The organism is Pseudomonas sp. NFACC05-1 (genome assembly GCF_900100135.1).
Lineage (GTDB): Bacteria > Pseudomonadota > Gammaproteobacteria > Pseudomonadales > Pseudomonadaceae > Aquipseudomonas > Aquipseudomonas fluorescens_Q.
The window spans coordinates 1-53,923 of the sequence record NZ_FMTR01000032.1 but is presented as its reverse complement, the minus strand read 5'-3'; the positions used below and the strand labels follow the sequence as shown (position 1 = coordinate 53,923).

Here is a 53,923-nt window from a genome sequence, read left to right as displayed (position 1 = left end):
AGCTGATTCGTTCAGTTGACGAGGTGTCGGCCCCTGGCTTTTGTGGCGAGGGAGCTTGCTCCCGCTGGGGCGCGAAGCGGCCCTGAAACCTGAGTCCCGGATCCTCCAGGTTCATGGAGGCGTCTGTTTTGGGCCTGCTGCGCAGTCCAGCGGGAGCAAGCTCCCTCGCCACAGGGTTCGGGGTCGCTTCGGCTGATTCGCCAACCTGCTGCCAAGTGTTTCAACCCAGTAAATTCCCGCCCCAAGCGCTCGTTTACCAGAACAGCCTCCCGTCCCTGCCCTGCCTGCGACGGACCCGATATCACCGGCCGGAACCCCGCATGAAACGTCCCCGCCCTACCCGACGCGCCTGGCTTCTCACTTTCGCCCTGCTTCCGGCCGTGGCCTTCGCCGCGTGGCAAGCGGTCGCGCCAAGCCGGGCGCCCCTGGTCACCGCGCCCGTCACCCGTGGCGATATCGAAAACAGCGTCACCGCCCTGGGCACCCTGCAACCGCGGCGTTATGTCGACGTCGGCGCCCAGGCGTCCGGGCAGATCCAGAAGATTCATGTGGAAGCCGGCGACGAAGTGCGCGAAGGCCAGCTCCTGGTCGAAATCGACCCCTCCACACAAAAAGCCAGGTTGGACGCCGGACGCTTCTCGATTGAAAACCTCAAGGCCCAGCTCCAGGAACAGCGCGCCCAGCACGACCTGGCGCAGCAGAAATTCCGCCGCCAGCAGCAACTCAAGGCCGGCGGCGCCACCCGCGAGGAAGACGTGCAGACCGCCCAGGCCGAAGTGCGGGCGACCCAGGCGCGCATCGACATGTTCCAGGCCCAGATCCGCCAGGCCCAGGCCAGCCTGCGCAGCGACGAGGCCGAGCTGGGCTACACGCGGATCTATGCGCCCATGAGCGGTACCGTGGTCGCCGTCGGCGCGCGGGAAGGCCAGACCCTCAACGCCCAGCAGCAAACCCCGCTGATCCTGCGCATCGCCCGGCTGTCGCCGATGACGGTCTGGGCCGAAGTTTCGGAAGCCGACATCGGCCACGTCAAACCGGGCATGACCGCCTATTTCACCACCCTGTCCGGTGGCACCCGTCGCTGGAGCAGCACCGTGCGCCAGATCCTCCCGGTGCCGCCACGCCCGCTGGAAGCCAGCCAGGGTGGCAGCCCGACCGGTGGTCGCAGTGGCAGCGAACGGGTGGTGCTCTACACCGTGCTGCTCGACGTGGACAACGCCGACCGCAGCCTGATGACCGACATGACCGCCCAAGTGTTTTTCGTCGCCGCCCAGGCCCAAAACGTGCTGACCGTGCCCACCGCTGCGTTACAGGACAACGCCGGCCAGGTGCGGGTGCTGGCCGACAACGGCGATGTCCAGTCGCGGACCGTTCGCACTGGCGTCAGCGATCGACTGCGCATCCAGATCGTCGACGGCCTGAGCGAGGGCGAACAGGTGCTGATCGGCCCAGCCACCGGCAGCGGAGGCTGAATGAACACGCCCCTGATCGAACTGCGGGATATTCGCAAGGCCTACGGCGGTGGCGACAGCCCCCGGGTGGAAGTGCTGCGCGGCATCGATTTGTCGATTCACGCTGGCGAGTTCCTGGCGATTGTCGGCGCGTCCGGCTCCGGCAAATCGACCCTGATGAACATCCTCGGTTGCCTCGACCGCCCCACCAGCGGCGAGTACCGTTTCGCCGGTGAAGACGTCGCCCACCTGGGCAGCGACGAATTGGCCTGGCTGCGGCGCGAGGCCTTCGGGTTCGTGTTCCAGGGCTATCACCTGATCCCGTCCGGCACCGCCCAGGAAAACGTCGAAATGCCGGCCATCTACGCCGGCACCTCCGCCGCCGAACGCCACGCCCGCGCCAGCGCCCTGCTCGAGCGCCTGGGCCTGGCCAGCCGCACCGGCAACCGTCCGCATCAGTTGTCCGGCGGCCAGCAGCAACGGGTGTCGATCGCCCGAGCCTTGATGAACGGCGGCCACATCATCCTCGCCGACGAACCCACCGGCGCCCTCGACAGCCAGAGCGGTATCGAGGTCATGGCCTTGCTCGACGAACTGGCGAGCCAGGGCCACGTGGTGATCCTGATCACCCACGACCGCGAAGTGGCGGCCCGGGCCAAGCGCATCATCGAGATCCGCGATGGGCTGATCATCAGTGACAACGCCCCCTCTTCGCCACACGAAGTGCACGCCAACCCCAAGGCCCTGCAAGCCGTGGACCTGCGCCAGCGCCTGAGTGCCGGCAGCGAACACAACGGCGCCTGGAAAGGCGAGCTGGTGGACGCGGTACAGGCGGCGTGGCGGGTGATGTGGATCAACCGCTTTCGCACCGCCCTGACCTTGCTCGGCATCGTCATCGGCGTGGCCTCGGTGGTGGTGATGCTGGCGGTGGGCGAAGGCAGCAAGCGCCAGGTCATGGCCCAGATGGGCGCCTTCGGCTCCAACATCATCTACCTCAACGGCACCGCACCCAGCCCGCGCGCGGCCAAGGGCATCATCAGCGAATACGACCTGGCCGCCCTTGCCGCCCTGCCCGAAGTGCAGCGGATCATGCCGGTCAACGGCGCCGACGCCAGCGTGCGTTTCGGCAACCTCGACCACACCAGCTACGTCGGCGGTAACGACACGAATTTCCCGATCATCTTCAATTGGCCGGTGGCCCAGGGCAGTTACTTCAGCGAGGCCGATGAGCGTAGCGCTGCCGCAGTGGCGGTGATCGGCTACCGGGTCCGGCAGAAACTGTTCAAGGACGTCGCCGACCCCGTCGGCCGCTACATCCTGATCGAGAACATGCCGTTCCAGGTGGTCGGCGTGCTAGCCGAAAAAGGCGCCAGCTCCGGGGATTCGGACGCCGACGACCGCGTCGCCGTGCCCTACTCCGCCGCCAGCGTGCGGCTGTTCGGCAGTCGTCATCCCGAGTACGTGGTGATCGCCGCCAAGGACGCGGGCAAGGTCAAGGAAGCCGAGCAAGCCGTCTCCCGAACGCTGTTGCGCCTGCATGACGGCAAGCAGGATTTCGAACTGACCAACAACGCCGCGATGATCCAGGCCGAAGCCCGCACCCAGGGCACGCTGTCGCTGATGCTCGGCGCCATCGCGGCGATTTCGCTGTTGGTGGGCGGCATCGGCGTGATGAACATCATGCTCATGACCGTGCGCGAACGCACCCGCGAGATCGGCATCCGCATGGCCACCGGCGCCCGGCAGCGCGATATCCTGCGCCAGTTCCTCACCGAAGCGGTGATGCTCTCGGTGGTCGGCGGGCTGGCGGGTATCGGCCTGGCCCTGCTGGTGGGCGGTGCATTGCTGCTGGGCAAGATCGCCGTGGCGTTCGAATGGCTGGCGGTGTTCGGCGCCTTTGGCTGCGCCCTGGTCACCGGCGTTGTCTTCGGTTTCATGCCCGCCCGCAAGGCCGCCCGCCTCGACCCGGTCGCGGCCCTCACCAGTGAATGAACCTCATCCCATGAAAGCGCCCCTGACCCTCCTGGCCGCCAGCCTGTTACTGGCGGCCTGCGCCAGCCCGTTGTCGCCACCAGACAGCGGTATCCAGCCACCACCGGCCTGGCAGAGCCTCGATACGCCCAGCGTTCGCGCCGATAACCAGCAATGGTGGACGCGCTTCGGCAGCCCACAGTTGAACCGGCTGATCGAACAGGCGCGCCTGGACAGCCACGACCTCGCCGCCGCCATGGCCCGGGTTCGCCAAGCCCAGGCCAGCGCGGTGATCGCCGGCGCGCCGTTGCTGCCGGCAGTCACAGCCGGGCTCAACGGCAATCGCCAGGAGTTGTTGCGCGGCAAAGGCTACAGCCAACTGGACGTCGACCGGGACAACCGCACCATCGACTACTACGACGCCAACCTCAGTGCCACCTATGAGCTGGACTTCTGGGGCGGCAAACGGGCGGCCCGGGACAGTGCGCTGAGCACGCTCTCGGCCAGTCAGTTCGACCGGGCGACCGTGGAGTTGACCTTGCTCAGCGCGGTCGCCAACAGCTACACCCAGGCGTTGTCCCTGCGCGAACAGCAGCGCATCGCCGAACTGAATCTCGCCAACGCCGAAAGTGTGCTCGAGCTGGTGCAGACCCGCTACGACGCCGGCAGCGCCACGGCCCTGGAACTGTCCCAGCAAAAAAGCCTGGTGGCGGCGCAGCAACGCCGCTTGCCCCAAGTGCAGCAACAGGCCAAGGAAGCGCTGATTACCCTGGCGGCGCTGCTGGGGCAACCGGTGCAGGCGGTCAGGCTCGACGATGAACAGTTCGAACACCTGCAGTGGCCTTCCATCGACGCCGGGGTACCCAGCGACCTGCTCCGCCGCCGCCCGGACATCGCCGCCGCCGAAGCGCGCCTCACCGCCGCCCAGGCCGACATCACGGTGGCCCGCGCCGCCATGCTGCCCTCGGTGACCCTGGGCCTGAGCCTGGGCACCGGCGCCGACATCGCCGACCAGTTGCTGCGCAACAACGTCTACAACCTCACCGCCGGTTTGGCCGCGCCGATCTTCAACAACGGCCGCCTGAGGGCCGAACGGGACAAGGCCACCGCCCGCCAAGAGGAACTGCTGGAACTCTACCGCGCCGCCATCATCAACGGCTTCGCCGACGTCGAAAAAGCCCTGAACAGCATCAACGGCCTGGACCAGCAACGGCAATGGCAAACCGAAGAACTGCACCAGGCCCAGACCGCCTTCGACATCGCCCAGCGCCGCTACCAGGCCGGCGCCGAAGACCTGCTCACCGTGCTGGAAACCCAACGCACCCTCTATACCGCCCAGGATACGAACGTCCAACTAAGGCTGGCGCGGGTACAGGCGAGTGTGGCGTTGTACAGGGCGTTGGGTGGGGGTTGGCGGGTGATGTAAGCCTCGAATACACATTCAAGCCAAGTGACATTTGTGGCGAGGGGATTTATCCCCGCTGGGCTGCGCAGCAGCCCCCAGAGCCGGCACCTCGGTGTGTCAGGTGTATTGGGGGTAGCTGATTTGGGGCTGCTTCGCAGCCCAGCGGGGATAAATCCCCTCGCCACAGATGAATCTCCTAGCCACAAATAGTATTCGGCTTTGGTTCTGTTTATCGGACCATGTAGGACTCCCGAGCGAGGCTACGTCGCCTTGCGTCGTTGCCTACAACTACGCCAGAATCCGCCGGCTTATGCGCCTGGCTCATGACTTTTACTGTTCCCAGGTCGCTGATTTCAGCGATCAGGTTTAATAGCCCGCGAGTTAGCTTGCCGCAAAGGAAGGCTACTTGCTGATCGACAACAACCTTGCCAAAGGAGTCACCAGGTTCTTCGTGATCGGAAGAAAGAACTGATTGTTCAGCGACAGTACGACGGCGAGCGCTCAACCTGACAGGTTGGTCGAGACCGCCGAAGCCAACGACTAGGAGCCCTATGGCTACGCCACGCACTTGAGCTTCTGCCAATGGCGTCTTCGGTTGAGAACCACGAAGCACTGCTGCCCTAGAACCGCTCGCCGATATCGCGTAGTTAAGCGCGTTATCCATCTTGATGGCTGGTTGGGCTTACGGTGATATTAAAGAACACGAGCGCAGCAACGATCATAGAATACGACGACATATTGATTAAAGAGGCCGTACTTGCCTGTTAGCAATATTCGCTTCGATAACGGCAATACATGGAAAGGGATCGACTTCGATACCATGAAATAATTGCGTGCACAGTGTTCATCAGTAATCCAGTAATCCGGCAAAAAAAACAAATCAATTCGATTACTAGCCGCAGGGTTGGAGCGAGGTCGGCAGATAGTCGGGCGGGTATTTGGGTAAGATACTCAAGTGGAGTAGGGGTGGCTGCGGGTCCGCAGAGCGGGTAATGAGCGTCGCTTTCAAAGCAATAATCTTAGATGCCGCAGGTGTTATCGCAGTGACGACTGGTTTCAGAATATGGGCGCAGCGAACGCGACTCAAGTTCTCGGAAAATCTTAGAGAGGCTTGAGCACGCGTTGCGAGCCAAGGTATATCAAGAGGGCCGGTGTTTGAATACCTTTGTACTCCCGCCCGCCGGGCTGAGCTGCCCCGTTTAAAGTTAGAGAACTGCTACTCGCCTAAGGGTTGCAACTGAATACTCTCCGCCAAAAGTATAATGGTTGCGCCGTAAACAGGCTCAAGTTCCATAAAACTCAACGTGCCATCACGAATGCGGCCTAATTTCTCTAATAACACGGGCCATTTCAAATCACTAGCACTAGGCTCGTGTCCTCTTATTAAAAAGAACAAGCGCCTCGCGGTTTGATCCTCTTCACCACCTCCGGCATCAAAATGTGATACGCAATCAATAATGTTCGAAAGTCGCATCTCGCTGACAACAAAGTCATCAACACCTTTGGCAATAATTTGTTTATGCTGTTCACCATTCCACCTACACGTCACGTCGATTCGAATCTCTTTCTTTGTTTGCTCCAAATGAATAGCATCAATTGTAGCCTCTGTTAACAGTTCCCAGCTTTCCATAGATTCTCCTTACTGCCTTGGCCAAGGTGAATAATCACGACCGGGGTGTTCTCTCTCCCCATTCGACCATTCGTGGACGTGCGGCTTTTGATAGCCTTGGTGGGGCTTGTCATAGTCCCTTAAGGGTTGACCATTAGAGTCATATTCGCGAGTTCGCTTTGCACCTATTTTGACTTCTCCCGGTGCGGCTTGATCCGGAACATCTTTCTTACGAGGTGACGACGAGGAGGATTTAGAGCCACTACTCTCGTCAGCCCCTTGATTCTTGTCTGAAGCGTCAGCCAAATCTCCTTTGCTACTTTCATTATTGTAGGTCGTGGAGGTTGGCACATCCGATATCTGGGTTGCCGATCCGGGTGAGCCTCCAAAGCTAAAAACATCGCCCGATTGTTCACCGCCACCGTTGAGCATTGCGTCCACTGTCAGCGCGCTCGCCAGAGCAAGCAGCGCGTTAAAGTCAGGAGCCCGCCCGGCTGGGCGGGCTCCTCATTTAGGCAGTATCAGTTGTTTATTTTTTCATCCAGCCAGACGTCATTCGTAGGAGCGTGGAATCGGTAGCCGAACGGTAGCGCTAAAAACCTCACCAAGTCTGGTCGATTTACCGACACATGCTGGGTATGAACCGTCTTCAGACTTTTTACATCCCCATCAAATCTGTCCGTGGTAAGCCACCAACCTGACATATGTTCAGGGGAGGGATAGCGTACTCCCTCAGTAGGATCGCCTTCCAGGATGCCATCTGAGATCACAATCATCTGGTCAAAGGTCGGTGCGGCGTAGTCCGCGCCTACCTTCTCACACACCGCATGCTGTTCGGCCCAGAGTCTCAGAGTGGTGCTGATTCCTGGTACATATACTCCAGTCACCGGCGACTGCTCAAAAAACAACAACTCTCGTTTGTCGTTCAGATGCATCTTCGTGACCCAACATCCATACTCCAAGGTTTCATCTGGAGCGACCCTATAACCCGCCTCAACATAGCGAACGACGAGGTCGATGAAGTCGATGGCACCTTCTTTCAGACCAGCGTCATCGACCATGACGCTGACCTCATAGTCAAACCGCTCCGCAAGTCCCTCGGTTTTCAATGTCAGACCCGAGCCTGCTTCGATACTGCTGATTTTCATTGATTACACTCGTAGCACCATGCACTTGCCCCCCCCTGGATACAACTGCAGCCCAGACAGTGCGGGTAAAGTCGCTGCTCACCCCCAGCCGGGTTCAGCCCATAGCCGGTTGATAATCAGGTATGTAGTTGCCGCTTTTAGTGCCTGGATCAGTTTTGCGCAAGTATGACAGGCGTGTTAATTTTTCATTCAATTCTCAAAAGTTTTATCATGTAGCTTTATCGCCTCTTCTAGAGAGGGCCGCCATTGGCAGCGAGATAAAGGACTCTCCTCCATAAAAAGCCCTATCGTATTTCTCAGGGCATTTAACTGATACTCATGCGCCAAAGGCAGACGGAAGAATTCAACGTTTTGAACGCAATACTCGCCACTATTTAAATCTTCAAAGCAAAAATAAATAGCAAGAGTATGTGAATCCATGGCTTTCCATACTTCATGAGATCTTAACATTTCTCCTCCATTAATCTGTTGGGCCCCACTTACCGCTAGCAACCGATCGATTAGTATCTGCACGGTTGTTTAAGCTGCGATACAGTATTCCCTCTACTATCAGCAATTACCACTTTATTCCTCTTGACGTTAATATTGCGTCCCGTACCGTTATCAACATAGTGACGCCCTCCTTCAACAATCCTATTAGATCAGTAATGGTGCTCGGCTCTGGCTCTGTTTATCCGGCCATGTAGGACTCCCGAGCGAGGCTACGCTGCCTTGCGCCATTGCCTACAACTGCGCCAGAATCCGCCGGCTTGTGCGCCTGGCTCGTGGCTTTTACTGTTTCCGGGTCGCTGATTTCAGCGATCGGGTTTGGTAGCCCGCGAGTTAACTAGGCGCAAGCGCCACCTCCTACAGATGCTTTCTCGGCGTCTGTTTCATGGTGGCCGTGCGCAGGGCGTCTTCGGGCGCGCCGGGTTCCTAGTGCTCCGGTCTACCAACCCGCGTACGGCCGCCACCCCATCGTTTGGTAGCGATAGTGTCGGCTCCTGAAACTAATACTAGGAGTTACACCATGTTCAAGATCACCCCCAATCCCCCCGCAGACGATTCGAAAAAACTCAACGAAGCCGCCGACCGCGCCCTCGCCTTTTACCTCGATCCCAAGCCTGAAAAACCCAATCCGCCACCGGGCCAGTTGTTCACTGTTGCGGAAGGCGCGGACATGGAATGTCTATTGGCCAACCTCAGCGAAACCCTGGCTTCGGTCAACGTCATGGCAAGCGAGCAGGCTTTTGAACTGGACGGCTCGCGGCGCCATTTTGCGCTGGGCATCCAGCAAATGATCGAGTTGGCAGAACTGCTGGCGAACCGCGCACTGGACATCGCCGCGCCGCGCTAAACGCACTCAAGCCAAGTGACACCTGTGGCGAGGGAGCTTGCTCCCGCTGGGCTGCGCAGCAGCCCCAATGACCGGCACCTCGGTGGGTCAGATATTTTTGAGGGGGCTGGTTTGGGGGCTGCTTCGCAGCCCAGCGGGAGCAAGCTCCCTCGCCACAACAGCGTTCGCTTCAGTTTTTTGGGCGGGCGGGGTTTACACCGGCTTGCTCTTGAGATTGCGCGCATACCACGGCCGTTGCGGCACGCGGCGGAACAGTTCGGTGAGCTTTTTGTCATCGCTGCCGAAGGTGATGCGCAGGGCCAGTTTCATGGTTTCCGGGTCCATCTCCACCGAGCGTCCGGCCTGCAGCCCAGGCGTGGTGTTGCAACCGTGGGTGTCCGGGCCCAGCCAGGGGTCGGCGATTTCGACCCAGCGGCCGGGGGCGAACCAAGGTACGCCGCTGACTTCGAGCCGGCTCACTTCCCCCGGGTGGAAACGTTCGTGGGCACGGAACCAGTCTTCGAGGCGGTCGTCGATCCAGCCGTGGAAGGCCCAGAACACCGGATTGACATGGGAAGAGAACGGATCACCGAGGAAGTCGTTTTCCGGGGCGTACCAGCGCGCGGCGAAGTCGTCCGGGTCACGAGCGAACGGCACCGGGTGGCCGTTGGACGGGTCACGCGGCACCGAGGCCCAACGCATGTGCAGCCAGTCGTGCAGGCCCAGTTCCACTTCCGAGCCAAACTGGCCCAGGGTCAGTTTCGACAGATAACGCGGGTCGCGGTAGCGCGATTCCCAGACCTGGAAATTGCTGTGGTAGGTCTCGGCGGTCTTGATGTCGCTCACCCACTGTGCATACTGATCATCGCCGTCGGCCAGCCAGGTCGGTGGCAAGGCGGTGCCGTCGAGGTTATCGAAATAGCGGGCGAAGCCAAGGCGATCACGCTCCAGCTCCGGTTGCGGCAAGGGGAAGCGTGGCCACGACGGCAGCGCCTGGAAAGAACGCGCCGTGCCCAGCATGTGCCGGTGCATGAAAAAGAAGTCGATGCCCGAGCCGTTGCGATCCTTGCGCGGGCCGCGGGCGTCGCGCTCCTGATCTCGTGGGCCGGGCTGCCAACCGATGCCGCGCAGGGCGTTACGCTTGTCTTCGTCCAGGGTGTGCCATTTGTCCCGCGAAGCGTGCCAGAGCTGGTGGAACAGCCGATGTTCTGGCGACACCAGCCAAGCCAACAGCGCCGGGCTCAGCGGCGTACGTTCGCGGGCTTCGGGGAATGGTTGCTTGCGGGCGATGAACTGATTGTCGAGTTCCAGCAGGCCCAGCGGACGATCCAACCGCAACACACGACCGCTGAGCGTCGCGGAGCCGGCATTGCCGAAGCCGGCCCAGACTTCGTCCAGGGTCATGGTGAATTCATAGTCCGGCGCGCCGCCCGGAGCCTGGGCGCCGATCAGTCGCCAGCTCAGTTGCTTGGGGTCGGTGCCGGCCAAATCGCCCAACACCCGATAACGCGGTTCGTCCCCGGCGCGTAGCCGCTCGGCGGTGTCGAGGTAACCCACCAGGCCACGGCCCTTGTGGCCGATATCGAGGAACACCTGGAGACCGTCCTGGGGCAAGCCATCGAGGCCAGCATCGCGGCCAGTGAAGCGGATTGTCCAGATGCCCCGCAACGTATCGGCCCGACGCAGGCCTGCCACATCCGCCACATCGAACGAGGCTTCGCCGGGGGTGATGGTGGGGTCTGGTCGGGTCAGTTCGCGATGCCCGTAATACACCGCAGGCACGGCGGCACCGGTCAGCGCCAGGCCTGCCATGAACCATCGTCGAGAAATCGTCATTGCCTTACCTGTGTCCAGCCCTGGAACGGGCTTTATCCAAGCTAGAACGATGGGTGGGCCAACAAATTTATAGAGGCCCTCGAAGCCGCCTAAATTTCCCCACCGATCACTCGTTCTCCCCAGATAGCAAAGGCCCCCGCGCCTGTCCTTCCAAGGCGAACCTGACTGAGATCGGCAATGACAACACGACGTTCGAAAAAGGCTCTTTTCATCGGCCTGCCATTGGCCCTGGCGCTGGCCGTCGGTGGCGGTCTGGCAGCCTGGGACCACTGGTGGCGGGACAATCCCGGCTACCCGGTCAAGGTGATGAAAGAAGCCCGGGAACTGCACGAACGCCTGCTGTCCTTTGACAGCCACATCACCGTGCCGCTGGATTTCGGCACTGCTGGTAACGAAGCCGACAAGGACGGCAACGGTCAGTTCGACCTGGTCAAAGCCAACCGCGGGCAGCTGTCCGGCGCGGCCCTGACGGTGTTCGGCTGGCCCGAGCTGTGGAACGGCGACAATGCGCCGCACAAGCCTACTGCCGGTTTCGTCGAGGAAGCGCGCAACCAACAGGAAGTGCGCTACAAGATCATCACCGGCCTGGTCCGGGACTTTCCCAACCAGGTCGCCATTGCCTACACCCCGGATGATTTCCGCCGCCTGCACGGCGAAGGCAAGTTCGCGATTTTCATCAGCATGCTCAACGCCTACCCCCTCGGCCACGACCTGAGCCTGCTGGACCTATGGACGGCGCGGGGCATGCGCATGTTCGGCTTCAGCTACATCGGCAATAACGACTGGGCCGACTCCTCGCGTCCGCTGCCGTTCTTCAACGATTCCCCCGACGCCCTCGGCGGCCTGTCGGACATCGGCAAGCAAGCGGTGACACGCCTGAACGACCTCGGCGTGATCATCGACGTGTCGCAAATGTCGACCTCGGCCCTGGAGCAAGTCGCGCAGCTGAGCCGCACGCCGCTGGTGGCTTCCCATTCGGCGCCACGGGCGATGGTGGACATCCCGCGCAACCTCAGCGACAAGGAAATGCAACTGATCAAGGCCAGCGGCGGCGTGGTGCAGATCGTCGGCTTCTCCCAATACCTGCGCCCCCTGACACAAAAAACCCAGGACAAACTCAACGCCTTGCGCGAGCGTTTTGGTCTGCAACCGCTGCCCAACCTGGCGATGGCACTGATGCCCGGCGACCCCATCATCGCCGCCTGGCCCGAGCAGAAGTTCGGCCAGTACGCCAGCCAGCTCTACGCCATTCTGGAAGAAGAACCCAAGGCCAGCCTCAAGGACCTGGGGGACGCCATCGACTACACCGTGCGCAAGATCGGCATCGACCACGTCGGCATCAGCTCCGACTTCAATGAAGGCGGCGGCGTCAAAGGCTGGGAAAACGTCGGCGACATTCGCAACGTCACCGCCGAACTGCTGACCCGCGGCTACTCCGAAGCCGACATCGCCAAACTGTGGGGCGGCAATTTCCTGCGGGTCTGGGATCAGGTCCAGAAAGCCGCACGCCCCGCCATCGCCTCGACCCAGAAGACCGTCCAGCCATGAATGAACGTCGCACCTTCCTGAAGCAGGCCGGGATCCTCGCCGCCGGCCTGCCCCTGGCCACCAGCCTGTCCGCCACGGCCAGTGCCGATCCTCTGCCGCCGCTGCCCAAGAATAAATGGGCACAACTGCGCTCGCTGTTCGACCAGGACCCGGACTACCTGCACTTCTCCAATTTCCTGGTCACCACTCACCCGCGCCCGGTGCGCGAGGCCATCGAAAAGCACCGCGCGGCCCTGGATAAAAACCCGGGGCTGTTGATGGACTGGGACCTGGGCGTCACCGAAGAGCGTGAGGAAAACGTGCGCATCTGGGCCGGCCGTTACCTGCAAGCAAGCTCGAAGCAAATCGCCCTCACCGGCAGCACCACCGAGGGCCTGGCGATGATCTACGGCGGCGTCCATGTGGCGGCCGACCAGGAAATCCTCACCACCGCCCACGAACACTACGCCACCCACACCATTCTCGACCTGCGCACCCAACGCAGCGGCACCCGGGTGCGCAAGATCAAGCTGTTCGACAACGCCCACGACGCCAGTCACGAACAAATCCTCATAGCCATCGACCGCAACATCCGCCCGGAGACGCGGGTGCTGGGCATGACCTGGGTGCATTCGGGCAGCGGCGTGAAGCTGCCGATCGACAAGATCGGCGCCCTGGTGGACAAGCACAACCAGGGCCGCAGCGAGGCGCAGCGCATCGTGTACGTGGTGGACGGCGTCCACGGTTTTGGCGTCGAGGACCTGAGCTTCCCGGCGATGAACTGCGACTTCTTCATCGCCGGCACCCACAAGTGGATGTTCGGCCCACGGGGCACGGGGCTGGTGTGCAGCCGCAGCGAAGAGCTCAAGTACGTCACGCCGATCATCCCGACCTTCTCCGAAGCCACGGCGTTTTCCACCACCATGACGCCGGGCGGCTACCACGCCTTCGAGCATCGCTGGGCGGCGGACGAAGCCTTCAAGCTGCACCTGCAACTGGGCAAGGCCGAGGTGCAGGCGCGCATTCACGCCCTCAACAGCTACCTGAAAAAACAGCTGGTGGCATTGCCGCAGATCGAGCTGGTCACGCCCCTGAGCCCGGACCTGTCCGCCGGTTTCACCTTCTTCCGGGTCAAAGGCCGCGACAGCGACGAGGTGGCCGCCTACCTGATGAAGAACCGCGTGATCGCCGACGCCGTGCATCGCGACGCAGGACCGGTAATCCGCACCGCGCCGGGGTTGCTCAACAGCGAAGCCGAGATCGATCGCTTCATGGGCTTGTTGGACAAGACACTCTGAACCTGACTTATCGAGAGAGACGGATGAACAGTTTTTCGTTGAAGCTACTCCCGGCATTGACCCTCGCCGCCCTGCTGCCCTCCGGCGCCCAGGCCTCGCAACCGGGTCAGGTCTTTCGCGACTGCAAGGACTGCCCGGAAATGGTCGTGCTGCCCACCGGCACCTTCCAGATGGGTACCCCGGAAGATGAAGTGGGCCGCGAACCCGACGAAGGTCCGATGCACCCGGTGACGTTTGCCAAGCCCCTGGCGATCAGCCGCTTCCAGGTGCTCAAGGGCGAATGGTTCGCCTACCTGCGCGACACCGGCTACACGATGCCCGACGGCGACAAGCGTCCCGGTCGCGCCTGCAAGGCCGGCATCCCGGATTACCAGGGCAGCGACCCACGCAAGCAATACACCGACCGACACCCGGCGGTGTGCATGGACTTCGCCGAGGCCAATGCTTACGTGGCCTGGCTGTCGAAAAAAACCGGCAAACAGTACCGGCTGGTCAGCGAATCCCTGCGCGAGTACGCGGCACGCGGCGGCAGCACCGGCCCGTTCCCCTTTCCGTTCGATGCAGGCAAGGAATACAGCATCGCCCAACACGCCAACACCTACGGTGCGGCCGATGGCTACAACTTCACCGCACCGGCCGGCAGCTACGCGCCCAATGCCTTCGGCGTGTACGACATGCACGGCAACGTCTACGAGTGGACGGCCGATTGCTATAACGACAGCTACGTCGGCGCACCGAGCGATGGCAGCGCCTGGCTGACCGGCAAGTGCGAGTTCAAGCGCATCCGTGGCAACGACTGGGGCGAAGCGCCGGTGTTCTCCCGCTCGGGCAACCGCAACGCGCTGGTGCCCAGCGATCGGGGGGACTGGATTGGTTTTCGGGTGGCGCGGGATATGTAATCAACTGCCCGCCTGAAGACCCGCTTTTGTGGCGAGGGAGCTTGCTCCCGCTGGGCTGCGTAGCGGCCCCAGATTTTGCGGTCGCTGCGCGACCGAGCGGGAGCAAGCTCCCTCGCCACAATAATGTGTGTCAGACGATTCCTCGTTAAATCCCCTGCCACAAAAGTGCGAGTTCAAGCGTATCCGTGGCAATGACTGGGGCGAAGCCCCGGTGTTCTCCCGCTCCGGCAACCGCAACGCATTGGTGCCCAGCGATCGGGGGGACTGGATTGGTTTTCGGGTGGCGCGGGATTTGTAATCAACTGCCCGCCTGAAGATCCGCTTTTGTGGCGAGGGAGCTTGCTCCCGCTGGGCTGCGCAGCAGTCCTGAAACCGGCTGCCGCTATTTGTCTGGCTCACCGCGTGAGGGCTTTTGGGGCTGCTGCGCAGCCCAGCGGGAGCAAGCTCCCTCGCCACAATAATGTGTGTCAGGCGATTCCTCGTTAAATCCCCTCCCCTACCAATCGTTCTACAGGTGGGCGCGCCCCAACCGGCGTGCCGCCGTCCTCCAGCCCATGCGGTGAATGCCCGCGCTGGCCTTCGCCCTTTCATCAAGCAGGGAAACCTCCATGAGCCAACCAACCCGCGGGGTGATCAATGAAATGTTCACCCTGCTCAAACCCTTCCGGCTGATTGTCGTAGGTTCCATTCTCTTGGGCATGCTGGGCGGCCTGAGCATCACCGCCCTGCTGGCGACCATCAACGACGCCCTGAACGCCGCCACAACGCCCACGCCCCGGCTGCTGGCGACGTTCGCCGGGCTTTGCGCGGCGGCGCTGCTGGCCTCGATTCTGTCGGACATCGGCACCAACCATGTCGGCCAGAACATCATCGCCGAGCTGCGTAAGTCCCTGGGCAAGAAAGTCCTGCTGGCGCCCATCGAACAGATCGAACGCTATCGCAGCCATCGGCTCATTCCGGTCTTGACCCACGACGTCAACACCGTCAGCGACTTCGCGTTTTCCTTCGCGCCGCTGGCCATCGCCTTCACGGTCACCCTCGGTTGCCTGGGTTACCTGGCCTACTTGTCACTGCCGATGTTTTTGCTGCTGCTGGTGGCGCTGGTAATCGGCACGGTCGTGCAATACCTGGCGCGTGCCCGTGGCATCCGCGGTTTCGAAGCGGCCCGTGAGGCCGAGGATGCGCTGCAGAAACACTACGGCGCCATCGCCGCCGGGGCCAAGGAACTGCGCATTCATCGCCCGCGCCGCCAGCGCATGTTCAGCCAGCGCATCGAAGCGACCGCCGACTACATCTGCGCGACCAACATCCGCTCGGTCAACACGTTCGTGGTGGCCAAGACCTTCGGCTCGATGCTGTTTTTTGTGGTCATTGGCCTGGTCCTGGCCCTGCAATCACTGTGGCTGGGCATCGATAAAACCGTGCTCAGCGGCTTCGTGCTGGTGCTGTTGTACATGAAGGGCCCGCTGGAATACCTGGTGATGACCTTGCCGGTGATCAGCCGGGCGAACATCGCCTTCAAGCGCATTGCCGAACTGGCCGAGCAATTCTCCTCACCCGAGCCGCACCTGCTGCTCAACGACAAGCACCTGCGCAAGCCCACGATCCAACAGCTGGAACTGCGTGATGTGCACTACGCCTTCCCGGTGGTCGAAGGCAGCCAACCCTTCGCCCTGGGACCGGTCAACCTGTCCATCGCCCAAGGTGACATCGTGTTCATCGTCGGCGAAAACGGTGGAGGCAAGACCACGCTGATCAAGCTGCTGCTGGGCCTCTATTTCCCCCAGGGCGGCGAAATTCTTCTCGACGGCGCGCCGGTAGGCGCCGCTCAACGGGACGATTATCGCCAGTTGTTCACCACGATTTTTGCCGATTACTACCTGTTCGATGAGCTGGTCCAGGGCGATCAACAGGTGCCCAAGGACGCCAACCGCTACCTGGAGCGCCTGGAAATCGCCCACAAGGTCAGTATCCGCGACGGTGCCTTCAGCACCACCGATCTGTCCACCGGCCAGCGCAAACGCCTGGCGTTGCTCAATGCCTGGCTCGAGGAGCGTCCCGTGCTGGTGTTCGACGAATGGGCCGCCGACCAGGATCCGCTGTTCCGGCGGGTGTTCTATACCGAACTGCTGCCGGAACTGAAGGCGCTGGGCAAAACCATCATCGTCATTTCCCACGACGACCGCTATTTCGACATCGCCGATCAACTGGTCCGGATGCAGGCCGGTCAGGTGGTCAGTGAAAAAGCTCCGGCGGCGTTTGCCTGAACCCGCCCGACGCAATGCTGTTTACCGCGAGAACACCATGAACGAACTGCTAGATGATGATCTGCTGACGCTGCTGCTCGATGACCTGGCGGGCGACACGCACGCCAGCTCCAGCCGCCGCCGACTGGACCGCGCCCCCCTGTCTTTCGCCCAGCAACGCTTGTGGTTGGAGCACCAGCGTGACCCGGCCCGTTCGGCCTACAACCTGCCACGGGCCCTGCGCCTGAGCGGTGAGCTCGATGCCGACGCCCTGGAGCAGGCCCTGAATCGCGTCATCGACCGACACGACATCCTGCGTACCGCGTTCAATGACATCGACGGCGCGCCGGTCCAGGTGGTCGAGCGTGACGCCTGCCTCGTCCTGCACCGGGAAGACCTCGGCGCCCTCGCCCCCCAGGCGCGTGCCACGGCGCTCTCACAGCGCATCGAGCTGCACGCCCGGCAACCGTTCGATCTCAGCCGCGCGCCGCTGATGCGGGCCACGCTCCTGAGGCTGGACAGCGACGAACATGTGCTGTTGCTCAACATGCATCACATCGTCTCCGATGCCTGGTCCAACACGATCCTCATGCAGGACATGACCCAGGCCTATGCCCGGGCCTTGCTCGGCGATCCATCGCCGCTGCCACAGTTGCCCATGCAATACGCCGACTACGCCACCCGCCAGCGAGGCGAGTATTTACAAAGCACGGCCTGCCAACGCAGTGGCGAATACTGGAGTCGCTACTTGGGGCAGGACCTGCCCACGTTGGAGCTGCCCCAGGATTTCCCCCGCGCCACGGGCCAGCAACATATGGCCGGACGCGTACATCTGTCACTTGCCCCCGCAATGGCCCGGGCCCTGGACACGTTCTGCCAACGCCAGGGGCTGACGCCTTTCGTGGTGGCGCTGGGGGCCTGGCAAATGTTGCTGGGCCGGTACAGCAACCAGGACGATTTCACCGTCGGCGTCCCCAACGCCAACCGCAACAGCCATGAAAGCCAAGACCTGGTAGGTTTTTTCGTCAGCAGCCAGGTGTATCGCACGCGAATCGACTCGAGCCGCAGCGGGCTGGATTTTCTGCGGGATCTGCGCGGGCAGTCCCTCGCCGCCCTTGAACATGCCGACTACCCGCTGGAGCTGATCCTCGATCAACTGCAACACCCCGGCGCACAGGGCTTGTTCCAGGTCTTGTTCAACTGGCGCACCGGCTCACCGGCCCTGCCGATCTCACCCAAAGGCGAACTGGCCCTGGAATTTCTCGACACAGGCGACAGCCAGGCCAAGTTCGACCTGTCGCTGGATGTCGACTATTCACAACAGCAGATAGTGGCGACCTTCGAATACAGCCGTGATCTCTATCGCACTGACACCATCGAGCGCATGGCCGAGCACTGGCAGAACCTGTTGCAAGGCCTGATCGAAACACCTGAACGCGCCCTCGGCGAGCTGCCATTGCTCAGTGCTGATGAACGCCAGCTAACCCTGCACGACTGGAACAGCCAGCCGACCCAACTGCCCCGCGGGCGTTGCCTGCACCAGGTGATCGAAAGCCATGCCGCCGCCACGGGTGACGCCATCGCCCTGACCTTTGAAGGGCAGCACATGAGTTATGCCGAGCTCAACCGACAAGCCAACTCATTGGCCCATCGGCTGATCGAGCAAGGCGTCCGGCCCGACGTACTGGTCGGCATCGCCGTCGAGCGCACACCGCAGATGATCATCGGCCTGCTGGCAATCCTCAAGGCCGGCGGTGCCTACGTGCCACTGGACCCGGCCTACCCGGCTGACCGCCTGGCGTACATGATCGAGGACAGCGGCGTCACCCAGATCCTGACCCAGGCCCATCTGCGTGAATCGCTGGCGTTGCCCGCCACCATAAACTGCCTGTTGCTGGATTCGGGCGACGCCGATAGCGCCTATCCCGAACACAATCCGGATGTGCCGATACACCCGGATAACCTGGCGTACGTGATCTACACCTCAGGCTCGACCGGCAAGCCCAAGGGCGCACTGCTCGCGCATCACAACGTCAGCCGACTGTTCCAGGCCACGGAGCACTGGTTCAGCTTCGATCACCAGGACGTCTGGTGCCTGTTTCATTCCTATGCCTTCGACTTTTCCGTGTGGGAGATTTTCGGCGCGTTGCTGCACGGCGGCCGACTGCTCATCGTGCCCCACGCCGTGAGCCGTTCGCCGCAGGAGTTCTACGCCCTGCTTTGCCAGGAAAGCGTTACGGTGCTCAACCAGACACCTTCGGCGTTCAAGTCGTTGTTGCAGGTCGCCTGCGACGCTCACCAGCCGCTTGGTCATCGGTTGCGGCAGGTGATTTTTGGCGGCGAAGCGATTGACGTGCAGAGCCTGCGCCCCTGGTTCGAACGTTTCGGCGACCAATCGCCGCAATTGATCAATATGTATGGCATCACGGAAACCACGGTCCATGTCACCTGGCGACCGCTGTCGATCGACGACTTGCACAGCGAGACCACGAGCCCGATCGGCCAGCCCATCGTCGACCTGTCCTGGTACTTGCTCGACGCGCACCTGAACCCGGTTCCCAAGGGGTGCATCGGTGAGCTGTATGTCGGCCGGGCCGGCCTGGCTCGTGGCTACCACCAGCGCGCCGACCTGACCGCCAGCCGGTTTATCCCCGATCCGTTCGATCCGCTGCCGGGTGGCCGCCTGTATCGCACCGGCGACCTGGCGCGCTACCGCACCGACGGCAGCATCGAGTACATCGGGCGCCTGGATCATCAGGTCAAGATCCGCGGATTCCGCATTGAATTGGGCGAAATCCAGGCACGTTTGCAAACGCTGCCGGCGGTCCAGGATTGTGTGGTGCTGACCCATGACGGCCCGACCGGCCTGCAACTGGTCGCCTACGTGATTGCCACGCAACCGCCCAGCGCCGAGTTACGCGAAGGTTTGTTGAGCGCGCTCAAAGCGCAGCTGCCGGACTACATGGTGCCCAGCCACCTGCTGTTCATCGACCGGTTCCCTCTCAACGCCAACGGCAAACTCGACCGCAAGGCCTTGCCGGAGCCTGACGCCAGCCTCCGGCATTCGAACTACGTAGCGCCCCGCACTCAGTTGGAAGAGGCCCTGGCGCAGCTCTGGCAACAGTCCCTCAAGGTTGAGCGCGTGGGTGTCAACGACAGCTTCTTTGAACTGGGCGGGCATTCGATCCTGGCCATCGAGCTGATCGCCAACCTCAAGGCCCGCCTGAATATCACGGTGCGGCTGCAAGAGCTGCTGGCCCACCCGAGCATCGCCGAGTTGGCCCTGTTCATTTCGCAAAAACATCGGGAGCAGACCCCATGCCTTGTGGAATTGAACAACGCCCCCGCCAGCGCACCGCAGTTATTTTGCCTGCATCCCAGTGGGGGCATCGTCTTCTGCTATCAGCCACTGGCGCGCAAACTCCAACACCGGGCGCGCACCTTTGGCGTCATGCACCGTGGCTTCAGCGAACCCCATGCGAGCCCTGAAGCCTGGCGCGAGATGATCGCCGATTACAGCCAGGAAATCGTCAACGCCCAGCCCCAGGGCCCGTATTACCTGATGGGCTGGTCCTTGGGCGGGACCATCGCCCTGGACATCGCGGCGACGCTGGAAAGCCAGGGCCATACGGTGAGTTTCCTTGGCCTGGTGGACAGCACGATTCCGGAACACCTGTACCCGGCAACCCTATCGCGTCATCGGCATTTGCCAGGCGATGAACAAGCCGACCCGGCCTCCCAGGATCTGCTTGGGGCCATCGAATACTTCGATCTGCTGTTTCCAACCCTCACCGAGCGCACGGCGGCTTACCGGCAACAGAACCCCGACAGCACGGTCCAGGCATTCCACGAATGGGCCGCCAGTCAGATCGAGCCGGGGCGAGGCGACTTGTTGTCAATCGTGCAGAGCGTCAAGGATGAAGTCATGAACGCCCAGGCGTTCTCGGTGCATGATCGGTTGCTGGAAGCGTTTGACGCATTCACCTTCAAACCGGTACGGGTACGCCCGAGCTGCTGGTGGACCCAGGCGGAAAAAACGCCGGAAGAACTGGCCTTCTGCGAGAGTTTGATCAAGGGTTATAGCCTAACTGGGGAGCTGCATTGCTCGGTGTATTCCCCGCTGCGCCATCGCAGCATGATCTTTGATGAGACGTTGCTCGATTCGCTGATCGAGGCTTTTCTGAGCAGCACGACACACGATAAGTAGGGTCAAGCGCGATCATTGTGGCGAGGGAGCTTGCTCCCGCTTGAGTGCGAAGCGCTCACAAAAAAGGGCTGCTGCGCAGCCCAGCGGGAGCAAGCTCCCTCGCCACAGGTTTTGCATTCCCCTGAAAACTGGCTGGACGGCCTGGCAAACCCCATAAAAAAACCGACCCGCACAAGGCGGGTCGGTTTTTTCTGCGCGCGTGAATCAGAACTGCGGGGTGTACTTCACGGTGAACATCAGGTTGCGTGGGTCACCGAAGTTGTTGTTGCCATCAAGCTGGTTGTAAGCGGACGTTAAGTACGTCTTGTCGAACAAGTTGTTGGCGTTGACCGCCAAAGCGATTTCCGGTGTCAGTTGGTAGCCGACACGGGCATTCCACACGGTATAACCCGGTATGTGGGTCTTTTCTTCGTAAACCAGTGTGTGGCTTTGGGTGGTAAAGCCCAGGCCAGTGCTGACGCGGCTCCAGTCGCCGGTCAGTTGGTAGTTGCCCCACACCCGCAGCATGTGTTTTGGCGTCCAGCTACTGAAGACAACACCGTCCTTCCCCGGCTCCTCCAGGTACTTGGTGGTGTTGTAGGTGTAGCCCGCGAACAGCTGCAGGTTGTCTATCACTTCACCACTGATTTCGGCATCGAAACCCTGGCTGCGAACTTTCCCCGAGGCTGTCGAGCAATACCCGCCCTCACATAGCATCCCTCCGGCGGTGTCTTCGATGGCACGGTTCTCGTGGTCGTAACGGAAGATAGCCAGGGAGGTATTGACCCGACCGTCCATCAGCTCACCCTTGAGGCCGACTTCGTAGTTGGTGCCGACGATGGGCTTAAGCACCGAACCGCTGGTATCGACCTCGGTCTGGGGCTGGAATATGTCGGTATAACTGGCATACACCGCCCACTCACGGCTCAGGTCATAGATGATACCGGCGTAGGGCGTGACCACCCCGGTTTCAGTGCCGGTGGTTCCCGAGTAGGGGGTAATACCGGCTGAGGTTTCAGTTTTCGCCTTGTAGCTGAAGTCATACCAACTGACCCGGGAACCCAGCACCAGCGTCAGGTCTTCAACCGGCTTGACGCGCCAGGTGCCGTACACGCCCTTCTGGCGGATATCGTATTTACTGAGGGTGCCCCGCCCCCCCGCCGCGATCAGACTCTCGTAGCTGATGTCCGGTCGGTCATTGTTCAGGTCGAAGATCGAATCGCTGGTGCCGTTGAAGGTACGGGCGAACTTATCATCCGTCTCCAACTGCGAGAAGTTTCCGCCGAGCATGACTTCCTGCTCCATCGACAGGGCTTCGAACTTGCCGGTCAGGTTCATGTCGAGACCGGACTTCGTGGACTGGAAATCGGTCACGAAGTCGGCATATTGCACGCCGGTGCCATCAGGGTTGAGGCCGCCAAGCCTTTGCACTCGCTGGTTTTTCGCCTGGTTGTCTTCGGTCATGTACACGGCCCCCACCTTGAGCGCCCAGTCCTCGTTGAAGCGATGCTCCAGGTCGGTGTAGTAGGTGGTGACATCGATGTCGGAACGGTTCCAGCGCGCGCCGGTGTAGGTCGAACGCGACACGTCGGGCATCGACCCGTCGGCGTAGCGTGGCAAGCCACGGATGTTGCCGCGCGATTCACCGTTGGATTGGCTGACGGCGAAGCCCAGGGTGGTGTCTTCGCTCAGGTCGATGTCCAGCGCGCCGTACAGCGAATGGGTCTTGCTCCACGCATGGTCGACGAAGGAATTGCTTTGGTCTTCGTCGGCGACGATACGGCCGCGGATGTTGCCGGCGTCATTCAGCGGGCCGCCAGCGTCCAGTTGCAGGCCGTAGTGATCCCACGAGCCGGCCTTGCCGGTCAGGGTCACGGTCGGAGCGTGCTGGCCACGCTTGCGCACCAGGTTGACGGCACCGCCGGGGCTGCCAGTGCCTTGCAGCAGGCCGGCGGCGCCGCGCATGATTTCCAGGCGGTCGAAGAAAATCAGGTCCTGGGTCGCCCAGTTGCCCAGCGAATAGTTGTTCCGCAGGATCGGCACACCGTCGTACTGCCAGTCGTCGATCTGGAAGCCGCGGGACGACAGGATCATGCCTTGGCCGACGCCCTGCAGGCCAACGATACCGGTGGTCTGGTTGACGGCGTCCTTGAGGCTGACCAGGTTCTGGTCATCCATCTGCTTGCGCGTCATCACGGTGATCGACTGGGGAATTTCCTTGAGGGTGTGGGTACCCTTGCCGATGGTCACCGCGTTACTGGTATAGGCCTGGCTGCCTTCGGTCGTCGCGTCCAGGGCCGTTGCCTTGACGGTGGTCGCGCCCAGCTCGAGGCCTCCGGTGGCAGGGCCGCGCATCAGCATCAGAGTATTGCCCTCGAGGCTGTAGCGCACACCAGTGCCCTTGAGCAGTTCGGCGATGGCCGCCTGCGGGCTCATCTTGCCGCTGACGCGGGTGCTCTTCAGGTCGGCCATATCAGCAGCGTTGTAGATCACTTGCTGGTTGGTCTGCTGACCGAACGCTTGCAGTGCCTGCGGCAGCGGTTGCGCAGGAATGTCGATGCTGACGTCTTCCGCCATCACCTGAGCGCTGAGGGGCAGTACGCAGACCAACCCCAGACCGGCCAACACCCGCCGCGAACGCAGGCCGCGGGACATGACGAGTGCCTTGAACAGAGGTTTCAACTCATGAATGGATGACATCGTGCTCTCTATTATTGGTAGAAGTAAAAGTCCATGGGGCCGAAGGGCCCGCCGCTCGCCAGCACACGTGAGCCCGCACGGTCGATTGCCCCAAGGCAATGTCAGCGCGTGGCCGACCGGCCCCTCCCCGGGCACGGTCATCTGGCTGGACGACGGCGAAATCTTTGCTGAACAAACCCGGTGCCTGGGCGTCCTGCCCGACCCGATTTGCCCACATACCTAAGTAAGACGCAGCACCTGCCAAAAACCGGAATGAGTTTATTTATCATTCGCGTAAAAAGTTAAAAAAAGGCCGGCGCTGATGGGCGCCGGCTTTTTTACCAACACCGCCAATACCAAAGCTGTGAACACACCTGTGGCGAGGGAGCTTGCTCCCGCTGGGCTGCGCAGCAGCCCCAAAAGCCCTCACGCGGTGAGCCAGACAAATAGCGGCAGCCGGTTTCAGGACTGCTGCGCAGTCCAGCGGGAGCAAGCTCCCTCGCCACGGGGGTTGGTGTATGGCGGGATTGATGGTGGGTTATTCGGATTCGTCAGCGTCGGGCAGACCTATTCATTGGCAACTCGGCCTTTGTGGCGAGGGGATTTATCCCCTCACCACAGGGTTCTGCCGGGTTTTAAGATTTGACCCGCCCCGGAATCAGCCCAGCGGCGCCGCCCTGGCAGCTTGTAGCTGGCGGGCCTGTTCGGTCAGGAGGGCCTTTTCCTCGGGGCTCATCGCTTCCATGCGCAGGCGCACCTGGGCGATTTTCTCCAGTTGTCCCGGACTGCTTTCCACTGCCCGCAAGGCCAGTGCCAGCGACGCTACGGTCGGATGATCGAAGACCAACCCCGGGTGGATGTCGCACTGCAACAACTTGCGAATACCGGCCACCAACTTGATCACCAGCAGCGAATGACCACCGGCGGCAAAGAAGTCGCGGTCGATGCCCAACCGCTCAAGCCCAAGCAATTGCGCCATGCGCGCGGCAAGCAATTGCTCCAGTGCATCCCGTGGGGCCGCGTCTTCGTCCGCCATCGCCGCACCCGCCCACTGTTGCAACGCCTTGCGATCGATCTTGCCGTTCGCCAGCCGCGGGAACCGTTCGATCAGTTGCAACTGCTGCGGCACCATCACACTGGGCAGGCGAGCGCTCAGCTCAGCACGGACGGCGTCCAGCAGACCCGCCGACCTGCCCTGCTGCGCCACGACAAAGGCCAACAGTCCCTGCTCGGCCGACGTTGCCGGCAGCACCAATGCTTCGGCCACTTGCGGCACACGCAGCAGCTCGGCCTCGATCTCCGCCAGCTCAATACGGAACCCACGCACCTTGACCTGCTGATCACGCCGACCGTGCAACTGGATCGCCCCGTCCGCGCGATAACGCGCCAGGTCGCCGCTGCGATACAAGCGCTGGGCCGGATCGAACGGGCTCTGGATGAACGTCTGCTCATCCGCCTTGGCATTCAGATAGCCCCGGCACAACTGCGCGCCGCCCAGGTACACCTCACCCAGCACGCCCACCGGCGCCAAGCGCAGATCGGCGTCCAGCACGTAAACCTGGTTGTTGCCCAGCACCTGAGTCAGCGCCGAACAATCGTCGACCGCGCCGTGCAGCGACAACGGATGAATCATCACCCCCACCGTGGCTTCGGTCGGCCCATAGTGGTTGAACACCCGGCAATCGCTGCGCAACCGGGCGATGCGCTCGATCAACGGCGGCGGAATCGGCTCGCCACCCAGTACCAGCGTACGCGGCAGGGTCGCCTGATCACTGTCGAGCAGTGCCGCAAGGTGCGACGGTACGATTTTCAGGCAGTCGATCCGTTGCTGCTGCAGGTACCCGGCAAACAACGCGCCGTCCTGCATCTGCTCATCGCTGGCCACATGCAGAGTCGCGCCATTGAACAACGCGCCAAACAACGTCGTGTTGCCCAGGTCCGCCGCCACACTGGACGTGAAACCGACGTCCTTGCACTGCTCAAGTCCCAGGGCCTGGCTGGCCTGGGCGGTGTAGTTGAGCAATTGCCGATGCTCGATCACCACGCCCTTGGGCACACCGGTGGAGCCGGATGTAAACAACACATAGGCCATGTCGTTGCCCTGAGTGACCAGGTCTGGCAATGCCCCCGCCGACTGACTCAACTGCGCCACGGTCAGCGCCTTGTAGGGCTGATCCTGCCAGGCCGGCAGATGCGCCGCATCGGTCAGCAACACAGCCGCGCCAGCCTGCTCCAGCATCAGCGCCTGGCGCGCCTGGGGCCATTGCACATCAAGGGGCAGATACGCCGCCCCCACGCGCCAGCTCGCCAGCATTGCAATCACCAGCTCCGCCGAGCGCGGCAACGCCAGCGCGACAATCGAACCCTTGCCCAGGCCTTGTTGCTTGAAGCCCTGGGCCAGGCTGTCGACCCGGGTTTGCAACTGGCCATAGCTCCATGACTGATGGGCGTCGGTCAGGGCGATGGCATCCGGCCTGTCAATCGCCCAATCGGCAATGCGCCGGGGCAGATAACGGCCATCCGCCAAGGCCTGCATCGGCGGGTTGATCGCTCGCAAGCGCTGTTCTTCGGCGCGACTCAGCAGGCTGAGCTGCGCCAGTGGGGTGTGCCCGGCCGCAAGGATCGACGCCAACAGCACGCCGTACTGCTCCAGCACGGCATTGGCCGAGGCTGGCGAATACAGCGCACTGGCGTAGTACAGATCAACCCCGGCAAGCTGCTCGGCACCGTTCAATTGCACCTGCAACAAGCACTCGAACCCATCGGCCCGCACAGGCACCGACACTGGCGCCCAGTGCAGACCACTGCTGTCCTGGGCACGACTCGCCTGAGCCACCGTAAAACCGTAGGCCGGGCACGCCGCGTCAGGGCTCAGTTCCGGCGTCCAGTATTCCTGCCAGGTGCGGTGTTCTTCGAGACGAGCCGCCAGCGCCACCAGCCACTCATTGAACGACTGGGTGGCGGGCAACGAAACGCACAGCGGCAAGGTTTTCTCGAACACGCCCACGGCACTGGCGAAGTATTCGTAGTCGCTGCGGCTGTCATGGCGCACACCGACCAGCGCCTGCTCACGCCCACTCAAACGGCCCAGCAACACCCACCAGGCGCCTTGCAGCAGCGTGGCAAGCGGCTGCCCGAGCTGCGTGGCCAGACGTTGCAAAGCCTCACGCTGGGCAGGCTCCAGTGTCAGGGCCACGCAGGCGTCGGCGGCGCGGGTCTCGCGGCTGGCGCTGCGGCCGGCCAACCATGGCGTGGCGATGTCCGTCTGCTGGCCTTGCAGGTGTTGCTGCCAGTAGCTGCGTGCGCTGGCGGCATCCTCATCCAGCACCACTTCACTGCGCCACTCCAGGTACTGGGCAAACTCGCCCGGTGCTTCGTCTTCCGATGCCAGAACCCCGGCGTACGCCTGCTGTACTTGCTCAAGCAGCAGATTCAGCGACTGCCCATCGGCACTGTAGCGGGCGATGCCCAGCAGCAGCTGCCATTGCTGGGGCCCCAGGCGATACAGCACAGCCTGGACGCTGGCCGATTCGCCGGGCACAAACGCGCGGCCCATCGATTCGTTGATCTGCGCCTGGACTTCCTCGGCCCGTTGCTCACCGGCCTGCACCGTCAGTGGGAAGCGCCCGGCACCAGCGGCGGCCTGACGCAAACCGTGGAACCCGGCGACTTTGCCCAATTGCGCCAGCAGCATCGGCTGCTGCGCCAGTAGCGTATCGAACGCCACTTGCAAGCGCTGCGGATCGAGGTCGCCGTCAATGACTACGTTCAGCCAGCGCAAGGCGTCGCCACAGGTCGCCGTGGTCGACAGTTGCTCAAGCACGGTTTGTTGCTCGGGCGTCAGGGCGAAACCTGAATCGTGCGCGTCCATCGTGACCTCGTTCATGCTCCGCTTTCCTCGGTGTTGAGTGCGCCCTGGGTGGTTTGCCCGGCGGCAGGCCGGTGCTCAAGACTGCTGTGGTCGTACATATCGCCCATGGCCACCACGATCTTGCGCGGCCCCTCGAACGGGTCGCGGGCGTGGGCCACCAGCATGTTGTCCAGCAGGATCACATCACCTTTCTGCCAGTCGAAACGCACCGCGCAGGCTTCATACAGCTCACCGATACGCGCCATCACCTCATCCTCAATCGGTGTCCCGTCGCCGTAATACACCTGCCGTGGCATGCGTTCGAGGCCGAACATCGACAGCAGGTCTTCCCGTACATCCGGCTCCAGCCAGTAGATGTGATGCAACTGCACCTGGTTGAAGAACGACTTCTCGCCGGTGATCGGGTGGGTGATGATCGCCGGGCCCGGCGTGCGGGTTTGCAACTCGTCGTTATCGAGCCAGCGCCACTGGATGCCACCCGCCCGGCAGCGGGCCTCCACTTCGCCGCGGTCTTCGGTCTTGAAGAAGTGCTGCCACGACACGTCGAGTTTGTCGGTGAAGGTGCGCACGTAGAGCAGGCCTTTGTCCTCGAACTTTTCACGAAGGTCCGCCGGCAGCTTTTCGTACATCAAGCGACAATCCACCACCGGGGTCGCGCCGCCCACGGGCGCGGCTTGCTCGCAATAGAACATCTGCTTGCGCGGCCAGCGGTCCTGATGGGAGCTCTCGTTGTGGAACAGGATCATCTTGCGCTCGGGGTACGGCGTGGAGCGGTAGGTGTTCTTGCCCCCTTCCTTCTTGGGCAGGTCGCCGTACTGACCATAGAGGCCCGGTTGGATCGCTTCGGCGAACGCTTCAAAGCCCTGGATGCCGTCCAGCTGGAAACCGCGAAACAGGATGCCCGCATGTTCGGCCAGCTTCTGTTCAATGAACGCCCGGTTCTGCTGGATCCACTCGATGACATCCAGATGGGGCTCGCCCGGCTCCAGCATCAGCGGGAATCGTTGCGGCGCCGCCACCAGGGATTCGCGCACCCGCGTTGGCCGGGGCCTGGCGACCGGGGTCGCGGAACGCTTGAGAAACTTGCCCAGTTTATCGGCCTTGGGCCCCGGGACGGTGGCAGGCCTGGCGGCTGCCGCCAAGTTGTCGACTGGCATGCGGATAGCTCCCAATTGAATGTCCTGATCAGCGACGATCTGTTCCAACAGGGCTGTCCAGGCCTGAATCAGGTGCTGAATGCGCTCATGTCCGAACAAGGTTGTGGCGAACTGCCAATTACCGCGCAGTTGCCCTTCTTCTTCGTCAACGAACAACGCCATGTCGAATTTAGAATGGGTCTCAAGGGCTGGCAGGGCTTCCACGTTCAATCCGGCCACGGTTCGGCTGCGTACCGGTACGTTGTTCATCACGAACAACACCTGGAGCAACGGATTCATCCCCTTGTGTCGCGGTACGCCCGACGCCTCGACAATCTGGTCAAACGGCAGGTCCTGATGCTCCAGCGCACCGAGCAGGTTGTCCTGGGTGTGGGCCAGGAACGCCGCAAACGTGAGTTCAGCGTCAAAACGCGAACGCAGAGGCAACACGTTGACGAAGAAACCGATCAGGCGCTCAAGCTCAGGCTGTTCACGACCGGCCACGTCGGCACCCACGACGATGTCTTGCGCCGCGCAGACCCGGTGCAACAACACCTGGAACGACGCCAGCAGCGTGCTGTACAGCGTGACACCGGCCTCGCTGGATAAACGCCGCAATGCCGCCGTCAATCCGGGGGAAAGGTGGAACTGCAACGCATCGCCGTCATAGGAGGCCGTCTGCCCCCGGGGGTTTTCCAGTGGCAGGCTCAGGCGACCGTCATAGCCACTGAGCCGGTGTTTCCAGTAGTCGGCCTGACGCGCCAGCACGCCCTGGTCTTCCAGCGCCTGCTGCCACAACGCGAAGTCGTAGTACTGAACGTCCAGGGGCGACAGCGGCATCGGTTGGCCGTTGAGGGACGCTTCGTAGACTTGCACCAGCTCGTTGATCAACAACCCCATCGACCAGCCATCGGAGATGATGTGGTGCATGGCATACAACAACACATGCTCGGTCGGTCCCAGGTGCAGGATCCGCCCGCGCCACAGCGGAGCCTGTTGCAGGTCAATCGGCGTGCGCGCGTTTTCCAGCGTCGCCCGGGCCACCTGTTCTTGCTGGGCGCTGGGCGAGAGGCCCGACAAATCGATCACCGGGAAGTCCCCTTCGATCTCATCGGCAATCAGCGCCAGCGGATCGCCTTCGTCGTCCTGGGTATACGCCGTGCGCAGCACGTCATGGCGGCGGACCACTTCGGCGAAGCTGCTCAACAGGTGTTCCACCGACAACTCGCCAGACAAGCGCAACGCCAGGGGCATGCCATAGGCCGAGGTGCCGCCGGACAATTGTTCGGCGATCCACAGGCGCCGCTGCACCAGCGACAACGGTGCCGAACGTCGCGGCCCATGGGCCTTGAGCCGGATCCCACTGGAGTCGCCCGCCCGAACCGCTCCATCCGCACTCCCAGCCATCAGGGCCGCCAGCGCCTTGAGCTGCGGATGATTGAACAGGTCCCGCAGGCTCAGCGGATAGTCCGTCAGCTTGCGCAGTCGTGAGACGGCCTGGGTGGCCAGCAACGAATGGCCGCCGCGTTCGAAGAAATGATCGTTGCGCCCGATCTGCTCTACCTCCAGTACTGCTTGCCAGATGCAGGCAATCCGTTGCTCCAGCTCACCCTCGGGCGGCACGAAGCCTTGCTGCGACTGGTTGGCGTCGAATCGGGGCAGCGCCTTGCGCTCCAATTTGCCGTTCGGGCTCACCGGCATGCGCTCAAGCCATACCCAATGCTGCGGGACCATGTAGTCCGGCAGGTGCTGGCCCAGGTGGGTCTTCAAGGCCTGCTCGAAGGCAAGGCCGATACTGGCCTCGGCATTCAACAGCGCCGAGGATTGCGGCACCACATAGCCCACCAGCAGCGTGCCGTCCTGGGCGATCACGACGCTGTCGCGGACCTCGGCATGTTCGGCCAGGCGCGCCTCGATCTCGCCCAGTTCAATGCGCAGGCCACGGATTTTCACCTGATGATCCAGGCGCCCGGCGTACTCGATCACCCCGTCGGCCCGGTAGCGCGCCAGGTCGCCGGTCCGGTACAGGCGCGCGCCGTCACCAAACGGGCTGGTGACGAAGCGTTCGGCGGTCAACGCCGGACGACGGTGATACCCCCGCGCCAGGCCTTCGCCCCCCAGGTACAGCTCGCCAGTGACCCCCACCGGCAATGGCGACAGGTCCGGGTCGAGGATAAACGTGCTCAGGTTGGCGATCGGTTGACCAATCGGCACCGCGTCCCGACCTTCGTCGACGCAGGTCCAATGCGTCACGTCGATGGCCGCTTCGGTGGGGCCGTACAAGTTGTACAGGCCGGCAGCGGGCAGTTTGGCGAACACCTGCAACTGGGCATCCACCGGCAAGGCTTCGCCACTGCAAATGATCCGCTTCAGGCTCTGGCAACGACCCACCGCCGGGTCTTGCATGAACACCTGCAACATCGACGGGACGAAGTGCAAGGTGGTGATCTGCTGCGCGCTGATCAGCTCGATCATCTGCGCCGGGTCGCGGTGGGCACCGGGTGGCGCCATGACCAGGGTCGAACCGGTCAGCAATGGCCAGAAGAACTCCCAGACCGACACGTCGAAACTGAACGGCGTTTTTTGCAGCACACGGTCGCTCGCCGCCAACCCATAGGCGTCCTGCATCCAGAACAACCGATTGACCAGCGCCGAGTGACGGTTACCCGCGCCCTTGGGTTTGCCGGTGGAGCCCGACGTGTAGATCACGTAGGCGAGGTTTTCAGCATCGACCGCGACCGCTGGATTGCGGTCGCTGCGACCGGCCAGCCAGTCGCCGGGCTGATCCAGTACCAGGCTGCGCAGGCCGGTCGGCAGCGGCAGTTGTTCCAGCAAATGCCCCTGGGTCAGCAGCAAGCCAATGCCGCTGTCGTCGAACATGTAGGCCAGGCGATCCTGGGGATACTCCGGGTCCAGCGGCACGTAGGCGCCGCCGGCCTTGAGGATCGCCAACAGGCCGACCACCATTTCCACCGAGCGCTCCACGGCGATGCCCACCAGCACATCCGGGCCGACGCCGTGCTCGATCAGCACATGGGCCAGGCGGTTGGCCTGGGCATTGAGGTCGGCATAACTCAGCCGTTGAGAGGCAAAAACCAGGGCACAGGCATCGGGGGTTTTAGCCACCTGCGCTTCAATCAGTCGATGCACACTGCAATCGAGGGGGTAATCCATCGCGGTGGCGTTCCAACCCTGCTGGACCTGTTGCTGTTCGGCATCGAGCAATGCCAATTGCCCGACCGGGCGCTCGCCGCCCAGGGTCAGTTGCTTCAGCAGATGGCGCAGGTGCCCGCCGATACGACTCACGTCGGCCGGCGTGAAGCTGTCGTGGCTGTAACTCAAGAGCAACGACAGCGTTTCCCCCAGGTTCACCGCCAGGGTCAGCGGGTAGTTGGTTTGTTCGTGATTGGCCACCTCGCCGAAGCGCAACGTGGCCGGTGCCCCCTCTTGCAACGCCTGGGACACCGGGTAGTTCTCGAACACCAGCAGTGTGTCGAACAGCGCCGCACCGCCCTGCCCGGCCCAGCGCTGGATATCGAACAGCGGCGTGTGTTCGTGTTCGCGCAGGCTCAGGTTGCGCCCCTGGACCTCCTGCAACCATTGGCCGACGCTCTGCTCGGCCCGTGGCTGGCCGATGACCGGCAAGGTGTTGATGAACAGGCCGATCTGCTGCTCCACGCCGGGAATCTGTGCCGGACGCCCGGCCACGGTGGCGCCGAAGGCAACGGCGGCGTGTCCGGTACAGCGTTGCAGCAACAACTGCCAGGCCGCTTGCACCAGCGTGTTGACCGTGACTTTCTGCTCACGGGCAAAGCGCTGCAGCCGCGCCGTGGTTGGGGCATCGAGCAACTGCTCGTGTTCGCCGTGGCCATGGCGGGCATCGGTGCGGTTGTCCCGGGCAAAAGCCCCCGCCAGCAACGTCGGCTCGTCCAGTTCGGCCAGTTGCGCCTGCCAGAATTGCTCGTTGGCCCGTGGGTCTTGAGCCGACAGCCACTCGATGTAGTCGCGGTAGCATCCGGATGGTCGGGCCAGGACCTGGCCGCTGTAGCGTTGCAGCACTTCGCCGAGCAACTGCGAGTTGCTCCAGCCATCCATCAGGATGTGATGGCTGGTGTAGATCAAGTGATAGCGGTCCTCTGCCACGCGCGCCACCACCAGTCGCAGCAACGGCGCCGCATCCAGTTCAAAGCCCTGGCGCTGCGCCCATGCAAGGGCTTCAAGGTCCTGTGACAAATCCGGCCTGGCGCGCCAGTCGTGGGATACAAACGCAACCTCCAAGCGTTTGTGCACCACCTGCAAGGCGCGCTTGAATTCGCCTTCCCAGACAAAACTGCTGCGCAGCACGTCATGGGCGTCCATGGCCGCCTGCCAGGCCTGACGGAAGCGCTCGACGTCCAGGCCTTCGACATCTACCCGCAACTGATTGATGTAGTTGCCGGCCTGTTGCTCAAGCAACGTGTGGAACAGCATGCCCTGCTGCATCGGCGACAACGGATAGATGTCCTCGACCTGTCGCGGCGCCAGCGGCAAGGCGTCCAGTTGCGCCTGGGTCAACCCGGCCAGGGGGAAGTCCGACGGTGTGAAGCCCTGGTGTTGCGCCTGGCAGCAGTGCTCGATCAGCGCTTGCAACTCTTGACCGTAGTCCACCGCCAGCGCCTGGATCGTCGAGGCGTCGAACATCTGCGCGCTGAATGTCCAGTCGATGCTCAGCTCGCCCGCGTAGACACTGCCGTTGAGCGTCAACCAGTTGTCCAGCGGCGCCAGGGGGCTCTGTGGCTCGCCTGCCGCTTCACTGGCCGGGCTGAACAGCCCGTCGGCCTCCTCGGCAAAACCGCTGTCGAACTGGCCCAGGTAGTTGAAGGTGATCCGCGGCTTCGGCAGCGCCTCAAGGGTACGCCGCGTCTGCTCGTCGCCCAGGTAGCGCAATACACCGAATCCGAGGCCTTTGTCGGGGATCGCCCGCAATTGCTCCTTGATGGCCTTGATCGACTCCCCAGCGGTCGCTGCCGGTGTCAACCGCACCGGGAACAGACTGGTGAACCAGCCGACGCTGCGGCTCAGGTCCACGTCATCGAACAGCGCTTCACGGCCATGGCCTTCCAGTTGAATCAAGGTCGAGGCCTCTGCGGTCCATCGACCGATGACCCGGGCCAGGGCGGTCAACAGCAGATCGTTGACCTGGGTCCGATAGGCCGCTGGCGCTTGCTGCAAGAGCCGGCGGGTCTGGTCTTTGTCCAGTCGCGTCTGAACCTGCATCCCATCGCACCTGCGCAATTCGCCCTGAGGACGGTCGCAAGGCAGATCGTGACGAGCGCCCTCCAGTTGCGCTTGCCAATACGTCATCTGCGCCTGCAACGCCGCACTGTCGGCGTGCAATTTCAAGCGTTGCGCCCAGGCCTGCGTGGCACTGGTCTTGGCCGGCAGTTTGAGGGTCTGACCGGCTTGCAACTGCTGGTAAGCCTGTTGCAGGTCCTCCAGCAGAATGCGCCAGGACACACCGTCCACCACCAAGTGATGAATCACCAGTAACAGTCGTTGACTGCCGTCGGCGAGGTTAGCCAATACCCCACGTAGCAGCTCGCCGCTTTCCAGTGCCAGGCTGCGCTGGGCTTGTTCGGCCAAGCGTTCGAGCGCCGGGGCATCGGCCACTTCGGCGGTCCACAACAGCGGTGAACGTTGCCAAGCAGCCTGCTGCTCGGCGAGGGTTTGATGGTGCGCGGTCCAGCTGCCATTTTCGCGTTTGAAGGCCAGGCGCAAGGCATCGTGGTGGGTCACCAAGGCCTGGAGCGCCTGCTCCAGGTGCCCGCCGTGGATCGGTCGCAAGCCCTTGAGCAGTACCGACTGGTTCCAGTGGTGAGGCTCGGCCATGTCCTGTTCGAAAAACAACTGCTGGAACGGCAGCAACACCGCGTTCCCCGTCACCGGGCCCTGGTCGATGCCGGGGCGGCTGTCATCCAGGGTGGCCACGCTGGCGAGGCCTTGGATGGTCTGGTGGACGAACAAATCCTTGGGGCTGAAATGGATCCCGGCCTGACGGGCCCGGCTGACCACCTGGATGGAGATGATCGAATCGCCCCCCAGTTCGAAGAAGTTGTCGCTGACACCCACTTGCGCTTGCCCGAGCACGCTTTGCCAGATACCGGCCAGTGCCTGTTCCATGGCGGTATGCGCTGCGACGTAAGCCTTGGGGCTGGCGCTGAGATCGGCTGGGGGCAGCGCCTTGCGCTCCAGTTTGCCGTTGGGGCTGACCGGCATTTTTTCCAGCCACAACCAGTGCTGCGGCACCATGTAGTCGGGCAAGGACTGGCTCAAATGCGCCTTGAGGCGGCCTTGCAGCGCCTGGCGCACGGCCTCTTCGGCGCTCAGTAATTCAGTGCGTGTCGGCACCACGTAGGCCACCAGCAGGCTACCGCCCTGGGCGATCACCACGGTTTCGCGCACGTCATCGTGCTCGGCCAGGTGCGCTTCGATTTCCCCCAGTTCGATGCGCAGGCCACGGATTTTCACCTGATGGTCCATGCGCCCGGCGTATTCGATCACACCGTTGGTGCGGTAGCGCGCCAGGTCGCCAGTGCGGTACAGCCGCTGGCCGTGACCAAAGGGGCCGGTCACGAACCGCTCGGCCGTCAGCGCGGCGCGGCGGTGGTATCCACGGGCCAGTCCCTCACCCGCCAGGTACAGCTCGCCGATCACGCCCACCGGAACCGGCGAAAGCTCATCATCCAGGATGTAGGTGCCCAGGTTGGCGATCGGCTGGCCGATCGGCACGCTGTCGCGACCTTCCTCGACACAGGTCCAATGAGTCACGTCGATGGCCGCCTCGGTCGGGCCATAGAGGTTGTACAGGCCGGCGTTCGGCAGTTTGGCGAACACCTGCTGCTGGGCGTCCACCGGCAGGGCTTCACCGCTGCAAACGATGCGTGTGAGGCTGGTGCATTCGGCCACGTGGGGGTCTTGCACAAAAGCCTGCAACATCGATGGCACGAAGTGCAGCGTGGTGATGCGCTGTGCGGTGATCAACTCGATCAGTTGCGTCGGGTCGCGATGCACGCCCGGCGCGGCCACCACCAGGGTCGCGCCGGTCAGCAGCGGCCAGAAGAACTCCCACACCGACACGTCGAAACTGAACGGCGTTTTTTGCAGCACGCTGTCGGTGGCATCGAGCCCATAGGCCTGCTGCATCCAGCACAGACGGTTGACCAGCGCCGAATGACGATTGCCCGCGCCCTTGGGCTTGCCGGTGGAACCGGAGGTGTAGATCACGTAGGCCAGGTTCTCGCCGTCGACCACGACGTCTGGATTGCTGTCGCGATCTGCGTACACCCCGCCATCAGGCAGGTCCAGCACCAGGCTGTCGATCCCCTGCGGAATCGGCAACTGATCGAGCAAATGCTGCTGGGTCAGCAGCAAACCGATGCCGCTGTCCTCGAACATGTAGGCCAGGCGATCCCGTGGGTATTCCGGGTCCAGGGGCACATAGGCACCGCCGGCCTTGAGAATCGCCAACAGCCCCAGGACCATTTCCACCGAACGTTCCACGGCGATGCCCACCAACACATCCGGGCCGACGCCATGCTTGATCAAGGTGTGAGCGAGGCGATTGGCCCGGGCGTTGAGCTCGCCGTAGCTCAGGCGTTGCTCGCCAAACACCAGCGCCGGGGCATCCGGCGTCCGGCGTACCTGTTCTTCGATCAAACCCTGGACACTGCGATCGAGCGGATACGCAACCGCCGTCGCATTCCAGTCGACGAGCAGGCGCCGACGCTCGACAGCGTCCAGCAACGTCCACTGCGCAACCGGGCGATGCAGGTCCTGCACCAAGCCGTGCAACAGGTTGAGCCAATGCTGGCCCATGCGTTCGAGGGTGGCCGGCTCGAACAGGTCCGTCGCGTAGATCAACGCAGCGTGCAGGCCCTGCGGGCTGTCGGTGGTCTCCAGGCTCAGGTCGAACTGCGCGGTGCGCTGCGCCCAGCCAAGGGGTTCGACCGCCAGGCCCGGCAATGCGTCTTCAAAGACCGAGGCGGTTTCGTTGCGGTGGTTGAACATGGCCTGGAACAACGGGCTGTGGCTCAGGTTACGCTGGGGCTGCAAGGCATCGACCAATTGCTCGAACGGCAGGTCCTGATGCATCTGCGCCGCCATGGCCGTCTGCTTGAGTTGTTGCAGCAAATCGGCACCGGTCAGATCGCTGTGGAACTCGGCGCGCAGCACCTGGGTATTGACGAAGAAACCGATCAACCGTTCGGTTTCCAGGCGTTGACGGTTGGCAATCGGCACCCCGACACGGATGTCGGCCTGGCCGCTGTAGCGGTGCAGCAACGCCTGGAAAGAACCGAGCAACAACACGAACAGCGTGACGTTTTCCCGCCGGGCCAGGGCCTTGAGGGCATCGCTCAACGCAGGATCCAGCACAATCGGCAGCCGCGCCCCGCGCAGGCTTTGCTGGGCCGGGCGCGGATGGTCGGTGGGCAGTTCCAGCAGGGGTTGCTCGCTGCCCAGTTGCGCGGTCCAGTAGGCCAGTTGCCGATCCTGTTCGCCGGCGGCCATCCATTGGCGCTGCCAGACGGCATAGTCGGCGTATTGCACCTCCAGCGCTGGCAACATTGCGGGCTGCCCCTGGGCGAACGCCGAATACAGGCTCATCAGGTCGTCGACCATCACCTGCAACGACCACGCATCGGAAACGATGTGGTGCAGGGTCAGCGCCAGGACGTGGTCCTGCTCACCCAGCTCCAGCAATGCCACGCGCAGCAGCGCATCGTTCAAGAGGTCGAACGGGCGTTGTGTCTGCTCCTCGAGGAAGGCCTGAATGCTGGCCTCATCCGCTGCGCTCAGACGTTGTTCGACGAAGCTGACCTGCCCCTGCGGGCGAATCACCTGGCAGGTGCGTCCATCGTCCTCCACGAACACGGTGCGTAAGCTTTCATGCCGTTGCACCAGCGCTTCAAAGCTGCGGCGCAGGGCGACTTTGTCCAGGGTGCCGCGCAATCGCAGCGCCGTGGGAATGTTGTAGGCGGCACTGTCCGGGTCCATTTTCCACAGGAACCACTGGCGCTCCTGGGCAAACGACAGCGGCAGTGGCTTATCCCGCGCCACGGCGGCCATGGCCTGGGGCTGTACGCCCGACCCGGCGTCGAGGGCCGCGACAAAATCCTGCAACGTGCTGTATTCGAACAGGCTACGCAGCGGCACCTCGATGTCCAGCAGCCGACGAACCCGCGAGACCACTTGGGTCACCAGCAACGAGTGTCCGCCCAACTCGAAAAAGTTGTCGTGCAGCCCGACACGCTCAAGCTTGAGGACCTCCTGCCAGATCTGCGCCACTTGCTGCTCGCGCTGGCTGCGGGGCGCCACGTAGGCACGTTGCAATTCGCTGGCATCCGGGGCCGGCAACGCCTTGCGATCGACCTTGCCGTTGGGCGTCAGCGGCAGTTGCGCCAGGAACAACAGGTGCGCCGGAACCATGTACTCGGGCAACTGCGCCTTGAGCGCGGTTTTCAGCGAGGCGCGCAACGCGGCCTCGGCCTCGGCGTCCAACACCTCAGCCGTGACCGGCACCACATAGCCCACCAGTTGCGCCCCGGTCGGGCCTTCATGGGCCACCACCACGGTTTCACGCACGCTCGCCTGGGCCAGCAACGCCGCTTCGATTTCCCCCAGTTCGATCCGCAAGCCACGGATCTTCACTTGATGGTCGATACGGCCGATGTACTCGACCACGCCTTCGGCCCGATAACGGGTCAAGTCGCCAGTGCGGTACAGCCGCTCGCCCGTGCGCGAAAACGGATCGGGCACGAAACGTTCGGCGGTCAGGGCCGGGCGTTGGAAATAGCCGCGGGCCAGGCCTTCACCGCCAATCAACAGCTCACCCGGCGCGCCGGGTGGGTTGAGCGTCAGGTGGCTGCCGACGATGTACAGCGCGGTGTTGTCCAGGGGTTTGCCCAGGAATGGGCGGCTGCTTTCCAGGCTCAAGGGGTGCACCGCCGACCAGATCGTGGTTTCGGTCGGACCGTAGAGGTTCCAGACCTTCGACGAAAGGGCCAACAAGCGTTGCGCCAGTTCCAGGGGCAACGCCTCGCCGCCACACAGGAACGTGCGCCCGGCCAACAGCGCAGACTGCTCGTGATCCAGCAGCATGCGCCAGCTCGAAGGGGTGGCTTGCAATACGGTCACGTCATGGCGCTCGATCAGCGCCAGCACCGCTTGCGGATCCTGGTGGACGTTCTGGCCGGTCAGTACGATGCTGGCCCCGGCCGACAACGGGCCGTAGATTTCCAGGCCAAAAATGTCGAAGGAAAACGTCGTCAGGGAAAGCATGCGATCGCTGGCCACAAGGCCTGGCTGGGCGATCATGCTGACGACGAAATTGCTCAGCGCACCGTGGCGTACCATCACGCCCTTGGGTTTGCCGGTGGAACCGGAGGTGTAGATGACGTAGGCCAGATGCTCGGCGGTCAGTGGCACCACCGGACAGCTGCGCGGTGCGGCCTGCAGCGCGGCGTCGGGCTGGTCCAGCAACAGGGTCTGCAGGGTGGCCGGAATCGGCAGCAGCGCCTGCAAACGGGCCTGGGTCAACAGCAGTTCGATGCCGCTGTCCTCGATCATGTAGGCCAGGCGATCCTCGGGATACGCCGGGTCCAGGGGCACGTAGGCGCCACCGGCCTTGAGGATCGCCAGCAGGCCGACGATCATCTCGACGCTGCGCTCCACCGCGATGCCCACTGGCTGGTCAGGCGTCACGCCCAGGGCCATCAAGCGGTGGGCGAGCTGGTTGGCGCGCGCGTCCAGTTGCCCATGGGTCAGGGTCTGTCCATCGATGGTCAGCGCCAGCGCGTCGGGGGTCTGGCGCGCTTGTTCGGCGATGCGCCAGTGCACGCATCCGGTTCCGGCACCGTGGTCGGCCACGCGGTACCAGTCTTGCTGCGTCAGGCGCTGCTGGGCGGCGTCAAGCAACGGCAACTCACCGATACGTTGTTGCGGCGTCTCGACAATGCCTTGCAGCAGGTTCTGCCAGTGATGGGCCAGGCGTTCGATGGTCTGCGCTTCGAAAAGGTCGGTGGCGTAGGTCAGCTCGGCGGCAACACCCTGCTCGGTTTCATAGGTGCCCAGGGTCAGGTCGAACTGGGCGGTGCGCCCTTCCCACACCAGGTCCTCGATGCTCAGCCGTGGCAGCTGCAACTGCCGGTCCTGGGTATCACTGGCTGTCTGGTGGTTGAACATGACCTGGAAGATCGGGCTGTGGCTCAGGCTGCGTTCCGGTTGCAGGGCTTCGATCAACTGCTCGAAGGGCAAGTCCTGATGAGCCTGGGCGGCCATGGCCGACTGCTTGACCTGAGCGAGTAAGCGATCGAACGGCAACTGCCCATCGACATCGGCGCTGAGCACCTGGGTGTTGACGAAAAAGCCGATCAGGCCCTCGGTCTCGACCCGGTTGCGGTTGGCCACGGGCACGCCGACGCGGATCTGCGGCTGGCCACTGTAGCGGTGCAGCAACGCCTGGAACGAGGCCAGCAACACCATGAACAAACTGGCCCCTTCACGTTGGGCCAGTTGCTTGAGCGCCGCGCCCAGTTCCGGCGACAGGTTCAGGTCCAGGCGCGCACCGCGAAAACTCTGCACGGGTGGGCGTGGGTGATCGAGGGGCAGCTCTAAAACTGGTTGTTCGCCACCCAGGGTCTGGAGCCAATAGGCCAGTTGCCGCTCGCGCTCACCGGCCTCGAGCCAGTGGCGCTGCCAGATGGCGTAGTCGGCGTACTGCACGGTCAGTTCCGGGAGTTCCAGTGGCTGGCCGGCAGTGTCCGCAGCGTAATGGCGGACCAGCTCATCCACCAGCACCTGCATCGACCAGCCATCGGAGATGATGTGGTGCTGGATCAGCGCCAGCACATGGTCGTCTTCGGCGATTTGCAACAGTGAAACCCGCAGCAGCGGCCCTTGGCGCAGATCGAATGGGCGCGCGCTTTGCGCCTCGACGAAGGCCTTGATGCTGTCGTCCTGGCTGGCTGGCGAACCGGCGGGCAACGCGTGGACCGCAATACGCAGCGGCATGTGCGGGTGGATGACCTGCACGGCCTGCTCGCCATGCTCGATGAAAGTGGTGCGCAAGCTCTCGTGGCGCTCGACCAGGGCGTTGAAGCTGCGCTCCAGGGCGGCCACGTCCAACGGCCCCTTGAGGCGCAGGGCACTGGGGATGTGATAGGCCGAGCTGTGCGGGTCCATCTGCCACAGGAACCACTGGCGTTCCTGGGCATAGGACAGCGCGATGTGTTCAAACCCGGAGCGCACCTCGGGGATCGGCAGGTTGGCCGGCGAGACGCCCTCTTCGAGCATTTTTTCCAGGTACAGCCGGCGTTTGTCCAGCGGCAGAGTGATAAAGCGCTTGGCAATCCTCAAAGCAACACTCTTATCCATCAGACTTCCTCCATTTCATCAAGCAGGGCTTCCAGCTTGTTCAGTTTCTGTTCGTTGATTGGCCCGTCCCCGATGTCCAGTTGCGCGACAAAGTCCCTCAGGACGGGGTGCTGGAAAATCAGTTGCGGGGTCAGGCTCAGCCCCAATTCGAGGGCCAGACGCGAGACGGCATTGACCGCCAGCAGCGAATGGCCGCCCAGCTCGAAGAAGTGATCGTTCAAACCCACGCGTTCCACCGTGAGCACCTGGGCCCAGATCGCCGCGACCTGCTGCTCGAGTTCACTGGCCGGCGCGACATAACCGGTTTGCAGCAAGCCGGTCTCCGGGGCCGGCAAGGCCTTGCGGTCGAGCTTGCCGTTGGGCGTCAGCGGCAGTTGATCGAGGAACAGCAGGTGCGCCGGAATCATGTAGTCGGGCAAGTGTTCCCTGAGACCGGCCTTGAGCTGATCGCGCAGGGCACGCAGCGCTTCGGTGACGTCCAGGTCCAGCGCTGGGGCGACCACGTAGGCCACCAGTTGCTGGCCTCCCGCCGCGTCCTGGGCCAGGACGGCCACCTCAAGCACCTCGGGTTGTTGCAGCAGCCGCGCTTCGATTTCCCCCAACTCGATACGGAAGCCGCGGATCTTCACCTGATGGTCGATCCGGCCCTGATATTCGAGCACGCCATCGACGCGATAACGGCTCAGGTCGCCAGTGCGATACAAGCGCTCGCCGTTGCTGGAAAACGGGTTGGGCACGTACTTCTCGGCGGTCATCGCGGCACGGCCGAGGTAGCCACGGGTGATGCCCGCGCCGCTCAGGTACAGCTCGGCCGAGACGCCTTGGGGCACCGCTTGCAGGTTAGCGTCCAGCAGGTAACTGGCGGTGTGCTTGAGGGGCCGGCCGATGTTCGCGGTGCCGCCGACGGTGCGGCGGGTCCAGGTGGAATAGGTGGTGTCTTCCGATGGGCCGTAGAGGTCGTAGACATGCTCGCTGCCACACTGGTACAGCGCTTCCACCAGGCTCTGCTTCAACGGCTCACCGGCCAGGTTGATGATGCGCACGCTGGCCGGGATTTCACCGCTGCGCTGCAACGCGGCAATGGCCGATGGCACGGTGTTGACCAGGCGCACCTGATCCCGGGCCGGCAGGTGCGGCAACTCCAACGCGTTACGAGCGATGATCAGCGAGCCGCCATTGGCCAGGGTCACGAACAGCTCCCACACCGACAAGTCGAAACACACGGAAGTCGATGCGAGCACGCCTTGGATATCGTCGCGGCTGTAGACCGATTTCGACCAGTCGATCAGCGCCAGCACGTTGCGATGGGCAATCGCCACGCCCTTGGGCTTGCCGGTGGAGCCGGAGGTGTAGATCACGTAGGCGAGGTTGTCTGGCGTGACCTGGGTGTGGGGTGCGCTCAGCGGGTAGTGCGTCAGGTCGAGTTGATCCAGCATCAACACAGCGGTCTCGGTCGCAACGGTCAGCGTCGCCGCCACCGCTTGCTCGGTCAGCAGCACCCGCGCGCCGCTGTCGTCGAGCATGTAGGCCACACGTTCGGCCGGATAGTCCGGGTCCAGCGGGACGTAGGCGCCACCGGCCTTGAGCACCGCCAGCAAGGCAATCAGCAACTGCTCGGAACGCGGCATTGCCACGCCCACTCGCACTTCCGGGCCCACACCCAGTTCGATGAGTCTATGGGCCAGGCGATTGGCCTGGCCGTCCAATTCGCGGTAGCTCAGACGGGTGTTGGCGAAGGTCACCGCCAGGGCACCTGGCGTGGCTTCGACCTGACGAGCGATCATCTGGTGAATGCACAGCGTTTGCTCGAACGGGGCGTCCACCGGGTTCCAGTCATGGGTCAGACGCTGATGCTCATCGAACTCAAGCATCGACAGTTCACCCAGGCAGCGCTCGCCATGGGCGGTCATCTGCCCCAACAGTTGAGCCAGGTGCGCCGCCAGCCGTGCCACGCTGGCGGGCTCAAAACTGGCCCGCTGGTAGCTCATGTGCACTGACAACTGCCGATCGAGGCCCACCAACAGCGTCAGCGGGTAGTTGGTCTGCTCCTGGGTGGCCACCGGGCCGAAGCGCAGGCCGTCTGGCGCGCCTTGCTCCAAGGCTTGGGCAATCGGGTAGTTCTCGAACACCAGCAGGCTGTCGAACAGCGTTTCACCGCCCTGCCCGGCCCAGCGCTGGATGTCCAGCAACGCGGTGTGCTCGAACTCCCGCAGCGCCAGGTTCTGCCCTTGCACGGCCTGCAGCCAACTGTCCAGGGATTGCTCGGCCCGCGGGCTGGCGATCACCGGCAAGGTGTTGATGAACAGGCCGATCTGCTGCTCGATGCCGGGCACATCCGCCGGGCGGCCGGCGACCGTCGCACCGAAGGCCACCGTGTCTCGACCGGTGTAACGCTGCAACAGCAGCAGCCATGCCGCCTGCACCAAGGTGTTGACGGTGACTTTCGAGGCACGGGCAAAGGCTTCCAGGCGTCGGGTCAGCGCTTCGTCCAGCACCTGGACATGATCGCCATGACCGGCCTGGGCCTGGGCCGGCTTCGCCATGACGTCGGCCAGGCGCGTCGGGGTCTCCAGGCGTCGCAGCGCAGGCGTCCAGAACGCTTCGCTGGCGGCCTCGTCCTGGCGTTGCAGCCAGGCAATGTAATCGCGATAACGCCCGGCCGGACGGACCACGCTCTCCCCCCGGTAATGCTGCAAGACTTCGCCGAGCAACTGCGCGCTGCTCCAGCCGTCCATCAGGATGTGATGGTTGGTGTAGATCAGGTGATGACGGTCGGAGGCGGTGCGCACCAGCACCAGGCGCATCAGCGGCGCCCGGGTCAGGTCCACGCCTTGGGCACGTTCTGCGTCGGCGAGGGTTTGCAGGGCGTCATCAATATCAGTGCGCCCGTTCCAGTCGAGCACACGGAACGGCACCTCGACCTGTCGCTGCACGATCTGCACCGGCTGCGCCAGGTCGCCCTGCCAGAAGAAGCCGCTGCGCAGGATGTCATGGGCATCGACCACGGCTTGCCAGGCGGTGCGGAAACGCTGCGGGTCGATGCCCTCGACGTCGAGGCGCATCTGGTTGATGTAGTCGCCACTGTCCTGCTCGAGCACGGTATGAAACAGCATGCCCTGCTGCATCGGTGACAGCGGGTAGATGTCGTCGATGGCCTGGGGGTGTTGGACCAGGGTGTCGAGTTGCGCCTGGGTCAGCCGCGCCAAGGGGAAATCCGACGGCGTCACGCCACGGCTGTTGTCGTCGCAGCAATGGGCGATGAGCGCGGTGAGTTCCTGTACATAGTCATCGGCCAGGCGCTGGATGGTCGCGGCGTCGAACCTGTCGCCGCTGAAGGTCCAGCTCAAGTCCAGCTCGCCGCCGAACACTTGGCCGTCGAGGGCCAGCGGGCTGCCCAGCGGGCCTTGCAGGTTCACTTCTTCGCCGCCGCGCTCGGTGGTCGGCACGAACAAGGCCTCGTCGGCCCCATCGAAGCTGCCGTCAAACTGGCCGAGGTAGTTGAAGGTCAGTTGCGGTTTCGGCAAGGCTTGCAGGGTTTGGCGCGCAGAGTCATCGCCCAGGTGCGCCAAGGCGCCGAAGCCAATGCCCTTGTTGGGAATGGCGCGCAGTTGCTCCTTGATCTGCTTCAGCGAGGCGCCGAGATCGGCAGCCGGGGTCAGCTTCGCGGGGAACAGGCTGGTGAACCAGCCGACGGTACGAGTCAGGTCGACGTGGGCGAACAACTCTTCGCGGCCGTGGCCTTCGAGTTGCACCCACACGCTGTCGTCGCCGGTCCAGCGCACCATCACCCGCGCCAGCGCGGTCAGCAGCAGGTCGTTGACCTGGGTGCGGTAGGCCGCCGGGGCCTGCTGCAACAGTTGCCGGGTGAGGGTTTTATCGAGTGCCGTGCGAATCGTCACGGCTTGGCTGTGTTGCTGCCCGCCCTGGGGATTATCCCACGGCAACCCCGCCGAAGCGCCTTGCAACTGTTGCTGCCAAAAGCCCAGTTCGGCCTGCAAGGGTGCGCTGGCCGCGTAGTCCTGCAACGCGGCGGCCCAGGCTTTGACCGCACTGGTCTTGGCCGGCAGTTGCACCGCCGTGCCCGCGAGCATCTGCCGATAAGCGCTTTGCAGGTCTTCGAACAGAATCCGCCAGGACACCCCGTCCACCACCAGGTGATGCACGATCAGCAACAGCCGCTGCGTGCCATCGGCGAGGTTCGCCAGCAGCGCGCGCAGCAGCGGGCCGCCGTCCAGTTGCAGGCTGCGCTGGGCCCGATTGCCCAGCACTTCCAGCTCAGCGAGATCGGCGACGTCGGCCTGCCACAGCAGCGTGCCAGCGGCCTGCGCCTCGACGTCACGGTAACGCGCGGTCCAGCCTTCGCCCTGCTCGATAAAGTCCAGGCGCAAGCTGTCGTGGTGCTCGATCAGCGCGCCCAAGGCCTGCTCCAGCGCCTGTGCATCCAGCGCCTGCGTCGGCTTGAGCATCACCGATTGGTTCCAGTGATGGCGGTCGGGAATCGGCTGGGCGAAGAACCATTGATGGATCGGCAGCAGTGCGGTTTCGCCGGTCACGGGTTGCTGGTCGATCGGTTGCAGCGGCGCGCCCGCCTGGACCACGGCGGCCAGGGCCTCGATGGTCTGGTGCTGGAACAGATCCTTCGGCGTGAATTGGATACCGACCTGGCGGGCGCGACTGACCACCTGGATCGAGACGATGGAATCGCCGCCCAGTTCGAAGAAATTGTCCTGCAGGCCGACTTGCCCAAGCTTGAGCACGTCCTGCCAGATGGTCGCCAGTTGCTGCTCCAGCGGGCTGCGCGGCGCCACGTAGGTTTGCTGCAATTGGCTGACGTCGGGCTTGGGCAGGTTCTTGCGGTCGAGCTTGCCGTTGGGGGTCAGCGGCAAGCGTTCAAGCAGCAGCAGATAGGCCGGGACCATGTGCGCCGGCAGGGTCGCCTTGAGCTGTTCGCGCAGGTGCTCGGCGAAATCCTTGCGCACGGGTTCATCGGCCACCGCATAGGCAACCAGGCGCTTGCCGCTACCAGCCGGGCCTTCTTGAGCCACGACGACCGTTTCGCGCACGCCATCCAGGGCTTGCAGGCTGGCCTCGACTTCGCCCAGTTCGATGCGGAAACCGCGGATCTTCACTTGGTTGTCGATACGGTCCAGGTAATCGAAGGTGCCGTCGGCGCGTTGGCGCACCAGGTCGCCGGTGCGGTACAGCAAGCCGCCTTCCGCGCTGAACGGATCAGCGACAAAGCGCTCGGCCGTCAGCCCCGGGCGGTTCAGGTAACCCCGGGCCAGGCCGCTGCCGCCCAGGTACAACTCGCCGGCCATGCCTTGGGGCAGCAGGTTCAAGTCAGCATCCAGCACGTAGGCGCTGCGGTCGCCGATGCGGCTGCCGATGGGCGCATACGCGGCGCCGCACGTCACGTCACGACCGGCCTTCCAGATCAGCGGCGTGACCACGGTTTCGGTCGGGCCGTAGCCGTTGATGATGAAGTCCGGATCGAGGGCGCGCTTGACCCGTTCGAAACTGGCGTTGGGCACCGCATCGCCGCCGAAGCAATAGATGCGCACCCTGGGCGGGTTGCCTTCGCGCTCGGCGTGTTCGGCCAGTTGTTGCAGGTACACCGGCGGGAACGCCACCACCGTCACGCCGTGCTCGCGCATCGCGTTATAGGTCTGCTCCGGGGTCCACAGACTGTCGTCACGAATCAGCAGCGAGGCACCATGGGTCAGGCTGGTGAGCCAGCGCTCATGGGCACCGTCGAAGGCGAAGGACATGAAATGGAATTCGCAATCGTTGTCGCGCATTTCATAGCGCTCGCCGATGGCCTGGCAGTGCATCGCCAGCGGTCCATGGGCCACGCTCACACCCTTGGGATTGCCGGTGGAACCGGAGGTGTAGATCACGTAGGCAAGGTTCTGTGGATCGACCTCGATCGCAGGTGCATGAATGGGTTGCAGGCTCAGGTCCAGGCGATCGAGTTCCAGCACCTGTGCGGCACGTTCCAGGGGCAACTGCGCCGACACGCGAGAATCGGTGAGCAACAGCGCCAGCCCCGAATCCTCGATCAGGTACGCCAGGCGTTCACGGGGGTAGCTGGTGTCCAGCGGCACGTAGGCAGCGCCGGCCTTGAGCACCGCCAGCAGCGCGACGATCACCCCTTCGCTGCGCGGCAGGGCCACGCCGACGCGGGTTTCCGGGCCCACGCCACGGGCGACCAGTGCATGAGCCAATTGGTTGGCCCGACGGTCGATGTCGCCGTAGCTGAAACGTTGTCCATCGAAGATCACCGCGGTGCTGTGCGGTTTCAGCGCCGCCAGATGGGCGATGCGTTGATGCACGGCAATGTCGGTCGGGTACGGTTGCGGGTGGTTGGCAGCCTGTTGCGCTTTATGTTCCTCATCGCTGGCCAGGGCGATCTCACCGAGGCGACGCTCGGCGGACTCGGCAAACCGTTCCAGCAGGTGCAGCAATTGCGCACTCAAGCGCTCGATGGTCGCGACGCTGAAATGCGCCTGGTCAAAACTCATGTGCAGCGCCAGCGTCTCGCCCAAGGTCACGCCCAGGGTCAGCGGGTAGTGCGTCTGATCCTGGTTGGCGACTTCGCCGAACACCACGCCTTGGGCGGTGCCACGTTGCAACGCCGCGGAGATCGGGAAGTTTTCGAACACCAGCAGGCTGTCGAACAGCGCTCCCCCGCCCTGCCCGGCCCAGCGCTGGATGTTTGCCAGCGGCGTGTGCTCGAACTCGCGCAAGCTCAGGTTCCGGGCTTGCACGGCGGCCAACCAGGCAGCGACCGTCTGGTCCGGACGCGAGCCTGCGATCACTGGCAAGGTGTTGATGAACAGGCCGACCTGTTGTTCGATGCCAACCAGTTCTGCCGGTCGCCCGGCCACGGTGGTGCCGAACGCCACGCAGTCGCTACCCGTGTAACGCTGCAACAGCAGCAGCCACGCCGCTTGCACCAAGGTGTTGACGGTGACTTTCTGCTGGCGGGCGAATGCGTTGAGACGGCCCGTGCGCGGCGCATCCAGCGTGTAATGCCTGAGCGCGTGAGCGCTTTCGCTGCGCACTTCAGCACTCGCCGCGGCGGCGTTTGCGAGCAGCGTCGGCTCCTGGAGATCGGCCAGTTGCCCCAGCCAGAACGTTTCGCTGAGGGCTGTGTCCTGGCGCTGCAACCATTGGATGTAATCGGCGTAGCGGCTGACCGGACGCGGCGGCTGTTGACCGGCGTAGCGTTGCAGCACTTCGCCAAGCATCTGCGCGCTGCTCCAGCCGTCCATCAGGATGTGATGGTTGGTGAAAATCAGGTGATGACGCTCATCGCTCAGCTGAATCAGCGTGACCCGCAGCAGTCCGGCCTGAGTCAGGTCGAACCCCTTGGCCAGGTCGGCGGCGGTGAAATCCTTGAGGGCCTGGGCGACATCATGGCGCCCGCGCCAATCGAGCAGGGTGTAAGGCAGCGCCAGGCGGCGATGGATGATCTGCAACTGCTCCTGCAACTCACCCTGCCAGATGAAGCCGCTGCGCAAGATCTCGTGGGCGTCCAGGGTCGCCTGCCACGCGGCGCGGAAACGCTCGGGGTCGAGGCCATCGACATCCACGCATAACTGGTTGATGTAGGTGCCGGTGCCCTGCTCATACAAGGTGTGGAACAGCATGCCTTGCTGCATCGGCGACAGCGGGTAGATGTCCTCGATAGCGGCAGCCGGCACTGGGATCGCGTCCAACTGCGCCTGGGTGATGCGCGCCAGCGGGAAGTCCGACGGTGTGATGCCCATGGATTGGGCCTGGCAACAATGGTCGATCAGCGCTTCCAGTTCGCGGGCATAGTCATCGGCCAGACGGGCGATGGTCGCCTCGTTGAATTGCTCAGTGCTGAACGTCCAACGCAAATCGAGCTCGCCGTCGTAGACCTGACCCTCGACGCCCAGCCCGTTGTCCAGCGGCGCATCGAGGCTCTGCTCGAGCCCGGCGCTTTCGCCCGCCGGGCTGAACAGCGCGCCCTCGCTGGCATCGAAACTGCCGTCGAACTGGCCGAGGTAATTGAAGGTGATGCACGGCAATGGCAAGGCCTTGAGACAGGCTTGTGCCGCGTCGTCGCCCAGGTAGCGCAGCACACCAAAACTTATGCCCTTGTTCGGGATCGCCCGCAACTGCTCCTTGATCTGCTTGATCGCGGCGCCCACGCTATCGGCAGGAGTCAGCCGCACCGGGAACAGGCTGGTGAACCAGCCGACCGTACGGGTCAGATCGACGTCACTGAACAGCTCTTCGCGGCCATGGCCTTCCAGTTGAATCAGCGTGTCGGCATGCCCGGTCCAGCGGCAGATCACTCGCGCCAGGGCGGTCAGCAGCAGGTCGTTGACCTGGGTGCGATACGCCGCGGGGGCCTGTTGCAGCAGTTGCTGGGTGAGGGTTTTGTCGAGTCGGCTGTGCAGCACTTTTGCGTATCGGCTTTGCCGGCTGCCTTGGGGATTGTCCCAGGGCAGATCCATCATGGCGCCTTGCAGTTGTTGCTGCCAGAAGGTCAATTCGGCGCGCAGCGTTTCAGTGCTCGCGTAGGCCTGCAGATGTTCGCCCCAGGCCTTGTAGGCGCTGGTCTTGGCCGGCAACTGGAGGGCGGCTCCGGCGCTGGCCTGTTGATAAGCCCGTTGCAGGTCTTCCAGCAGGATGCGCCACGACACGCCGTCCACGGCCAGGTGGTGCACGGCCAGTAACAGACGCTGGCTGCCATCGGCCATGTTCGCCAGTACTGCACGCAGCAGCGGGCCCCTTTGCAAATCCAGGCTGCGCTGGGCCTTCGCACAGAGGTCTTGCAGCTCAGCGGCGCTCAGGTTATCCGCGGTCCACAGCAACTCGGGGTCGATCGCCACCGGCGCCACGTCGGCGCGCCAGCCCGTCGGGGTTTCGGTGAAGCGCGAACGCAAGGCATCGTGATGCGCCACCAAGGCGTTGAGGGCCTGCATCAGCGCTGGCGCCTGCAACGGCAGGTGGCTGCGCAACAGGACAGCCTGGTTCCAGTGGTGACGCTGGGCAATGGTGTCCTCGAAAAACACCTGCTGGATGGGCAGCAACGGCAGCTCGCCGCTGACCGGCCCTTGATCGATCTGCAGGCCACTGCCGCCCTGCTGCGCGACACTCGCCAGGCCTTGTACGGTTTGATGCTGGAACAGGTCACGGGGGGTGAAATGGATCCCGGCCTGTCGCGAACGGCTGACCACCTGGATCGAGATGATCGAGTCGCCGCCCAGCTCGAAAAAGTTGTCGGTCAGGCCGACCTGTTCAAGCTTGAGCACGTCCTGCCAAATGGCCGCGATGCCTCGTTCCAGCTCACTGCGGGGCGCGATGAAGGCTTGCTGCAGCTGGCTGGCATCGGCTGAAGGCAAGGCCTTGCGGTCGAGCTTACCGCTGGGGCTCAGCGGCAATTGCGCCAGGAACAGCCATTGCGTGGGCACCATGTAATCCGGCAGGTGATCCTTGAGCTGCGCCTTCAGGGTGTCCCGCGCCGCGCCCTGCACCTCGGCCGAGGCCGACACCAGCGAGGCATCCTGGGGCACCACGTAGCCCACCAGTTGCAGGCTGCTGCCACCCTGCACCGCCAGCACGACGGCTGCGTTTACCGCGTCCAGTTCCAGCAGGCGTGCTTCGACTTCGCCCAGCTCGATGCGCAAACCGCGGATCTTTACTTGATGATCAACGCGCCCGACGTATTCGATCTGGCCCAAGGTGTTGAAACGTGTCAGGTCGCCGGTGCGATACAGGCGCGCGCCGGTGGTGGAAAACGGATCGGGAATGAACCGTTCGGCGGTCAAACCCGGACGCTGGAAGTAACCACGCGCCAGCAGCTCGCCGCCAATCAGCAACTCGCCGACCACGCCCACCGGTGTGGGTTCGAGGTGCCCATCGAGCAGATAGGTATGCCTGCCTAGCAGCGGTTGACCAATGGGCAAGGTCAACGGCAGCGGCCGGCGATTGAAGACGTAATCGCTGCAATCAAGGGTGGTGGCGGTGACCGTGGCTTCGGTCGGGCCGTAGGTGTTGAGCAGCTTGACCCGCTCGAGCCCGGCCCGACGCCAGGCCTGCACGCCTTCGGGCGGCATCGCCTCGCCACCGCTGTGCACCTGGCGCAGCGCCGCGTAGTCACGCGGGCCGGCAGCGGCGAACTCCTTGGCGATCATGTTCCAGTAGGCGGTGGTCAGGTCCATGACCGTAATGCCCTGCTCGACGATGTGGCGGTACAGGGTTTCGCTGTCCCACACCTCGTTGCCACGCAGCAGCACCGAGGCGCCGCAGGTCAGCGGCCCGAACAGTTGCTCGCCAAAGGCATCGAAGTTGAACGTGGCGAATTGCAGCACGCAGTCGGCACTGCTCAAGCCGTAATAGTGCTGCGAGGCGAACGCATGCTTGCTCAGCGCGCCGTGGCTGATGCCGACGCCTTTCGGGCGCCCGGTCGAGCCGGAGGTGAACATGACGTAGGCCAGGCTGTCGGCCCACACCTGGCGTTGCAAATTGCCGGGCTCAGTGTCTTCCCAAGACGGGCTCTGATCCAGGCACAAGCAACGCACGCCCTCGGGCACAGGCAGGCGTTCAAGCCAATGGCTTTGGGTCAGGAGCAGGCGACTGGCGCTGTCTTGAATCATGAACCGCAGGCGATCAACCGGGTACTGAGGGTCCAGCGGCACGTACGCACCACCAGCCTTGAGCACGGCAAGAATGGCGACCACCAGTTCCAGGCTGCGGTCGACGGCAATGCCCACCAGCACATCAGGACCGACACCCGCCGCCACCAACGTGCGCGCCAGGCGATTGGATCGGGCGTTGAGCTGGCCATAGGTCAATCGTTGTCCGTCGCAGATCAAGGCGATGACGTCCGGGCTGCGTTCAGCTTGCGCCTCGAACAGCTCGTGTACCGGGCGCTCGCTCGGCCAGGTCGTGTCGTGGCGTCCCCACTCTGTCACCAACTGGCGATATTCAGCCGGCGCCAGCAACGCGAGTTCGCCGACCCGCTGCTGTGGGTCGGCGACGATGTTGCGCAACAGCAGCGTCCAGTGCCGCGCCATGCGCTCGATGGTTTCGGGGTTGAACAAATCACTGGCGTAGGTGAACGCGGCATGCAATTGGCCGCCCTTTTCGTAGGTGTCCAGGCTCAAGTCGAACTGGGTGCTGCGCGATTCCCACTCGATGACACCCAGCTCCAGACCGCTGCCGACTTTCAGCGTGGTGACGTCGGCCACTTCCGGCTGGTGGTTGTACATCACCTGGAACAATGGGTTGTAGCTCAGGCTGCGCTCAAGCTTCAGCGCCTCGACCAGTCGTTCGAAGGGCAGGTCCTGGTGGGCCTGGGCGCCGAGGGCGGTTTCCTTGACGTCACGCAACAGGTCGCCAAGGCGGGCCTGGCCATCCACTTGCACCCGCAACACCTGGGTGTTGACGAAGAAACCGATCAGCCCTTCGATTTCCTGGCGGTTGCGGTTGGCGACCGGGACCCCGACCCGCAGGTCGTCTTGTCCGGTGTAACGGTGCAGCAGGACACTGAAGGTACCCAGCAACAGCATGAACAAGGTCACCCCGTGCTGCCGGGCAACGCCGCGCAGTTGCTCGACCAGCGCGGCCTCCACCACATGCTCCAGGCGGCGACCGCGATAGCTCGGCAGCACCGGGCGTGGGTAGTCGAGAGGCAGTTCCAACACCGGATGCTCGTCGCCCAGTTGCGCCTGCCAGTAGTCGAGTTGCCGCTGCAGCTCACCGGCCTCCAGCCAACGCCGTTGCCACAGGGCGTAGTCGCTGTACTGGATCGGCAAGTCGGCCAACTGCGGAGCAACGCCTGCCTCATGGGCGTCGTAGAAACGGATGAACTCATCGATCAACACGTTCATGGACCAGCCATCGGAGACGATGTGGTGCAGGGTCAGCAGCAGCACGTGTTCCTGCTCATCGAGCTTGAGCAATTCAACCCGCAGCAACGGGCCGTTGGACAAGTCGAAGGGCCGCATCGACTGGGCCTCGGCGGCCAGGCGAACCGCCTGCTCACGCTCGTCGGCCGGCATGGCACTGAAGTCCGCGTGGTCGATCACCAGGGGCGCGCTGGCCGGCACTTGCAGGAGGCGGTCGTCGGCCTGGCGCTGGAACACTGTGCGCAGGGTTTCATGCCGCGCCACCAGGCTGGCGAAGGCCTGCTCCAGGGCCGGCAGGCTCAACACTCCGCTAAGCCGCACCGCCCCGGGCAGGTTGTAGGCGCCGCTGTCCGGCTCCAGCTGCCAAAGGAACCACATGCGCTGCTGGGCATAGGACAACGCCTGGCGATCCTCGGCCTCGACGCCCTGGGGGATGGGGAAACCGCTGAACTCCACGCCCTCCTTGGCCAGCGCCGCGAGGAACATCCGGCGCTTGTCCAGGGGCAACCCGATAAACCGGCGAGCAAGTTTCAAGGCGTCTTCAGCATTCATTTCTGGGGTATCCGGAATCAGTGGGCACAAGGCACAAAGGCAAGTCGTCCCTATAAAACGAATGCAGACCGGAAAAATTAGCGTTTGGGAATTTGTATCAGGAAGAGCATCCCGACATGCAACAGAGCGCCCACAGTGTGGCGAGGGGATTTATCCCCGCTGGGCTGCGATATAGGTAGTCCGTTCCTTGCTCCCCCATACTGATACTCGCTGGAGTCCGGTTGTTGCGAGGAAGGAACATGCACCTGCGAGCTACGAATAGGGCTGCAACGCATCTCGATGATTACTGCTTCACCTTCGAGCCCAGCAGGTGCGCTTGCGCCCTCTAACGAACACTCAGGGAAAGCCGGGCACGGCTCTCTATATCGCCTTCGCTGGACGCAAGCATGCATGTTCCTGCATGTACTTTAGCGTCTGTGGAGGTGTGCAATGCAAACGCTCTTGTCTCAGAAATTCACTGCTTATATCGGAATTGATTGGGCCGATACCAAACAT

General features: G+C 63.2%; 17 protein-coding genes and 2 pseudogenes. 11 read left to right on the top strand and 8 right to left on the bottom strand.

The window, feature by feature from the left end; all coding sequences use genetic code 11:
- The first annotated feature begins 320 nt into the window (after positions 1 to 320).
- From BLO97_RS27830 to BLO97_RS32065, 4 genes and pseudogenes are all read left to right on the top strand, one after another.
- On the top strand, positions 321 to 1,472 hold the full coding sequence (locus BLO97_RS27830) for an efflux RND transporter periplasmic adaptor subunit (protein WP_092349232.1): 1,152 nt from the start codon (positions 321 to 323) through the stop codon (positions 1,470 to 1,472).
- The gene (locus tag BLO97_RS27825) at positions 1,473 to 3,443 is read left to right on the top strand and encodes a MacB family efflux pump subunit (RefSeq protein WP_092349230.1); all 1,971 of its coding nucleotides are present in this window, start codon (positions 1,473 to 1,475) and stop codon (positions 3,441 to 3,443) included. It abuts the gene before it with no gap.
- Positions 3,444 to 3,453: 10 nt separating this feature from the next.
- The gene (locus BLO97_RS27820) at positions 3,454 to 4,848 is read left to right on the top strand and encodes an efflux transporter outer membrane subunit (protein WP_092349227.1); all 1,395 of its coding nucleotides are present in this window, start codon (positions 3,454 to 3,456) and stop codon (positions 4,846 to 4,848) included.
- Between the two features lie 373 nt (positions 4,849 to 5,221).
- Positions 5,222 to 5,451 (top strand): annotated as a pseudogene (locus BLO97_RS32065) (IS66 family transposase); the annotation flags it as partial.
- 592 nt (positions 5,452 to 6,043) lie between these two features.
- On the opposite strand, the gene BLO97_RS27815 reads toward BLO97_RS32065, so the two are convergent.
- The 3 genes from BLO97_RS27815 to BLO97_RS31420 form a co-directional block, all read right to left on the bottom strand.
- Positions 6,044 to 6,457, bottom strand: a complete 414-nt coding sequence (locus tag BLO97_RS27815; RefSeq protein WP_092349223.1) for a hypothetical protein — start codon at positions 6,455 to 6,457, stop codon at positions 6,044 to 6,046.
- 500 nt (positions 6,458 to 6,957) lie between these two features.
- Complete coding sequence (locus BLO97_RS27810; RefSeq protein ID WP_092349220.1) at positions 6,958 to 7,584, bottom strand: immunity protein Imm33 domain-containing protein; 627 nt, start codon at positions 7,582 to 7,584, stop codon at positions 6,958 to 6,960.
- Positions 7,585 to 7,773: 189 nt separating this feature from the next.
- Positions 7,774 to 8,034: a hypothetical protein gene (locus BLO97_RS31420; protein WP_139197736.1), complete on the bottom strand. Its 261-nt coding sequence runs from the start codon at positions 8,032 to 8,034 to the stop codon at positions 7,774 to 7,776.
- A 559-nt stretch (positions 8,035 to 8,593) separates the two neighbouring features.
- Here BLO97_RS31420 and BLO97_RS27805 point away from each other — a divergent pair.
- Positions 8,594 to 8,920, top strand: coding sequence for a DUF6124 family protein (locus BLO97_RS27805; RefSeq protein WP_092152579.1), 327 nt, complete (start codon positions 8,594 to 8,596; stop codon positions 8,918 to 8,920).
- 192 nt (positions 8,921 to 9,112) lie between these two features.
- Here the strand turns inward: BLO97_RS27805 and BLO97_RS27800 are convergent, their stop codons facing one another.
- Positions 9,113 to 10,735 (bottom strand): pyoverdine maturation tyrosinase PvdP, encoded by a 1,623-nt coding sequence (locus BLO97_RS27800; RefSeq protein WP_175489868.1) that lies wholly within the window; start codon positions 10,733 to 10,735, stop codon positions 9,113 to 9,115.
- 177 nt (positions 10,736 to 10,912) lie between these two features.
- Here BLO97_RS27800 and pvdM point away from each other — a divergent pair, with 177 nt between their 5' ends.
- From pvdM to BLO97_RS27775, 6 genes and pseudogenes are all read left to right on the top strand, one after another.
- Positions 10,913 to 12,283: a pyoverdine-tailoring dipeptidase-like protein PvdM gene (gene pvdM / locus BLO97_RS27795; RefSeq protein ID WP_092349214.1), complete on the top strand. Its 1,371-nt coding sequence runs from the start codon at positions 10,913 to 10,915 to the stop codon at positions 12,281 to 12,283.
- A complete protein-coding gene (locus BLO97_RS27790; protein WP_092349211.1) occupies positions 12,280 to 13,560 on the top strand; it encodes a pyoverdine-tailoring periplasmic protein PvdN in 1,281 nt (426 codons plus the stop codon). The genes pvdM and BLO97_RS27790 overlap by 4 nt, the downstream gene beginning before the upstream one ends.
- A gap of 23 nt (positions 13,561 to 13,583) precedes the next feature.
- The gene (locus tag BLO97_RS27785) at positions 13,584 to 14,459 is read left to right on the top strand and encodes a dihydropyoverdine dehydrogenase (RefSeq protein ID WP_092349208.1); all 876 of its coding nucleotides are present in this window, start codon (positions 13,584 to 13,586) and stop codon (positions 14,457 to 14,459) included.
- Between the two features lie 160 nt (positions 14,460 to 14,619).
- A pseudogene (locus tag BLO97_RS31415) lies at positions 14,620 to 14,757 on the top strand (formylglycine-generating enzyme family protein); the annotation flags it as partial.
- Between the two features lie 310 nt (positions 14,758 to 15,067).
- Positions 15,068 to 16,726, top strand: coding sequence for a cyclic peptide export ABC transporter (locus tag BLO97_RS27780; protein WP_092349205.1), 1,659 nt, complete (start codon positions 15,068 to 15,070; stop codon positions 16,724 to 16,726).
- Positions 16,727 to 16,763: 37 nt separating this feature from the next.
- Positions 16,764 to 20,912, top strand: a complete 4,149-nt coding sequence (locus tag BLO97_RS27775; RefSeq protein ID WP_092349202.1) for a non-ribosomal peptide synthetase — start codon at positions 16,764 to 16,766, stop codon at positions 20,910 to 20,912.
- A 204-nt stretch (positions 20,913 to 21,116) separates the two neighbouring features.
- Here the strand turns inward: BLO97_RS27775 and BLO97_RS27770 are convergent, their stop codons facing one another.
- The 4 genes from BLO97_RS27770 to BLO97_RS27755 all read right to left on the bottom strand — a co-directional run bounded on the left by BLO97_RS27770 (position 21,117) and on the right by BLO97_RS27755 (position 53,428).
- Complete coding sequence (locus BLO97_RS27770; RefSeq protein WP_092349199.1) at positions 21,117 to 23,591, bottom strand: TonB-dependent siderophore receptor; 2,475 nt, start codon at positions 23,589 to 23,591, stop codon at positions 21,117 to 21,119.
- Positions 23,592 to 24,228: 637 nt separating this feature from the next.
- Complete coding sequence (locus BLO97_RS27765; RefSeq protein WP_092349196.1) at positions 24,229 to 27,456, bottom strand: non-ribosomal peptide synthetase; 3,228 nt, start codon at positions 27,454 to 27,456, stop codon at positions 24,229 to 24,231.
- The gene (locus BLO97_RS27760; RefSeq protein WP_092349193.1) at positions 27,453 to 40,988 is read right to left on the bottom strand and encodes a non-ribosomal peptide synthetase; all 13,536 of its coding nucleotides are present in this window, start codon (positions 40,986 to 40,988) and stop codon (positions 27,453 to 27,455) included. Before BLO97_RS27760 ends, BLO97_RS27765 begins: the two co-directional genes overlap by 4 nt.
- Positions 40,988 to 53,428, bottom strand: a complete 12,441-nt coding sequence (locus BLO97_RS27755; RefSeq protein WP_092349190.1) for a non-ribosomal peptide synthetase — start codon at positions 53,426 to 53,428, stop codon at positions 40,988 to 40,990. The genes BLO97_RS27760 and BLO97_RS27755 overlap by 1 nt, the downstream gene beginning before the upstream one ends.
- Positions 53,429 to 53,923: the final 495 nt, after the last annotated feature.

Coding starts and splice junctions, on each gene's coding strand:
- BLO97_RS27775 (WP_092349202.1), top strand. CDS start 16,764: ATGAACGAACTGCTAGATGATGATCTGCTGACGCTGCTGCTCGATGAC.
- BLO97_RS27780 (WP_092349205.1), top strand. CDS start 15,068: ATGAGCCAACCAACCCGCGGGGTGATCAATGAAATGTTCACCCTGCTC.
- BLO97_RS27820 (WP_092349227.1), top strand. CDS start 3,454: ATGAAAGCGCCCCTGACCCTCCTGGCCGCCAGCCTGTTACTGGCGGCC.
- BLO97_RS27785 (WP_092349208.1), top strand. CDS start 13,584: ATGAACAGTTTTTCGTTGAAGCTACTCCCGGCATTGACCCTCGCCGCC.
- BLO97_RS27825 (WP_092349230.1), top strand. CDS start 1,473: ATGAACACGCCCCTGATCGAACTGCGGGATATTCGCAAGGCCTACGGC.
- BLO97_RS27755 (WP_092349190.1), bottom strand. CDS start 53,428: ATGAATGCTGAAGACGCCTTGAAACTTGCTCGCCGGTTTATCGGGTTG.
- BLO97_RS27805 (WP_092152579.1), top strand. CDS start 8,594: ATGTTCAAGATCACCCCCAATCCCCCCGCAGACGATTCGAAAAAACTC.
- BLO97_RS31420 (WP_139197736.1), bottom strand. CDS start 8,034: ATGTTAAGATCTCATGAAGTATGGAAAGCCATGGATTCACATACTCTT.
- BLO97_RS27760 (WP_092349193.1), bottom strand. CDS start 40,988: ATGGATAAGAGTGTTGCTTTGAGGATTGCCAAGCGCTTTATCACTCTG.
- pvdM (WP_092349214.1), top strand. CDS start 10,913: ATGACAACACGACGTTCGAAAAAGGCTCTTTTCATCGGCCTGCCATTG.
- BLO97_RS27770 (WP_092349199.1), bottom strand. CDS start 23,591: ATGTCATCCATTCATGAGTTGAAACCTCTGTTCAAGGCACTCGTCATG.
- BLO97_RS27765 (WP_092349196.1), bottom strand. CDS start 27,456: ATGAACGAGGTCACGATGGACGCGCACGATTCAGGTTTCGCCCTGACG.
- BLO97_RS27800 (WP_175489868.1), bottom strand. CDS start 10,735: ATGACGATTTCTCGACGATGGTTCATGGCAGGCCTGGCGCTGACCGGT.
- BLO97_RS27790 (WP_092349211.1), top strand. CDS start 12,280: ATGAATGAACGTCGCACCTTCCTGAAGCAGGCCGGGATCCTCGCCGCC.
- BLO97_RS27810 (WP_092349220.1), bottom strand. CDS start 7,584: ATGAAAATCAGCAGTATCGAAGCAGGCTCGGGTCTGACATTGAAAACC.
- BLO97_RS27830 (WP_092349232.1), top strand. CDS start 321: ATGAAACGTCCCCGCCCTACCCGACGCGCCTGGCTTCTCACTTTCGCC.
- BLO97_RS27815 (WP_092349223.1), bottom strand. CDS start 6,457: ATGGAAAGCTGGGAACTGTTAACAGAGGCTACAATTGATGCTATTCAT.